The sequence below is a fragment of the Arthrobacter sp. efr-133-TYG-118 genome, assembly GCF_030209755.1.
GTDB lineage: Bacteria > Actinomycetota > Actinomycetes > Actinomycetales > Micrococcaceae > Arthrobacter.
Window position 1 is genome coordinate 227,292 of the sequence record NZ_JARVRH010000012.1, and the last position, 57,671, is coordinate 284,962.

Below are 57,671 nucleotides of genomic sequence, written 5' to 3' on the forward strand. Positions count from 1 at the left end.
GAAGAGACGGCCCAATCGCTTCCCGCGGCCAGGTGTGCGCCGGTCGCTGCGAGTTCCCCGAAGGGGTAATGCCGCTCCTCGGCATCGGCCTCCAGGAAGGGCAGCGTCAATTCATCCAGTTGATCTTCGTGGCACGCCCAGAGCGCCTGGAGGTTGGCTGTCGCCCCAAGGGCAGCGAAACGCGGCACATCCGCCGCACGGACCAGCTGAAGGTGAGCCAGATGATGGCGATTATCGCTGGGCCCGTTGGTGGAGCGTGCCTGCTCAACGGCGTCGAGCGCGTCTGTAACGGCGCGATCCCCCAACGCGTGGAAGTGGACCTGGATCCCGTTGGCGTCGAGGTCCGTGACGAACTCCCGCAACTCTGCAGGGTCAAAGAACTCGATGCCGTGGTTGTCCGTGTGGTGCCCGTGACTGTCCCGGTACGGAGCATGCATGGCAGCCGTGTAGTTCTCCGCCACGCCGTCCACCATGACTTTTACCGTCGCCGCGGACAGACGCAGCGGATCGCAGGCGCCGGCGACACGATCGCGACGGGCCAGGATTTCGTCGAGCTGTCCCCGGCCGGCCGAACGGTCCCACCATTGCGCTGCACGGACGCGAACTTTGAGATCCCCGGCGTCGAACGCCTTGATATAGGTTTCCAAAGTATCCCCGGACCCGCTGGGGGATATACCCACCAAGGCGTCCTGCCAAGCCGTAATGCCGTAGGAGAGCATGAGCTCCTGGGCCCAGAGCAATCCTTCGTAGGCCTGCTCTGGGGAGGTACCAGGGTGCACGTGGTCAAAAAGTCCCATGGCGCCCTCATGGACGGTTCCGGCGGGGTAGCCATCGGCCTCGCGTTCGATACGGCCACTGTCGGGATCCGGAGTCCCCGCACCGATCCCCGCCAGTTCGAAAGCCTTTGTATTGGCCCAGGCTCCGTGATGGTCCCGGTTGTGGACGAACACGGGGCGGTCGGAAACCACTGCGTCCAGCATTTGCCGCGTGGGCGTCCCGCCCGGGAAGCAGTCCATCGACCAGCCCGCGCCAAGAATCCACGGCTCGTCGGGATGCGACTCGGCGTAGCGGCGCACCACAGACACGGCTTCCTCGGCAGTGGTGGTCTCGGTGAGATCGCATTGCAGGTGCTCGACCCCGGCCATGATCGGGTGGATGTGGCCATCCTGAAAACCAGGAATGAGCAGACGCCCGTTCAGGTCCACGCGCCTCGTGGCGCCGGTGGCCAGCACGGATACCTCCGCACCGTCCCCTAGAGCCAGTACACGGCCGTCCGCAACCGCCACATTGGTGCGGACAGGACGCTCGTCCTCGCCCGTATATATCCACCCGTTCTCAAAAATCGTCTCGGCGCTAGCCATCGTTTTCCTTCCTCGCATCATTGATTGTGCCCCGCGTCACACTACGGGGAAGGAAGCAGGAAAGTCAACAGCATTGACATTGGCATTGACACGCATCTTGACTCCAGAGGCCGGTGCTCGTGTAGCGTGGGGATCGCACTTAAACGAGGAACTTCGAGAAAGGCGGTGATACGTGGCGCAGCCCAGGCCCGATCGAGGCGAGGAGCAGCTCACGGACCGACGCGTTCGGCTCGACGCAGAGACAATAGTCGACGCCGTATTGCAGCTCGCCCGGGACGAACCCCAGTCCCGCTTCACCTTCAAACGCCTTGGCGAAGCACTCGGCGTGGACGCCACTGCCATGTACCGCCACTTCCGGAACCGCGACGCGATCCTCAGAGCAGCGTTGGACCGGCTCTTCTCCATGGCACTTTCGGAAGGTACCTCCGGGGACTCACCCACAGGCTGGCGGCCCCGCCTCGAGCGCTACCTCACCTCCCTGGTGGATGTCTTCATCAAGTACCCGTCAATCGGCTGCGAAGCCTTCGCCACCGACACTTTCGGCCAAGGCGAGTTGCGCACTATCGAATTCGTCCTCAGCTGCCTGAGCGACGCAGGACTATCCGACGACCGGCTCGTGCACTACTACGCAGCGCTGGAGAGCTACACTCTGGGACACGGTTCCGGAATCGCCCAGGAAGTGCTCGCCAAACCGAACTCAAACGGTCACGAGCCCTGGCTCCAGGCGGTTGCGGTCGCATCGGTGAGTGGGTTCCCGCTGATCGAGGAGCACCGTCATCGCTTGCTCAGCCTTGACAGCCTCAACACCTTCTCCGCCGGCCTCAGCGCCATTCTGGATTCCGCCGAGCGCGAGGGCACTCGCTAGGCTGCCCCCAGAGGGACAGCCTGGATCTGGGTCGCGGACTCCGCCAAGACACCCGCCAACCACCTATCCCCGAGGGAATATCATGTACCAATTCATCAACGGCCGCCTCCACCAGGGCACCTCCGGCCTGACGCACGACGTCCTCAACCCCTCCACCGGCGAGGTTGAGGCCACCGTGGACCTTGCCGGCGCCGACGACGTCGACCTCGCCGTGGCAGCAGCCCGCGCCGCTTTTGCCTCATGGTCCCGCACGGCACCGAGCGAACGCTCAGCAATACTGCACCGTTTCGCGGCGATCCTGACGGAACGGGCCGAAGAATTCGCCCACACGGAGAGCAGCCAGACCGGCAAACCCCTCCGCCTGACCCGGAATTTCGATGTCCCTGGGACCATCGACAATATAGAGTTCTTCGCGGGCGCCGCGCGGCACCTTGAAGGCATGGCAACGGCCGAATATTCGCCCGAGCACACCTCCAGCATTCGACGCGAACCCATCGGAGTGGTGGGCTCAATCGCCCCCTGGAACTATCCCCTCCAGATGGCTGCATGGAAAATTCTTCCCGCCATCGCCGCAGGCAACACGATCATCCTTAAGCCGGCAGAGATCACGCCGCTCACTTCGGTGATGTTCGCCCAGGCGCTCAGCGACGCAGGGCTGCCCGACGGCGTCGTCAACGTCCTCGTCGGCACCGGACCCGAAGTAGGCGCGGCACTGATGCGTCACGAAGGCGTTGACATGGTCTCCTTTACGGGCTCCACCGCGATCGGCCGCACCGTACTGGAAGCCGCGGCCGTCAACGCCAAACGCGTTCATCTCGAACTAGGCGGCAAAGCACCCTTCGTGGTCTTCGAGGACGCAGACGTGGACGCCGCAGTGCACGGCGCGGTCGCCGGGAGCCTGATCAACTCTGGCCAGGACTGCACGGCAGCGACGCGGGCAATTGTGCACCGTTCGGTCTACCAGGAATTCGTAGACAAGCTCGCGAAGCGATTCCGGGACATCCGCCTAGGGGTGCAGGACGACGAAGGGGCGGATCTTGGTTCCTTGGTCTCCTTCAAGCACCGCGATCACGTGGCCGGAATGGTTGAGCGCGCCCGCGGATACGCGAAGGTACTCGTCGGCGGCGAAATCCCCAGCCAAGGCGCCCTGGCACGAGGCGCCTTCTACCCGCCCACCCTCGTCACCGACGCCGCTCCGGACAGTGAGATCGTCAAGGACGAAGTGTTCGGACCGGTTCTGGTGGTGTTGCCCTTCGACGATGACGACGAGGCCATCCGGCTTGCGAACGACACCGTCTACGGGCTGGCCGCCTCCGCGTGGACCAGCAATGTGCGCAAAGCCCTGCGCGCCACCCGCGAAATCAACGCGGGCTGCGTGTGGGTCAACGACCACATCCCGATCATCTCCGAAATGCCCCATGGCGGCTTCAAGCAGTCAGGCTTCGGCAAGGACATGTCTGCCTACTCCTTCGAGGAGTACACCCAGGTCAAACACGTCATGTTCGAACTAAGCGGGAACGTGGAAAAGGACTGGCACCGGTCCATTTTCCAGCTTCGCTGAAGAATGTAGCCGGTGCCGGTCCTCGGCCGGTGAGACCTCGGCCCGAGCCTAGAACCCGCCGCCGCCGCCAGTCTCGCCCGCCATATTGGCGAAGCGGGAGTAGTGCCCTTGGAAGGCAACCACGATGTCCTTGGTGGGACCGTTACGGTGCTTGGCGATGAGGATGTCGGCCTCGCCGGCGCGCGGGGATTCTTTGTCGTAGACGTCTTCGCGGTGAAGCAGGATGACCATGTCGGCATCCTGCTCGATGGAACCGGATTCACGGAGGTCCGAGACCATGGGCCGCTTGTCCTGGCGCTGTTCGGATCCACGGTTGAGCTGCGAGAGCGCGATGACCGGAACCTGCAGCTCCTTGGCCAACAGCTTGAGTGCACGCGAGAATTCGGAGACTTCCTGCTGGCGGGATTCGACCTTCTTGCCGGAGCTCATGAGCTGGAGGTAGTCGAGGATCACCAGTTTGAGGTCGTGCTGCTGCTTCAGGCGACGGCACTTGGCCCTGATTTCCATGAGGGACATATTGGGGCTGTCATCGATGAACAACGGCGCATCGTTCATGCGGCCCATGGTGGTGGCGATCTTGGACCACTGCTCGTCCTTGATGGTGCCCTTGCGCAGGTCCTGAAGGCCAATGGTGGCTTCCGCGGACAGCAGGCGCATCGCGATTTCGTTGCGTCCCATTTCCAGGGAGAACATCACGGTGGCGAGGTTGTTCTTGATCGCGGCGGAACGGGCGAAGTCAAGCGCGAACGTAGACTTACCGACGGCGGGGCGCGCAGCGATGACGATCATCTGGCCCGGGTGCAGGCCATGGGTGAGCTCATCGAGTTCGTAGAACCCGGTGGGGACCCCCGTCATGCCCTCTCCGCGGTGGCCGGATGCCTCGATCTCGTCAACGGTGGATTCCATGACGTCCTTGAGCGCCACGTAGTCCTCCGCGGTGCGGCGTTCGGCCACGGCATAGATCTCGGCCTGGGCCTGGTTGACGAGGTCTTCGACCTCGCCGTCCTGGCCGTAGCCCATCTGGACGATCTTGGTGCCTGCGTTGACGAGGCGGCGCAGGACGGCGCGTTCAGCCACGATTTCGGCGTAGTAGCCGGCATTGGCCGCCGTGGGCACGGTCTGGATCAGCTCGTGCAGGTAGGCAGGGCCGCCGATCCTGTTGATCTCGCCGCGCTTGGTCAGCTCATCGGACACCGTGACGGCATCGGCAGGTTCGCCGCGGCCGTAGAGGTCGATGATGGACTCGTAGATGGTCTCGTGGGCCGGGCGGTAGAAGTCATGGCCGCGGACGATTTCCACGACGTCGGCAATGGCATCCTTTGACAGCATCATGCCGCCGAGAACTGATTGCTCAGCGGGAATGTCCTGGGGAGGTTTGCGGCTGGCGTCCGATGTCCGGCCGCCCTCGATCGAATCCAAGTGCGTAACTGACAAGCCGTCCTCCATTTTGTACCGCGCAGATAACTGTTCCCGGCGGTGCGGTAGGCCAATGCCCCGGTGTGGGTTGCTCCGACCGCGCCGTTTATGCCGGCTGGTCCAAACTGTTCCGTAGGGCACCGACAATTTTGGTTTCCCCGAGATTTCCACAACTTATCCACAGACAGGTCCGCGGGCGTGCTGCTTTTCGACGGCACCAAGGTGCCGTCCACAAGAAACAGGGGTTTTCCAAGTACCTAAAGCAGGTACTCAGCCACGTTAGCCCTGCTTTTCCGAGGCACCAAGCCGGGCCTGTGGATAAAGTGTGGAATACACACCCCTACTTGTGCACAGTCTGTGCATGACCCTGTGGAAAGAGAAATTCTTTTGGCGGCAAATAGCCCCTGAGCTGGGAAAACGTTCTTCGTGCCATGTGGATCAAAAGTATTTTCTTCAAGGGATCATCCACAGGCCGATTCGCTCAATCCATGCCCCGCCCCTCCTCCAATGGCCCAAAGAGGGATAAATATGCCAAAAAAGTGATACTCCCCACAATATCTCCCGAAATTTGACAGCCGGCTCTCGGAAGCTATGCCGGAGCAGGAATGTGCTGTGGATAACTGCGTTCTGACATAAGCTCTAGGTATGGGTTTCACCGTGGGGGATGTACTGCTGGTCGCAATGCCCGTTGTCATCCTTGTGGCTGTGATTTGGGCCCTGACGGCGGCATTCAAGCCACGCAACTCAGGGCTGTCCGACGCCGAGCGCTATCAACGGGAGCTGGCCGCACGTTCGGCAGCCCACCAGGCCGCCCAAGTGCAGGCGGCGACGGCGGCGAGGGCCCGCATCGATGCATCCACAAGACCGAGCCAAAACGCGCAGCAACAGTCCCAGCAGGACAGCCAGTCGCGGGCCGCGCTGAAAGCGCAAGTCGGGGCCAGCCCGGGGGTTGGCCAGGCCGGCTACAACGGTCCGGTTCTGCCCAACGGGCAGTTGAATCCACAGTTCGCCCTGCAATTGCAAGGCATGGTCCGCAGTGGGCAGAAGATCCAGGCCATCAAGCTCCTGCGCCAGCAAACCCACTCGGACTTGTTGACCGCCAAGAACTACATAGATCGGCTTTAGCGCATGTCATCCCTACTCGTTCCGGTCTTTATCCTGGCGGCCGTCGTCGTCGGCGTGCTGCTGATCAGCCGCGTGCTCTCCCGCCGCTCCGCGGAACTTCGCGACAATGCTGCCACGGGCAAGGCGGCCGTGGACCCTGCGGAGCTCGCCCGCGAGGCCGCCGCAAAGCTCAGCGAGGATCAACACCGGCAGCTGTATTCCCTGATCGCCCAAGGTCAGGCCATGGCTGCCATCAAGCTGTACCTCAGCGCCACCGGAGAAGGCCTGCGTGCCTCGCGGGACGCCGTCGGCGCCCTTGCGGCGCACCCGCAGCCCTTCCGCAAGCCCGAACCCGCCCCGCAGGACCTCATGCCCGACGACGACGAGCCGGAGCGCTTCCCGTACCGTTACCGGGCGATCGCCAGCAAGGGTGACGTCACGCGTGAGGTGAGCAGCAACATGCTCAATGACGAGATCTACGGACGGATCCGCACCCTGGCCAAGAGCGGCGATGTCGAGGCGGCAGCGTTGGCCCTGACCAAGCATTCCGACATCAGCATGAAGCAGGCCCTGGAGTTCATCGAGCTACTGGACGACTAGTGCCAGGAACGGGCAGCCGAGGCTCCCCTAGCGTCCCGCGGTGATCCCTGCGAGGAGTTGTTCAAAAGGCAGGGATTCCATCGCGTCCGCCTTGCGGTGCGGCTGTTCGCCGCTCAGAAGCCGGGCAAGCTCGCCCGCCGCCCGGTCCACGCGGACCGATAGTGGCGACGCGCCGTCGTCGGTGTTTCCCCAATCCTGGGGCCCGGCGAAAACGGACGTCTGGGTTATCCGGGTGCGAAGGTAGGTGAAGAGCGGACGCATGGCGTAGTCGAGCACCATTTGGTGCCGGTCGGTGCCGCCCGTGGCGCCGAGAAGAACTGCCTTGCCGTCCAGGGACTTCGGGTCCAGAACGTCGATGAAGGACTTGAACAGCCCGCTGTAGGATGCACTGAAGACAGGCGTGACGGCGATGATGCCATCGGAGTCCTCGACGCCGGCGATCACCTCCGCAAGGCGCGGCGCTGCATAGCCGGTGACGAAATTGTTGGCGATATCCACTGCCAGGTCCCGGAGTTCGATAACATCCACCCGTACCTCGTACCCGGCATCGCCCAGCTGGCGCTTGGCCGCGGCAGCGAGCTGGTCTGCAAGAAGCCTGCTCGACGACGGTACGCCAAGTCCGGCGGAAAGGACGGTTATGCGGCGGGTCTCCATGGCGATCTCCTGTTGCTGGGCGGTTCGATGGCTTCAAACCAGAGTACATGCGTTTGCATCTATACTCCCAAACTGTGCCCCCGCCCCTTTTATTCCCCTGCTATAGCCGCACGGTTCCCTGGATGCACATCACCGAGCTCCCGCCCACCCAGATGTCGCCGTCTTCCGCCTTGACGTGGATGCGTCCCGCCCGGCCCAGCACCGTACCCTGCGCGGCGACGTATTGCTCCGGAGCCCGGCCGCTGCCGATCAGCCACTGGGCGGCTCCCGCGTTGAAGCTTCCGGTCACGGGGTCCTCCACCATGGCGTCTCGGGGAATGAACGTCCGGACCTCGAAATCGACGCCGGCACCCGGTTCATGGGGACCGATCACTCCAACCTTCAGATCCCCCAACGCCGCGAGGTCCGGAGCGAGGCCAAGGACCCGCTCGGCCGATTCGAGCAGCACACCGATCCATTGCGGGCCGTTGACCAGCCACGAGGCATCCAGGAGCGCGGTTTGGGGCAGTCGGAGTCCAGAAGTCAACTGTTTCACGGTTGCCCCGCCGACGGGCCCGAAGCGCGTCAGTGGCGGCGCAGCGAAGGCGAGGCGGCCGCCGTCGAGCTTCACCTTGACCAAGCCGGCGCCACATTCCTGAACCAGCGTCCCTTCCTGCTTCGGGACACCGCCGGCCGCCAGCCACGCATGCGCCGAGCCGAGCGTCGGATGTCCCGCGAAAGGAAATTCCTCGCTGCCAGTGAAGATCCGCACGCGGTAATCGGCCGCAGGATCGCTGGGCGGCAGCAGGAAGGTGGTCTCAGACAAGTTGGTCCAGTTGGCAAAGTGCTGCATTTGCTCCGTGCCGAGCCCTTCTGCGTCGACGACCACGGCAAGCGGATTGCCGAGCTTCCTTAGCGCGAACTGGCAGCTAATGCCCCTCACGAGGCCGCGAGAGGGCATCTACTGCCAGTTCGCGGGCCCCGAAACCGCGCAAAGCAAAGGACCCCCGCCTCCGGAAACCGGAGACGGGGGTCCTTCGAGCTGCGTCAGAAACTACCGCAGCGCGATGCCCCCTCGAAGCTTCGCAAGCTCAGCTTCCAGGGAACCCTGCATCACTTGCTTGCAACGACCTCGAGGTCGATGACAGCAGAAACGTCCTCGTGCAGGCGGACGTTGGCCTGGTACGAACCAAGGGACTTGATGTGGTTCGGCAGTTCAACGTTGCGCTTGTCGATGGAGCCGAGGCCTGCGGCCTCAACTGCAGCAGCGACATCAGCCGGCTTGACGGTGCCGAAGAGACGACCGGACTCGCCGGCCTTCACTACGAGCTTGACCTTCTTGGAAGAAAGCGCAGAAGCCTGGGCCTGTGCAGCTTCAACCGAAGCGTGGGCACGAGCAGCGCGGGCAGCCTTGATGGACTCAACCTGCTTCTCGCCACCCTTGGTCCAGGTCAGAGCGAAGCCGCGGGGCAGCAGGAAGTTACGTGCGTAACCGTCCTTGACCTCGACAACATCGCCAGCAGCACCGAGACCGGTTACTTCGTGGGTCAGAATGAGCTTTGCCATGTTAGTTAATCCCTTCCTTAGCCGCGGCCAGCGCCGGAGTAAGGCAGCAGAGCAACTTCGCGGGCGTTCTTGATTGCCTGGGCGATTTTGCGCTGTTCCTGCACCGTGACGCCAGTGACGCGACGGGCGCGGATCTTTCCGCGGTCGGAGATGAACTTGCGCAGCAATGCTACGTCCTTGTAGTCGATGACGGTGATGTCAGCGGCCTTCAAGGGGTTGGACTTTGGTTTGGGCTTACGGAGTTCAGCCTTAGCCATCGTGGAGCTCCTTTTCTATGGAGCCCGTGGAATGGATCCACGGGATGGTGGTGCTCGACGGCGGTCGCCACCCGGGTGCCTCGCGGCACGTCCGGCGGGTTCCGGCGTCGAACTTTTATGAGTATTTAGAAGGGAGGTTCGGAATCCGGGCCGTTGCCCCATCCACCCGCATTGCTGACACCCGGGGTAGCCCAGGGGTCTTCCTGCGGTGCGGATTGGCCGCCGCCCCACGTTCCGCCGGAGTTGCCGCCCTGGCTTGCACTAGCGCCGCCACCTCCGAAGCCGCCGCTGTTGTTGCCGCCGCCGAAGCCGCCCTGACCACCCTGACCGCCGGAGCGCTGGGTGCGGTTGACCTTGGCGTTGGCGTAACGCAGGCTCGGGCCGATTTCATCGACTTCGAGCTCGATAACGGTGCGCTTCTCGCCTTCCTTGGTTTCGTAGGAACGGCTCTTCAGGCGGCCGGAAACGATCACGCGCATGCCCTTGGTGAGGGATTCGGCGACATTTTCAGCTGCTTCGCGCCATACCGATGCGCGGAGGAACAGGGTTTCCCCGTCCTTCCACTCATTGGACTGGCGGTCGAAGGTCCGGGGAGTAGACGCGATGGTGAAGTTCGCTACCGCCGAGCCTGACGGTGTGAACCGCAGTTCGGGGTCATTGGTGAGATTACCGATGACCGTAATAGTGGTTTCGCCTGCCATCTACTGCCTCCTTGTTCGTTCCTGCGGGGTAAAGAATGAAAGCCGGGAGCTGAAATTACTCAGCAACGACCTTCTGCTCTTCGGGGCGGGTGATCTTGGTGCGCATGATGGTCTCGTTGAGACTCAGCTGGCGGTCAAGTTCCTTGGCGGTTTCCGGCTTGGCGGTGAAGTTCACCACAGCGTAGATACCTTCGGACTTCTTCTTGATGTCGTAAGCGAGGCGACGGCGGCCCCAGATGTCAACCTTTTCGATGGTTCCACCATCGGTGGTGATGACATTGAGGAACTTCTGAAGCGACGGCTCTACGGTACGCTCTTCGACCTCGGGGTCGATGATTACCATCAATTCGTAAGGACGCATATGTGAACCCACCTCCTTTGGGCTAAGCGGTTACGGCATTTCCGTAACAGGAGGTTCATTTGCGATGAACAGTGCTGCTGGCCGCTTCCAGAAGCGGAAGCAGGGCGCAGCACAGACTTCAATATCTTAGTCCATTTCCCGCCTCCAAGCCTATTCGGCGTGTCGGCAAGGTGGAATGCGCGGCGTCGCGTATGTGGATAACCCAAGTATGTGGATGACCCGCGTGGAACCGCCGCGCCAGGACAGGCAGACTGAACCCATGACCATCCTCAAATCCACTGCCCTTTTTGTCCTCGCGGCCATCGCCGAGATCGGCGGGGCCTGGCTGGTATGGCAATCGGTCAAGGAGGCCAAGCCCTGGTGGTGGGCAGGCCTCGGAATCGTGGCCCTCGGCATCTACGGATTCGTGGCGGCTTTCCAGCCGGACGCGCATTTCGGCCGCGTGCTTGCCGCTTACGGCGGCGTGTTCATCGCCGGATCCTTGGCTTGGGGAATGCTCCTTGACGGCTTCCGGCCGGACCGCTGGGACATTGTCGGAGCTATGATCTGCCTTCTGGGCGTCGCGGTGATTATGTTCGCGCCGCGATCGGGGAATTGAAGGCCGTCGTGCCGGCCCTCGTGCCATGATCTGACTATGAACGCCGCAGCAAAGAACAACCGTCCGAAGTCTGCCCGTGCCAAACGTTCCCAATTGCGATTTTGGCTCATGATCGTTACCGGCATCGCTGCGGCCTTAGCGACCGGACTATGGGGTCAGTGGATCTACGCACCCGCCGCGGGCTGGGCAGTGGCCGCGGCGGTCTACAACGTTTTCGTGTGGACGGTCATCACCCCGATGAAAGCCGATCAGACGAGAAGCCATGCCACGGAAGAAGATCCACGGCGCTCCACCGCCGACCTCCTCATCCTGTGTGCCGCCGTCGGTTCGCTCGCCGCCGTCGTGCTGGTGATGATCGGCGCCAAGGACGCGCACGGATTCGACAAATTCATGCTTGCCCTGCTCGCCCTCGGCGGCGCGGTGGCGTCGTGGCTCCTGGTGCACACCCTCTTCACCTTGCGCTATGCCGAGGTGTACTACACGTCCGATCCGCCCCGCGGCATCGAATTCAACCAAAAAGAACCGCCGCAATACACGGATTTCGCCTACATGGCGTTCAGCCTCGGGATGACCTATCAAGTCTCGGACACGTCGATCACCACCAGGACAATGCGGTCCGCCGCCTTGCGGCACAGCCTGCTCGCCTACGTTTTCGGCGTCGGGATCCTGGCCACCACCATCAACCTCGTGGTGAGCCTTGCGTCCTGAGCCGGGCCGCCTTAGCCGGAGCTTGAGTAAAGCTAGATCGCTGTCCGGAAGAACAACTCCGCCACCGTGGCCAGGTGGCGCGGGTCCTCAACGCCGCATAGCTCGCGTGCCGAGTGCATCGACAGAAGGGGCACGCCGACGTCGACCGTCCGGATCCCCAGGCGGGTAGCCGTCAGCGGACCGATGGTAGAGCCGCACGGGACGTCGTTGTTGGAGACGAACTCCTGGTAGGGGATGCCCGCCTCGCCGCAGAGCCGGGCCCAGAATGCCGCGCCGGTGGCGTCCGTGGCGTAACGCTGGTTGGCGTTGATCTTGAGAAGTGGTCCGCCGTTGAGGATGGGCCGGTTGGCGGGATCGTGCCGCTCGGGGTAGTTGGGGTGGACGGCGTGGCCGGCATCCGCAGAAACACAGAACGACGCCGACAACGCCTGGCGCCGTTCACTCACCGTCGCGCCGAATCCGTCGGAGATCCGGGTGAGGATGTCTTCGAGGATGGGTCCGCAGGCGCCGGAGCGCGAGGCGGAGCCGATTTCTTCGTGGTCGAAGGCGGCAAGGACCGCAATAGGACCGCCGGCCGGCGCACCTGCGGCCGCGTGCGCAATGAGTGCCGCAAGCCCGGCGTGGGTCGACGAGAGGTTGTCGAGCCGTCCTGAAGCGAAGAACTCGCCCTTTGCGCCGAACTGCTCAGGCGCCTGGGTGTCCGCGACGACGACGTCATAGCCGCCGATCTGCGCGGGATCCACGGAAGCCCCGGCCACGGAGTCCGCCAGGATTGCCAACACGTCCGCGGAATCGGGATCGCCGAGGCCGAACACCGGGTTCATGTGCTGTTGCTTGTCGAGCGTGAGGCCGTCATTGACGGCCCGGTCCAGGTGGATGGCCAACTGCGGAAAGCGCAGGAGCGGTCCGGTAGCTGTCAGGTGCTGGGTGCCGTCCAGCATCACGAGCCGCCCCGCGAGCCGAAGCTCACGGTCCAGCCAGGAGTTCAACAAAGGGCCGCCGTAGACCTCAACGCCGGCCTGGAGCCAGCCGAACTTGCCTGTCGTCGGCTTGGGTTTGAGCTTGAAGGACGGAGAATCCGTGTGGGCGCCAAGGATGTTGAATGCAGTGGTCGGAGTTGCATCTTCGGGCGTCACCCAGGCGATGAGGGCTCCGTCCCGGATCACGTAGAAGCTGCCAGCCCCGCCCTCCCATGGCTGAAGTTCATCAAGGGCCGTGAAACCCGCTGCATCGAGCCGGCGCGCGGCCTCGTTGACGGCGTGGAAGCTCGACGGCGATGCGCTCACATATGCGCCAAGGTCCTGGATGTGTTCTGCAGCGGAGTTCGAAGGCATGGCTCCGAGTCTAGCCTCGGCGACGGACGACGCGGCCTCGAACCGGCGACACGGATAGTAACTGGCGATGCCGGAATTCACGCGTCGTCTGGGACTATCCGCGTCGCGACCCAGTGCCGGCAGTCCTAGTAATCCGGGTTGCTCGGGATCACGAGTCCTGTTTCGTAAGCGTAGACCACCACTTGGACCCTGTCGCGCAGATGCAGCTTGGTGAGGATCCGCCGGACGTGGGTCTTGACCGTGGCCTCGGACAGGAAGAACTTGTGGGCGATTTCCGCGTTGGACAGCCCTCCTGCGATAGCTTCCAGCATCTCGGTTTCGCGGGGCGTCAATTCTTCGAGCAGCGGATCGCGGGGCTGGGCTGTGGCCTGTCCGGGCATGCGACCCCCGCGGACGTAGGTTTCCAGGAGCCGTTGGGTGACCCTCGGAGCCACCACGGCGTCGCCGCTGGCCACAAGCCGGACGCCCTGGACCAACTCGGCAGGCGCAACATCCTTGAGCAGGAAGGCGGAAGCCCCTGCCTGCAGGCCGGAGAAGGCATATTCATCGAGGTCGAAAGTTGTCAGGATGATGATCCTGGCCTTGGATGCCGAGGCCGTGATCCGCCGTGTGGCTTCGATCCCATCCACGGCAGGCATCCGGACGTCCATGAGCACCACGTCCGGTTCCAGTTCCTCGACCTTCCGCACTGCTTCAGCGCCGTCGGAGGCTTCGCCCACTACCTCGAGGTCGTCTTCGCCTTCCAGGATGAGCCGAAATCCCATGCGCAGCAGGGGCTGGTCGTCCACCAGCAGAACCCTGATGGGAGCATTGTCAGTCATGATTTCCCCTTGTCGCCATTCCAGTTCAGCTCCGCATGGACGCGCCACCCGCCGTGGATTCCAGGGCCGGCATCCACGGTTCCAGCATAAATTCCCGCACGTTCACGCATTCCCGCGATGCCTTGGCCCGTTCCCAAGACCGCCTCTTCGGTGCCCGGATCCCGGGAGCCCCGGCCGTCGTCGAGCACTTCAATCGTGACCGAGTCGCTCTCACGCACGATCCTCACATCCACGTGGCTTGAGGAGCGGCCGTACCTGAGCACGTTCGTCAGGGATTCCTGCACGATCCGGTAGACGGTGAGCTGGAACGCCGGATCTTCAGGAAGGGCCGGACCAGTGTGGGAATAGTGCAACGGCAGCCCTGCCGTCCGGAATCCATCGAGCAGCTTGCTCAGGTCGTGCCCGGAAACCAACGGCTCCAACGGTGCCGGGCGGGCTGAGTCGTCCCGCAGCACGCCGAGGACGCGGCGCATGTCGGCCAGCGCAGTCCTGCCGGTGCGGGACAGTTCGCCAAGCACCTCACCCGCGCGCTCCGGATCCTTCTTGACCACGACGGCGGCGCCGTCCGAGAGGCTGATCATGACAGTGAGGGAGTGGGCCACGACGTCGTGCATCTCCCGGGCGATCCGGTTGCGTTCGGTGACGGAACCCAAGCGGGCCGTGCGTGCTGCCCAGGCCCTGATTTCGCTTTCGTGCTCACGCCGCTGCCGCACCGAAATGCCGATGCCGGTGGCGATCAGGTTGGACAACAAAATGCTGACCGCAGCGGCGATGTTGCTGATGAGGTGGAAATTCTCCGGAATCGCCTCTCCGTTGGATGGGGTCGCCGGGCTGGTCCACATGAACAGGTACACGAGGGTCAGCGGCAGGCTCGCCGCGCCAAACACCGTCAACGCGAATCTCCGGGTCCTCGCCACGGCCACGGCGTACAGCGCGAACCACAATCCCGCGGAGACATTCGAACCCCAGGGATTCAGCAGCGTCACGGCCACTTCGAGGACGGCAACGGCCGCAGTGACACTGAGCGGATTGCGGCGTCGAAGGAACAGGATGGCTGCAATGGCAACCAGCAGCAGGGCGGCGAACCACTTGCCATCCACGATGGAGCTGATGAACGTGGGCAGTGCCAGCAGCGAATAACAGAGCACCACCATCGCGTCCATGACCCGCGGGTGCTCAAAGAGATAGCGGCGGATCCTGCCACGGCGACGCAGCGTGATTTCAGCAAAGGACGCGTCGGCCACGTGGGCCGACGCGTCCTGTGCTGGCAACTCTTCACTCATGGCTTGAGCCTAGTGGCCTTGTCTGGAGTGGGTGTCCCTGGATAGCGAATCTGGCGATCGCGGATCAGACGTCGCGCTTCTTGAGCGCAATGAGGGCAGGAACCATGAACAAGATGACGTAGCCAAGGAACACGAGACCGCCCGCCCATGGATCCAAGGTGCCGTCTACGTGGCCGATCGACAAGAAGCGACCGCCGGCCTCACTGGGCAGGTACTGGGGGACGTACTTCCAAAATTCTCCCGGGGCGAGGCTGAGGAACTGGCCGGCGAACGGGAGGACGAACATGATGCCCACCAGGACGGTAATGCCGCCCGCCGGGTTCTTCAGCAGTGTTCCGAGCGAGAGGCCGATCAGCGCGACCCCGGAGACGTACAGGCCGCCGGTGAAGACGCTGTAGAGGACGCCGTCCGTGTTCCAGCCGAGGTCAAGGCCAAAGTTGGCGAACATGGGTGACGCCAACAGGAAGGTCACGACGCCTGCCACCAGCGAAAGGACATAGGACACCACAACCAGGACCACGGCTTTGGCACCGAAGGTGGAGAGCCGGCCGGGCGCCGCGTTCATGGTTGACCGGATCATGCCGGTGGCGTACTCGGAGGCAATGAAGAGTACCGCCAGGGAACCCATGACGAGGATGCCGATGTTGAGTCCGGCGTTCGGCAGGTTGTAGAGGTTGAATCCCGAACCTGGCGGGAAGGAGTCAACGGCTTGCTGCACCGTTTCCTTGTGACCCTGGCGGCCGACTTCGACCATCTGGTTGATGAAATTCCAGCGGACCAGCGCGGACAGAAGGCCGATGCCGACGATGGCCACGAAGGTCAGGACCAACAGGAGCTTGGTGCTCATGAGGGTCCGGAACTTGATGGATTCGGAGTTCAGTACCCGGAGGAAAGTGACGCCACCGGTCCCGGCTGACGGGATCGCATGTTTCTTGCTGACGGTAGTGGTGCTCATGACTGGATCCCTTCCATGGTGGTAGCAGACGTAGCGCCGACGCCGGCCGGGCTTCCGTCCAGAGGCCCGCCTGGCGCTGCCGGTCCGCCGGTGATGTGCGAGTGGTATTCCACCTCGTCCTTGGTCAGCTGGAAGTAGGCCTCTTCCAGCGACGACGTGAGCGGAGTGAGTTCGTAGACCAGCACCCGGTTGTCGAGGGCAAGCTCGGCGATGCGGAGCGGCTCCACTCCGTACACTTCCAGGGTTTCACGTTCGTTCTGCTCCACCCGGACACCGTCGCGGGCCAGCAACTCGGACAAGCGCGTGGTCTCCGAGGTACGGACCAAAGTGCGCTTGCGGGACTGGCTCTCAATCAGCGCGTCCACCGTGGTGTCTGCAATGATCCTGCCGCGACCGATCACAATGAGGTGATCCGCGGTCTGGGCCATCTCGGACATGAGGTGGCTGGAAATGAAGATGGTCTTGCCCTGGCTTGCCAGGTAGCGTGCAAGGTTCCTGACCCACTGGACACCCTCGGGATCCAGTCCGTTGACCGGTTCGTCGAGGATCAGCGTCTGGGGATCACCCAGGAGTGCGTTGGCGATGCCAAGCCGCTGGCCCATGCCGAGGGAGAACCCCCCGGCCTTCTTCTTGGCAACCGCGGTGAGGCCCGTCATCTCGATGACTTCCTCAACGCGCGAGTTCGGAATCCCGTGGGTAGCGGCCATGGCCCGCAGGTGGTTGTACGCGCTGCGGCTGGTGTGCACCGCCTTGGCATCGAGCAGCGCTCCCACTTGGTGGAGCGGGGCTTTGTGCTGGGAGTAATGCCGGCCGTTGACAATGACGTCGCCCGACGTCGGGCGGTCGAGACCCATGATCATGCGCATGGTGGTGGACTTGCCGGCGCCGTTCGGGCCAAGGAAGCCTGTGACTTTCCCGGGCTGTACGGTGAAGCTGATTCCGTCCACGGCTGTCTTTGCGCCGTAGACCTTCCTCAAGCCTGTTGCCTCAATCATGGAAGCGTTCCCTCCGCTTGCTGCAGCTGTGTGGTGACTGTAGGTACAACGCTAGCCACCGGCACAGCGGAATTCGCCGGTCTCAGGGATGATTCAGGGGCTGGTCAGGGTAGTCCCTATGGATGATGCCGACCGCGGCCAGGTCCTCCAGGGCACTAGGAAAAGAGCTAGGAAAGCGGCGAATACACCCGTAGGGCCCGGCGCTTCACGGTGAACTCCGCGGTCCGCACACCGGGCAACGGCTCGCCGTCGACCGCTATCACTAGCGGTTCTCCGATCGCTTCGATGCTGAGCTCCGCGGCTTCGCTGAGGTGGGTCACTTTGGATGCACCGACTGTTCCGGTGAGGATCGCCCACAGGAGGCGCAGCCGCGCAAAAGGCTCATCGGCCGTGACCATGCGGATGTCCAGCACGCCATCGTCAAGCACGGGACGCGTCAACGGCGCGAGGTCCCGCGGGTAGTAGCGGCCCCGGCCCAAATAGAGGATCCATAACTTGTGGGGGACACCGTTGATCCGGAGGGTGGTCGGCGTTGCCGCGCCGAAGGTGCGCAGGCCTGCGACAAGTCCCGCGAGTGGCTTCCCGAAGGCGGGCTGCAGCCGTTCGCGTCGCCGCACCAAGTTGGGGTAAACGCCGACGCTTGCCGTATTGAGCATGATGAGTTCAGTGGTCTCGTCCTTGCCATCGACGCCGCGGCCCGCGCTCACATGGCCCAAGTCCGTCCATGCCGCTGCTCCCGTTTTGGCGGCTTTGAGGGCCCCTTCGAGGGACCGGGCGTCCACGTCACGTGCGAAATGGTTGAGTGTTCCGCCGGGCAGCACCAGCAAAGGCAGCGAGTGCTCGACGGCGGCCGCGGCGGCAGTGCCGACAGTTCCGTCGCCGCCCCACACGCCCAAAGCCTTCGTCCCCGGCCGCCCCGCTGCGGCCCGGATTTCGGCAACCACGTCATCGCCATCGGAAATGATCCTTATATGCGCTTTGGGGAATATTTCCCGAAGCTGGGTTTCGGTCTCCGGCGAGTAGGAACCGCCAAGGGCGTTGACCGCAATGCTCAACCCCTCGCCGTCGCCGACAGCGGGCGCGTCGGCCGGTGAACGGTCCGTGGCCGGAACGGGAGGCCGGGCCGGCCACCATTTTCGCGTCAGGAGGGCCGCTCCGGCGCCGATCGCCGAGCCGAGCACGACGTCGGAGGGCCAGTGGGCGCCTGTGTGAACCCGGGAATACGCCACGCCCGCGGCAACGGGAGCCAAAATTGCACCAAGGCGGGGATTCACCAGTGCGACACCAAGAGTGAATGCGACGGCAGATGCTGAGTGCCCCGACGGCATCGAGGAGCTTGTGGGCTGCGGGTTGACAAAGCGGAAAGCCGGCAGGAGTTCGGGCAATGGCCGCGTCCGCGGAAGAAGCGTCTTGAAACCGAGATTGGTGACGGCCGACGCAACGCCAAGGGCCAGGAGTCCGTGGATCGCTGCGTTGCGGGGCTTACCCGGAAATGCCGCGCAAACGCCAGCGACGGCAAACCAGAGCTTGCCCTTGGTAGCGGCCTCCGAGAGGTTCTTCAAAACGGTGTCATGCGGGCCCTCAGGCCACCGCGAGACCGCTCGGACCGCTGCCCGATCGAGTCGCGCTATCCGCCCTGAACCCCATCGCAGCATGCTTCGCATCCCATCAGACTATCGGCGGGCTGGTTAGGATGTGGGATAGTGAGGGTCGTTCTTCCCCGCAAGCGCGTCGCAAGCGGCACGCCGAGCAGAACGTCACATAGGGTAAACCATCAGGTAGCACTCGGCATGCTCCAAGACAGCGACCATAGTCTTCGGGCATGCTCTCAAAGCCTCAACTCATCAACAGCGGCATCGGGGTGGCCGTCATCGGCATTGCCGCCGGCGCCTTCTTCGTGCTGAACGGTGTGCCGCAAACGGCCGCCGACACCACCGCCCGCACCGTCGCGGTCAGCGCCGCGGACCTCGCCGCCGTCTCTACGGCGAGCGGAAACGTCTCGCCCGCAAGCACGACGGTCATCAACGCTCAGAACTGCACCGGGCCCATCGCCACGGTTTCCGCCGTGACCGGTCAGCAGGTCACCGCCGGGCAGGTACTGGTCACCATTGATCCGACGAACGCCCAGAACGCCCTAGCAGTTGCCCAGGCCCAACTGGATTCCGCCGCAGCCCAGGCAAACCAACAGCAGGCCTCAGCCAACAACCAGGTAGCTTCGGCGAACCAGAGCCTGGCCAACGCCCAGCAAACGGCCAACCTCGACGCGAGCCAGCAAGCCAGCGCGGTGGCCGCCGCCCAGACAGCCGTGAACAATGACAATGCGACTGTCGCTGCGGCCCAGACCGCTGCCAGTGCCCAGCCCAGCAGCCAGCCGGCGCAGAACGCGCTCAGCGCGGCACAGGCCCAGCTGGCGAAGGATAACCAAGCACTGACCCAGGCAGCCAACCAGCAAGCCAGCTCGGCCCTCAAGGACAAAGAGCAGATCGCCTCGGCCGCGACGGCCCTCAATTCCGCCCAGAGCGGCGGAGGCGCCACGTCCAACACTACGTCTGCCCAGATAGCAGTCGACACTGCTACCAAGAACCTGGCGTCCTGCTCACTCGCGGCCCCGGTTTCAGGAACTGTCACCGCCGTGAACGCCGTGGTCGGAGGCAACGCCGGAAGCAGCTCCGGTTCTTCCGGGTCTTCCGGTTCCGGCTCTTCCGGAGCTTCCGGTTCCTCGAGCAGCACTTCCACAAGCGCCGCGAGCACATCGTCCTCGGGACTGATCACCATCAGCGACACCGCGCACCTGCAGGTCATCGCCAACTTCGCCGAATCCGACATTGCCGCCATGAAGACCGGCGACTCGGCCACCTTCACCTTCCCGGCACTCAAGACAGACCCCTCCGCGGCCCCGGTCACAGGTACCATCACGGCAATCGCCCAGAACGCTACAACCACCAACAACGTGGTCAGCTACCCCGTGACGATCTCCATCACGAACCCCCCGGCTGCCCTCCGGCTCGGCCAGAGCGCAAACATCTCCGTGACCACGGCGACTGCCAAGAACGCCTTGGCGGTGCCATCGCTGGCCATCACCACCACGGGAACCAAGCAGACCGTCAACGTGATGAGGAACGGGACCACGACGGCGGTGACCATCACCACCGGGATCACGGACAACGGCCGCACCCAGGTGCTCACGGGACTCAGTGCGGGCGATCAGGTTGAACTCCCGGCCATCTCCTCCACCCTGGACACCACCGGCACTACCGGACGAACCGGAGCGGGCGGACTTGGCGGTACGGGTGGATTCGGTGGCACAGGCGGCGCCGGAGTTACGGGCGGCACCGGTGGCACACGTGGAAATGGCGGGTAAGCAGCCGTGAACGACGCTGTAATCCAACTGGACTCCGTGAGCAAGATCTATGGCAAAGGGGAGGCCGAAGTACGGGCACTCGATTCCGTCAGCATCTCCATTGACCGGGGCGACTTCGTGGCCATCATCGGCGCCTCGGGCTCCGGAAAATCCACCATGATGAACATCATCGGTTGCCTTGACGGCGCGACCCAGGGGACTTATCACCTGGACGGCATCGATACCGGGACCCTGGACGAATTCCAGCTCGCGCAGATCCGCAACCGGAAAATCGGCTTCGTCTTCCAGAACTTCAACCTGATACCGCGCACGCGGGCCGTGGACAACGTCTCGATGCCGCTCGCCTACGCAAAAGTGCACCGCAAGGAACGGCGCGATCGGGCCTTGGAAGTGCTCGATTCAGTGGGATTGGCGGAACGGGCCGACCACAAGCCTTCACAGCTCTCCGGTGGACAGCAACAGCGTGTTGCCATCGCCCGGGCGCTCGTGACCAACCCGGTGCTGTTGTTGGCCGACGAGCCTACGGGAGCCTTGGACACCAAGTCCTCGCACGAAATCCTGGATCTCTTCGAGTCCCTGCACGCCAACGGCCGGACCATCGTGATGATCACCCACGAGGCGGACGTCGCGGCGCGGGCCAACCGTGTGGTGCGATTCCAGGACGGGCACATCATTGAGGACCACAGGATCCGCGCCGTTAATGCGCATCCTATGGCGACGGCGGTGCCGGCATGATGATCGCCGAATCCGTTCGCTTCGCCCTGACCGGGGTGATGGCCAACAAGATGCGCTCCATCCTCACCACCCTGGGCATTTTGATCGGCATCGCCTCCGTCATCGTCCTGCTGGCCGTGGGCGCCGGAACCTCCAACGCCATCAAGGCCCAGATCGGCAAGCTGGGAACCAACGTGCTGACCGTGAGCCGCCAGACGACGGCTGGCGGCCGCGCAGCAGGCGGCGGACAAGCCGTCACCGGTCCGCGGTCCCGTGGCACCAACCTCACGCTCCAGGACATGGCCGCGCTGACAGATCCCGTCATGGCCCCCGACGTCGCCGCGACGGCGCCGGTGGTCACGGCACAGAACGTCACGGGTACTTACCAGGACGCAACCCATGCGGTCGCAACGTTCGTGGGGACCACGCCGTCGTACTTTTCCATTTCGAACGACACGCTCGCGGCGGGGTCCTACTTCAGCGACGGTGACGCCAGCAGCGGCACCGCAGTGGCCGTGATCGGCAATACGGTTGCGCAGGACCTGGTGGGCAGCTCGGTGACCTCGGCCGTGGGGCAGACGATCGCCCTCAACGGCCAGAACTTCGTGGTCTCCGGCGTCCTGGCCCAAAAGGGGTCCTCGGGCCTCAACGATCCAGACGACATTGTGGTGATCCCTTACAGTGCGGCCCAGGACAAGTTCACCGGATACTCGCCGTCGCTTGCCTCCATCACTGTCCAGGCGAAGTCAGCGGACGTGATGAACCAGGCCCAGAACGAGGTCCAGATGATCCTCGATGCCAGGCACAACGTCACCTCCGCCAACCGTGACTATCAAGTGCGCAACCAGGCGCAGATCCTCACGACAGCCACCACCACCACGGCCACGCTGACCATCCTCTTGGGTGCCGTGGCCGGCATTTCGCTCCTGGTGGGCGGAATCGGCGTCATGAACATCATGCTCGTCACGGTCACCGAACGTACCCGCGAAATCGGTATCCGCAAGGCAATCGGAGCCTCGCGGGGCAGCATCGTGAGCCAGTTCCTAATCGAATCGCTCATCATTTCGCTGATCGGCGGGGTGCTGGGAATTGCCGCGGGATACATCGGCAGCGCCTTCCCCCTGCTGGGAACGCAACCCGAAGTCCAGTGGTGGACCGTGTGGCTGTCGTTCCTGGTATCCGCGGCGATTGGCCTGGTTTTCGGAATCTACCCGGCCAACAAGGCGGCGAAGCTACGGCCGATCGACGCCCTGCGGTACGAATAACGCCGCCCACAGTTCCACCTCCAGCAACTAAAAGAAACAGCCAACAGGAGATCCAAAAATGTCCTACTCAGCACCGGAGCCCGGTTCCGCAAACCAGCCGGAGCCCCAGCAGCCCTACACCCAACAGGCCCACGCCGGACAGCCGACCGCGGTCCTGCAGGCCACCGGCCAGGAACCCACCGGACAGGGTTGGGGCCAACCCCAGATGCCGGAGCCGTTCGTGCCCAAGAAGCGATTCAAGATGGGTCGCCTGACGCAGATCCTCCTTGCCGTGCTGCTGGTCGCCGTCGGGTTCTTTGCCGGCGTCGGCGTCACTAAGGCAATGGACGCGGGCCAGGCCCGTCCCGGCCGCGGCCAGTTCCAGAACTTCAACGGCCAGGGCGGCCAAGGCCGGAACCGGCAGAGCGGCGCTCCCACTAACGGGGCATCGCCGAGCGCTGTTCCTTCGGCACCCGCCACCTCAGCGCCGTAACACACCCAACTGCTCCCCAACTGACTCGCAGTTGTTGTCGTTTTGACGCCTCATAACGACAACAACTGCGGGTCAGTTGCTTTTCGCCAAAGGTTTCGCGGCGCCTGCCAGCCACAGGGCAATCAGGATCGGCGCCCCGATGGCAAGCAGGGCCATGCGGATGCCGGTGTGGTCACCCAGGTATCCCAGAAGCGGCGGCCCGGCTAGAAACGCCACATAACCAATCGTCGACACCACCGAAACGCGTGCGGCTGCGTGTCTCGGATCATCGGCAGCAGCGGACATGCCCATGGGGAAGGCCAAGGCTGCGCCGATACCCCAAAGAGCCGCACCCACCCCGGCAAGGATAAGATCGCCCGCGAAAACGAAGAGAGCCAGGCCCACTGCTGCGGCGGCCATGCTGACCCGCAGCACTGCTACGCGTCCGAACCTGTCGATCGCACGGCCACCAAGGAAACGCATCAGGGTCATCGCCGCCACGAAGAGCGCAAACAATAGAGCGCCCGTGGATTCGGATGTATTCAGGCCGTCCACCGAGGCCTTGGCGATCCAGTCGTTCCCAGCGCCTTCCGTGAGGGTCGCTCCGAGCACCACCACGCCGATCAAGAGGGTGCGGGAGTCCCGCCAGGCCGACGGACCCTTGACAGCGGGCGCGCCGCCGTCGGGCATTGTTCCTGTGGTTTCGCGGGGCATGAAGTAACGCGGCGCCGTCAACGCGAGAAGAACCACGACGCCCGCAATGACCAGCAACTGCTCCGGAAGTCCAACGCCGATCTCGGAAAGCCACGCACCAATCAGCGCGCCCACAAAGGCGCCTCCGCTAAAAGCGGCGTGGAACTGCGGCATGATGGTGCGCCCGAGCCGGTGTTCGACGTCGGCCCCTTCGATATTCTGCGAAACATCCCACAGGCCGACCCCCACACCGAAGAAAAACAGCGCCAGCGCAGTGGCGGCCACGGATCCGGCCATCAAGGAGAACGCGATAGCCGCTCCGGCTGAGGCGGCCAGGAGTCCGGCGGCGCGGACGGTATGGGCCGTACCGATCCTGCCCACAACCCAGCCCGCGGAAGGCAGCGCCACAAGGGACCCGACGGCGGTACACAGCAGGAGGGTGCCCATTTGTCCGGATGTCAGGTGCAGGGTCTGGGTGACGGCGGGTATGCGGGCCGCCCAGCTGGCAAAAACCAGCCCGTTCATGCCGAAAACCAGGAAAGTGGCGATTGCCGCGGCTTTGACGTTCGGGGCAGTTCGGGTGCTGGTGGTCATACGATCACAACTTCCACGGAGAGATTTTCAAGTAGGGTGCGTTCTTCAGTGCTTGGCTTCCGGTCCGTCACAATGACATCTACCGCGTCCATCGCTGCAACCAAGGCCACAGCCTGTGCATTCCATTTACTTCCAGTGCAGGCCACGATCACCCGGCCGGCCGATTCCAGGCCTGCCCGCTTAATCGCGGCGTCCTCGAGATCGTGCGCCAGAAGGCCGTCCTTGAGGTTGATGGCACACGGGGTGACGACGGCGGCGTCAAAGCGCAGGGAGCGGATATTGGCCTCTGCCATCGGTCCCCGGAATGACTGCTCGCCGGGAACGAGGCTGCCGCCGGGCAACAAGAGACCCGGACGCCGTACGGAGGGAAGGTCCACGGCCAGGAACTCCACCGCACGAAGGGACATCGGCATGATGGTCAATTCCCTCGGCGCCAGCCGGCGCGCGATCTCAGTTGCCGTGGAACCGCTGTCCAGCCAGACGTGGTCGCGGTCGCGGAGAAGCCGTTCGACCCCGACGGCGATTCTCTCCTTGGCGTCCTGGTCCTCGAGTTCGCGCTGCCCATAGCCGGGGTTGTCGCCGCGGTCCACCAGGCTGCGGGCCCCGCCATGCACCCGGCGAAGGACACCGTGGGAGGCGAGGATCTCGAGGTCGCGCCGGATAGTGGCACCCGATGCTCCGCATTCGGCAACGAGTTCGTCAACGGTGATCTCTTCGCGCTTGCGCAGCAGCTCGCCAATGAGCCGGTGGCGGTCAGCAGTCCTCATGCTCATATGTTATCCAGAAATGATCATTTCACCATCTTTGATGATCATATGGGCAAGTCGAGTTCGGAAGGCACGTTGGGTGCCGATCGGCTCAGTCGCTCGCTCACCTTTGAGGTGTTTCAGGCAGACGCTCGCTCACTAGAGGTGAGCGAGCGTTCCGAAAAACGCACCAAAGGTGAGCGGGCGCCCTCAGGCCTGGGGCGGCGTCGTGCGCGGCCGGGGGAGTCGGCCGGAAGCTAGCGCGCCCGCTCTACCCGGGACTCGTCCCAGACTGGCTCGGCGGATTCGTAGACTTTGCCGTCCGATCCGAAGACGAGGAAACGGTCGAAGGACTTCGCGAACCAGCGATCGTGCGTGACGGCCAGGACGGTGCCCTCGAACGCGTCGATGGCACGCTCCAAGGCCTCGCCCGAGTGCAGGTCCAGGTTGTCCGTGGGTTCGTCCAGGAGAAGGAGCGTGGCGCCGGACAGCTGGAGGAGCAGGATCTGGAAGCGCGCCTGCTGCCCGCCGGAAAGCGACTCGTACTTCTGCTCGGCCGAGCCCACCAGTCCGTAGGAGTCGAGCGCCCCGGAAGCAGCCTCGCGGCCCAGCCCGGAACGGTGTTCGTCACCCCGGTGCAGGATGTCCAGGAGCGTCCGGCCCAGGAGGTCCGGACGGGAATGGGTCTGGGCGAAGAATCCGGGACGGATCCTGGCACCCAGCTTGACGGTGCCTTCGTGTGGAACTTCGGCGATCTCGACGTCGGAAACGGGCAAATGCTCCCGCTCCGGGTCAGTGCCGCCAGCAGCCAGGAGCCGCAGGAAGTGGCTCTTCCCCGAGCCATTGGAACCCAGCACGCCCACGCGGTCCCCGAACCATATCTCTGTGGAGAACGGCTTCATGAGGCCCGTGAGTTCAAGCTTTTCAGCCACCACGGCGCGTTTGGCCGTCCGGCCCCCCTTGAGGCGCATGTGCACGTTCTGCTCCAGCGGCAGGGCTTCGGGCGGTCCGGCCTCCAGGAACTTGGCGAGCCGCGTTTGGGCGGCTTGGTACTTGTTGGCCATGTCCGAGCGGAATGCGGCCTTGGTCTTGTACATGATGACGAGTTCCTTGAGCTTCAGGTGCTCCTCGTCCCAGCGCTTGCGGAGTTCCTCGAAGCGCGCGTTGCGGTCGATACGCGCGTCCACATAGGTGCCGAAACCGCCGCCGTGCACCCAGGCGCCGGCGCCGTTGATGCCGGGTTCAAGCGTCACAATGCGGCCCGCGGCGTTGTTGAGCAGCTCGCGGTCGTGGCTGATGAAGAAGACCGTCTTCTTGGATTCGTTGAGCTTGCTTTCGAGCCAACGCTTGCCCGGAACATCGAGGTAGTTGTCCGGTTCGTCGAGGAGCAGCAGCTGATCCGGTCCCGAAAACAGTGCCTCAAGCACCAGCCGCTTCTGCTCGCCGCCCGAAAGGCTCGACGCCGGGCGGTGCTGTGCGCGGTCAAAGGGGATGCCGAGTGCGGCCATGCAGACCTCATCCCAGACCGTCTCGACGTCGTATCCTCCGGCGTCTCCCCAGTCCACGATCGCTTGGGCGTACCGCATCTGGGTGGGCTCGTCGTCGTGCTCCATCATGGCGAGCTCGGCGTCCTCGACTGCCTTCGCGGCCGCGGCGAGGGCCGGCGGCGCGGCTGAAACGAGCAGGTCACGCACGGTGGATTCATCGCGTACCTGCCCGACGAACTGTCGCATGATGCCCATGGTGCCGGAACGTCCCACCACTCCTTCGTCAGGCGTGAGATCGCCGGAGATGATCTTGAACAGGGTGGTCTTTCCCGTTCCGTTGGGCCCGATCAAGGCTGTTTTGCTACCGTCCGGGACCTTGAAGGTCACACCGTTGAGCAGCTGGGTGCCGTCGGAGAGGAAGTAGTCGATGCCTGAAACGTCAATATGGGCCACTGCCCAATCTTCCCACGGACCACGTGGGACTCCTTAGTCGCCGGCTTCGCTCACCAATACCGGCCGTTCGCCGGCAACGTTGCCAGTGAGATAGCGCTGGATCGTCGGCCCCAGCGCTCGGACGACGACGGCGTGGGGCGCCGAAGCGATCGGCTCGAGTTTGATCAGGTAACGGGTCAGGATGAGTCCGGAAAGCTGCGATGCCACCAGGTTTCCGCGCCACGATGCCTCTTCCGCGGGCACCCCAAGGCCGGCCAGAAGCGGATTGATGGCCCGGTTGAGGATGAACTCGCGGACCAGCGCGGCACTCCATTCGTGTTGCATCGCCGTCCGCAGGACCGCGACGCCGGCTGCCCCAGCGGGCGAGTCCCACACGGTCAGGAAGCGCGTCACCAGCCTCTCGCCGACGTCCGCCCGCGGCCCGCTCAGGACAGCCGATACGTGGTCCTTGGGGTCCACGGGTGATTCGAGCGCAGCCATGAACAGCTGCTCCTTGGTGCCGAAATGATGGTTGATCATGGATGGATCCACGCCGGCCTCGGCCGCGATGGCCCGGACTGTTGCGGCGTCATATCCTTTGCGGCTGAACTGTTCGCGGGCGGCACGGAGAACCGCGTCCCGGCTGCTCACTTGTCCCGGGCGGCGGCCCCTGTTCACACCGGTTTCCGGTTCACGGCGGGCTTCCGGCGCGCAAAGTCCGGGGCGTGTTCCGGCCGCGGCCCGAAGGCGATCATGAGGGCTGGAAGTTTCCCGAACCAGGGAGCGTGGCGGACGACAAAGACCACGGGAGCCGGCGGGCCCACCAACTGCCCTTTCACTGCGGGGCCGAAGACGGCCTTCTGGATGAGGATCTGCATATTCTGGATCACCACGGTGGGAAACCAGCGCCGCTTCTGCACCGAAGCGAGATCCGCCTCGCCAAGGGTGCCCTGAAGCAATGGACGGGCGATGCGCTGGGCCGCGGCGACGGCGTCCTGAATGGCCAGGTTGATTCCGACGCCGCCTGCCGGAGACATGGCGTGGGCGGCGTCTCCGATCAGGAGGAGGCCTGGTTTGTGCCATGGCTTGATCCGGTTGAGCTTCACGTCGAGCAAATGCAGATCGTCCATGGACCTGATTTCATCCACGCGGTCCGCCAGGTCCGGGCGGATGCGAGCCACACGGGCACGGAAGCTCTCCACCCCGTCGGCACGCATTTGCGGGTCCTTGCCCTTCTCCGCGATGTAGCCGATCTGGTAGAAGTCCTTGCGGGTCAGGCTGAGGAGCACATCAGTGCCGGAGAAGCGGGGCATGATCGAGGCCAAACGTCCCTGTTCGTCCGCGCGCCGGGAGAGCCTGAACCACCACGCGTCGAACGGCACGGGGAACTCGCGGGGGACCAGTCCTGCCTTCTGCCGGAGCACCGAACTGCGGCCGTCGCATGCCACCGTCAACATCGCGCGAAGCTCACCCGTCCCGGTTTCCTTCCCCGACGCCGCGTCCCGGGTGCGGTACGCTACTCCGGCGACCTTCCCGCCGTCGTCGTACAACAAATCCGTGGCCTCAGTGTTCATCCGGAGCGTGAACTGCGGCTCTTGCTGTGCGGCGTCCACCAGGAAATTCAAGAGGTCCCACTGCGGAACCATGGCTACGTAATCGTAGGGTGGCTTGAGGCGATCGAAGTCGACGACGGTCACTTCCTTGCCGCCCGTGGGGAGTTTGAAATTGCCGAGCTTGCTTTGCGGCAAAGCCCGGAATCCCTCGCCCAGCCCAAGCTCATCCAGGAGTCGGATGGTGGAGGCATGGACGGTGTCGCCGCGGAAATCGCGCAGGAAGTCGGCATGTTTTTCGAGGACGGTGACCTCGACGCCGGCCCGGGCCAACAGGAGTCCGAGCATCACGCCAGCGGGGCCCCCGCCGGCGATGACACACGTGGTGCTTTCAGGCTGCTTCATGGCCTCTCCCGCGAGATGCAACTAATTCAACAAGCGTTGAATTAAGTGTGCGCCGGTCGGGAAGCGGTGTCCAGAGGGCGCCCATCCCCCCGGCGACGCTCGCTCACATATATCCCCCTTTCCGGCGACGCTCGCTCACATATCGAGCCGAAATTCTGCGCAGCTCAGCCTGCCGCCGTCAGGAATATTCCGTTACGGGCCGGTGCGGCCCGGGTACGGGGTGTGTGGCAAGTTCGCGATGATCGCTGCGAACAGGACAATGTAGGCAACGAAAAACAGGACCCACAAGATGAACAGGCCGATCCCCACCCAACCGAGGATCTTTCCTTCCTGAGCCGCTACCCCGAATCCCTCGGCTTTCTTCGCCTGCATGATGGCCAAGGGTCCGAAAACAACGCCCAATGAGAAGATTCCGATCACGCCGAACACGGCCGCCAGGCGCGCGTGCCTCATGCCCTCCATGTACCACTGAAACTGACCCATGCTCACAGGGCGTTGATCGGACGGTGGTGGATAAGCGGACTGAAATCCTTGCTGCGGCGTCGACATGGGTTCCCTCGTTGCTGTTGCTCTTTGCGTTACCTTCCAGCAGAAGGCGCGGCGTGACAGCCTGAGAATACGTCCATCCAGAGAACAAACACCAGCGGTCTGCGGGCCTCAGCCGGCCGCGGTCAGGAACGACTTGAGCAGGGGGCCGCTGGTTGTCGCGCCGAGCCCGCCGTCTTCCACGAACACTGCCACCGCCAGGTCTCCGTGCACTGCAACGATCCAGGCGTGCGTCTTGGGCGGGTTGTCGTTTCCGAATTCGGCCGTCCCGGTCTTGGCGCCCACCGGCGCCCCCGGCACCGACGCGAGAAAACCGGCGTGGCCGGACGTCACCACGGCCCTCATCATGTCGCCCAGAGCGGCTGCCTCCGCCGGGGTAACCGGCTTGTCGGACGCCGGCTCGTCGGACGCCGGCGCGGCGGGAGACGCTGGCGCGGCGGGAGACGCTGGCGCGGCGGGAGACGGCGACGACGACGACGCGCCGGACGCCGTCGGGGTGGCACCCGCGGACGGTGAGACTGCGCCGGGGTTCAGGACGAGTTGCGGCGACACGGGCGCGCCGTGGGACACCGAGGCGGCCATAATGGCCGCGGCGAGCGGGGAAAGCAACACTTTGCCCTGGCCGATCATCGAAGCTGCGTGCTCGGTGCCGTCAGCGTTTCCCGGCACCGAGCCCAGGAAGGCGTCGGCCCCCAACTTCGGGGCTTGGACGGCCAATCCCAATGAAGTTGCCGCAGATTCGAGCTGGGCTTGGCTGACCTTGTCCCGGGAACTGATGAAGGCCGTGTTGCACGAATGCGCAAATGCGTCCCGCAAAGCAACAGAGCCAAGCGACGACTCCGGATAACCTTCGGCGTTCTTGAAGGTCCGGCCGTCCACCGTAATTGTCGGCGTGCATTCCACCTTGGAATCCGGCGTCATTCCATTGCGGATCAAAGCGAGGGAATCAACGATCTTGAACGTGGAACCCGGCGCGTACTGGCCCAGCATTGCCGTGTTGTAGCCGTTGCTTCCGGGGCCTGAGGCCGCTGCGAGGACGGCGCCGGTGGAGGGGCGAAGCGCCACGATTGCCGAGGCCGGCCCAACGCCCGCCAAAGTGTCTTCAGCGAGCTGCTGCAAGCGCGGATCCAGGGTGGTCTTCAACGGATCGCCGGGCTTCGTATCGACCGAAAAAAGGACCCGTCGCGGATCCGGCTTTGCTGCCTTGATCTGGTCGTCGGTCATGCCTTGCGGCCGGGCTTTGATGGAGACTCCATCCTGGCCACGCAGCAGGCTGTCGTATTGTTCCTCCAGGCCGCCGGTCCCGACGACGTCTCCAGCCTTAAGGGCGCCCCCGGCCTTTTGGATCTGTTCGGCGCTTGCCTCGGCGACAGTACCCAACACAGCGCGGGCGAAGGTACGTGTCGGAGCCAAAGGCAGGGAATCAGGAATGCCTCGGGCACCCGGAATCGCAGCAATCTGCTGGTCCGTGATCGTCCGGCCGTCCTGACGCAGGGTGATGGCACTGACGAAAGCCTGCGGGCCGGACGCCTGGACCTGTTTCACATACGCGGCTTCGTCCACGCCGAGCAATTGCGCGAGCTTCGCCGCCGAAGCTGCAGGATCCGCGGATCCGATCGTGGTCTTGTCGATGCCGACGTAAACCACGGGACGGTAGCTGATCAATTTAGCGTCCCCGGCACCAAGGATTTCTGCTCTGGCCGGAGGAGTGACCGTTTTGTCCAGGACTTCGCCGTCCTTCAGGTCCGGCTCCAGGAGCGCCGGATTCCATTGGACGGCCCATTTGTCGCCAGATTTCTTCAGCGCAGCCTGGGAGGTGTACCTCCACTCCGTGGTTCCGACCTTCCACGTGAAGTTGAGCGGGACCGACGCTTTGTCGCCGTCGAGCTTCACCGCGCCGCTTTCAACGGAAGGCTTGACAGGATCCAGGGCCGCAAATACCGACTTGAGCTGCTCATTTGCCGCCGCGGCATCCTTGCCGTCAAGGGCGAGCGATCCGACGTCGAGCGCTGCGAGGGACGAGGCGAGCCGCTTGGCCGCGCCCTCCGCCCCGGAGCGGCCGTCATCACAAGCGGACAGCGAGCCGACAATCATCAGGGCGGCAAGCCCCAGGACAAGATTCTTGGTTTTCCCCATTTGCGCCATTATGCCTTCTTGGGCCGACAGGAATGATACAAGTCACAGCACGTTGCGCTTTTGTGGTGGTTCCGGCGCTCGGTTAGACGCGAATGCTATTGGTTCCGGATAATCCTGCGCTGGGTTGCCACCGCGATGGCCGCCGTCCGGTTGTCGACGCCTAGCTTGCCGTAAATGTGCACCAAATGGGTCTTGACTGTGGCCTCGGAAATGAAGAGTTGCTTCGCCATCGCACGGTTGCTCATCCCGGTGGCGAGGAGCTCCACGAGTTGGACTTCACGCGCACTCAGGGCGTGCACCGGATTCCGGATCCGTCCCATGAGCCGCGCGGCAACCTCGGGCGCAAGGGCCGTCTGACCCGCTGCGGCGGACACCACGGCCTGCCGGATTTGCTCGGGTGGCGCGTCTTTGAGCATGTATCCGCTGGCACCGGCTTCTACTGCGGCGAGGATGTCGGCGTCGTTGTCGTACGTGGTCAGGATCCGGACCGGCGGTGGGGGAGTTCCGGCTTCACCGGCTTTGATCTTGCCGGTGGCGGTGACGCCGTCCATCCCAGGACCCATTTGCAAGTCCATGAGGACCACGTCCACGGGTTCGCCAAGGGTGTGGAGCTTCGACAGTTCCGCCAATGCGGCGCCGCCGTCGGCCGCTTCCGCCACCACTTGGACGCCTTCGAAGTCGGCAAGCATGGCGCGGAGTCCCGCCCGGACCACGGGATGATCATCAACGAGCAAGACCCTGATGTTGTTGTTCATGGGGACGCCTCCGAAGCCGGGTTGCCAGTACCCAACGGCAGCCGGATTGCCACCACGGTCCCTTCACCGGGAGCCGACTCGACCTCGAGCGTTCCTTTCAGGGCAGCGAGCCGCTCGCGCAGGCTTTTGAGCCCGACGCCGGTTCCGTCACCGCGGGTTGCCGCGGCAGCGGCCGCTGCGGGATTGAAGCCCGCGCCGTCGTCGAACACGTCCATGGTCACCTCGGCGTCCAGGAAGGACAGGGTGACGACGGCTGTGCTCGCCTGGGCATGCGCCCACACGTTCGCCAGTGAAGACTGAGCCGCGCGCAACAAGGTGGTCTGGTAAGGGTTGGGAAGCGCCACCGGCGTGCCCTGGAGCTCGAAGCGGCAACGCAACGTGGCTCCACGTGCGGCGGCCTCGGCCTCGGTCTTGGTGCACAGGCGCCGCAGGGTGTCTGCCAGGGTGGATTCGGCCAGCTCCGGGGACCCGAGTCCGCGGACAAAATTGCGGGCCTCCGCCAGGTTGCCGGCTGCTGTCTCCCGGACTGTCCTGAGGCGGTCCCGGGCCGCAGCGTTGTCACCGGCGTTGAGGGCCTTCTCCGCCGAACGCCCCATCAGGACGATGCTTGAGAATCCCTGCGCCAGGGTGTCGTGGATTTCGCGGGCGAGTCTTTCGCGCTCAGCCAGCACGCCGGCGTCGTGCTGGCTGCGTGACAGCTCGGCCCGGGTGCGGCGCAATTCCTCAGCGGCGAGTCGTTGGTTCTCCGCCTCGACGTACAGCGCCCGATACGCCAGGCCGGTGACAACCGCGAAGGCGGCCCCGAAAACAGGCCCGAGGACCATGGCAAGTTGCAAGGCATCCGCCCCCGCACCACGGTTATGGAACCACATGGCCGCGATCAGGAGTACGGTGCTGGCAGCTATGGCGGGCAGGGCGAAGCGCCGGGGCAAGACATGCAGTTGCAGGAAGAACAACGGGAAAGCTATCCAAGCGAAGTCCGGACTGATGAGCATGAGCAACAGCCACAGGAAACCAACGACGGCGAGCCACCAGCGAGCGTAAGGCTGCGGGTCGAAGCGCTCTGGATTGCCGGCGTGCCTTTTTTCGAGAACCGTCCCCGCAAGGTAGACAACGGCCAGTAGCAGCGCAAGACCGAGGCCTGCCCCGGTGGCGAAAGGGGAAAGTCCCGCGACCGCAAGCCTGATGACTGCCACCAAGAGAAGCACAGCGAAACCGACGTGCAGGCTGACGCGCAAGACGCGCAAAATCACGGCGGAGCCGCTGGGCTGCGTGGTGGCTTGCGGCGAATCGTCTCCCTGCATGCCCTCCAGCGTAGCCTCGCCCGCCGACACTTTGCCCCGATTGCGTGGCATTCGGGCCCAATCAGCCAAACGGTTGATCCGCGGGTCAACCAAGACGATCGGATCAGTCCATCCACTTCCCGATGCTTCACGCGCCGACTACCCGGAGAGTTGAAACAAGACTAGAAGATCGCCTCCGAACCAAAGGAATTCCATGTTTCTCGCCTTGCGCGACATCCGCTTCGCCAAGGGCCGCTTCGCCCTCATGGGAAGCGTCGTCGCCCTCATCACACTCCTCCTCGTCATGCTCTCCGGGCTTACGGCTGGCCTCGGCAACCAGTCGACGTCGGCCATTGCAGGCCTTCCGGCGCAGCAAATCGCATTCGGCGCGCCCGCTGGGGGCCAGGCCAAGGCGTCTTATACGGAATCGGAAGTCTCCAAGCAACAGCTCGAGGCTTGGCGGAACCGGCCGGGTGTTGCTTCTGCCGAAGCCGTCGGTATCAGCCAGACGCGGTTCCAGTCCCTCGATTCCTCCAATAATGCTTCGGGCACTGCCAACGTCGCGGTCTTCGGGGCCGACGGCGGCATCTCGTCGGTGGCGGTCAAGGAAGGCGAGGTGGTGGTCGGGGAGTCCTTGGCAAAGGAACTCTCGCTGCGTACCGGGAGTCGGGTGACCGTGGGCGGTACCGCCCTGACGGTTTCCGCCGTTACCCAGGACGAGTGGTACTCCCACACAGGAGTCGTCTGGACCTCCCTGGCTACATGGCAGAAGCTCGCACATATTCCTGCCGGGGCATCCATCGGAACGGTTCTCGCGGTGAGGTACGACGCCGGAGCCTCCGTGGACCTCGACGCCGCCAATGCGGCGGCCGGCACTGTCAGTGCCACCCCGAGTGGCTCGTTCCAGGCCCTCGGCTCCTACAAGAGCGAAAACGGCTCCCTCATGCTGATGCAGGCTTTCCTCTACGGCATCTCGGCCCTTGTCATCGTGGCCTTCCTGACCGTCTGGACTGTTCAGCGCACACGCGACATCGCGGTGCTGAAGGCCATGGGTGCCTCATCCGGTTACGTGGTGCGGGACGCGCTGGTCCAAGCGGGAATAGTCTTGCTCGCCGGGGCGGGACTGGGTGGCGGCCTTGGCGTGTTGGGCGGCTTCTTCGCTGCCAAGGCGGCCCCGTTCCTAGTAACTCCGCTGACTACGCTCGTCCCGATTGCCGGGATCGTGATCCTCGGCCTTGGCGGTGCAGCGGTTGCCGTACGCAGCATCACCCGAGTGGATCCGCTGATCGCCCTCGGCGGCAACTAGGTCATCTCCGAACACTTAATATTCCACGAAAGGCATATCAATGAATCCCATGCTCAACCTCGTCAACGTCACCCTGGAGTACCCGGACGGAGACTCCACCCTCAAGGCCCTAGACACCGTGGATCTCCGGGTGGACGCCGGCGAATTCTTTTCCCTGGTGGGCCCGTCCGGCTCAGGGAAGTCGTCGCTTCTGGCCGTGGCGGCAACACTCGTCCGGCCGAGTTCCGGGCTCGTCCTCATCGACGGCATGGATGCCACAGGACTCAAGGACCCCGAGCTTACTTCCTTGCGTCGGCAGAAGGTGGGCATCATCTTCCAGCAAGCTAATCTGCTGCCTTCCCTGGCCGCCGTCGAGCAGCTGATCATCGGCGACCTTTTCCGGGGGAAGCCAGCCGCCACGGCACGCAAACGCGCCACGGAACTGCTCGACGTCGTCGGGCTCGGGCCTTCGCTCAACAAGCGACCGCACCAGCTCTCCGGAGGCCAGCGGCAGCGCGTGAACATCGCGAGGGCGCTCATGGGACAGCCCCGGGTACTGCTCGTCGACGAGCCAACGGCAGCTTTGGATCACGAGCGCAGCGAATCGATCGTGCGGTTGCTGCGACGGGTCACGGACGAATTCGCGACGGCGACCGTCATGGTCACGCACGACACCGAGTTCCTGCCGCTCACCGACTCCGTCGCAACCATGCGGGACGGGCGCCTCGGTTTGGGCGTACCCGTCGGCGGGAAGGGTCATCCCCCAATGAAGGCCTCGTCCTGGGCATCGTCATAGGCGTCGCGGGCCTTGAGAATGCTGGGCACGTGGTCCTCCGCCCAGAGACGCAAAAGGGTCAGCGGCTCCAGCAAGGAAGCTCCAAGCTCGGTCAGTTCATAGTCGACGCGCGGGGGCACCTGCGCGTGGACAGTCCGGGTGATGAGACCATCGCGCTCCAGGGTGCGAAGGGTCTGGGTCAGCACCTTGGGCGTCACCACGTGGACCATCTTGCGAAGCTCGGAGAAGCGGATAGGGCCGTCCGCGAGGACCTGGACCACCAACGAGGCCCATTTGTCGCCGATGCGCTGAAAGATCACGCGCGACGGGCAATCAGGGTCGAGGACGTTTGCTGGCAGATCCTTGGTATCCATGAGGTAACTGAGTTCCTTTGAAGCTATCAGTATCAATTAGATACTGTTTTCATATCGCAAGGATAGCAACCCAAGGAGAGTCATGAAAATCGCAGTTTACGGCGCAACGGGCATGGTCGGAAGCCAGATCGTCAACGAATCCCTCACCCGCGGCCACGAAGTCACCGCCATCTCCCGCAAGGGCTCAGAGGTTGCTGGAGCGAAGGCCCTCGCCGCCGATCTCGCTGATGGCCAGCGCTTCGCGCAGGTCGCCAAAGAGCACGACGCCGTCATCCTCGCCACCGGCCCGAGCCGCACCGGCGGTGACCACGGAGAGTGGCTTGCGGCCATGGATTCCGCCTACAGCAACGCAGAAGGCACGCGCCTCATGATCGTCGGCGGCGCAGGCACGCTGGAGATCGACGGCGTCCGCCTCCTCGATTCGCCCGACTTCCCGGAGGCCTACTTGGCCGAGGCAACCACCGCGGCCACGGCTTTCGCCGCCGTCAAGGAAGCTCCCGAGAACCTGGACTGGACCGTACTCGCACCCGCGCCTGTCATCCAGCCGGGTGAGCGCACGGGAATCTACTCCACTGCCAAGGATTCTCCAGCCGGCAACACCATCTCCACCCAGGACTACGCCGTCGCCATGCTGGACGAGATCGAAACTCCGGCCCACCGCCGCGCCCGCTTCACGGCAGCCAACTAATCCAACGCCCGCTCACATCTGAGGGCCCATTTCCGGACGCCCGCTCACATCTGAGGGAAAACAACGGATCGCTCGTGCAGATCATTTGCAGGAGCGATCCGTCGGTTGGGCACAAAGGTGAGCGAGCGTCGGGGGTTATGTGTCCAGGCCAAGCCCGGGTAGCCGCAGTCCGAACATGTCCTTCAAGGCATATTTAGCAGCGTGGTACCCGGGCATTCCCGTCACTCCGGGCCCCGGGGGCGTGGACGATGAGCACAGGTACACGCCCGGAAGCGGGGTCCGCCACGGTACCGGGGAGAGCACGGGGCGCTGCACCAGCCCTCGAATGTCCATGATCCCCGCGCTGAAATCGCCGCCCTGATAGTTGGCGTTGTAGTCGGCCAAGCCTGCCGCCGTCGTCGTTTTCCAGCCCACCACCACATCGCGGAATCCCGGCGCGAATTCCTCGATCCTGGAGATGACCGCTCCGGCCATGTCCACCGTCGATCCTTTGGGAACGTGGCAATAGGACCAGAGAATGTGCCGCCCAGCGGGAGCGCGCCCGGGATCCACAATGGATGGCTGGGCCACCAGGACGTACGGCTTCGCGGGATGCCGGCCCGCAGCTACCAGGTTTTCGGCCTCGGCCATGACGGCACGCGTGCCGCCCACGTGCACGGTCCCGGCGCCGGCCAGCCCCGGAGCTGCCCAAGGCACCGGCCCGGACAGGATGAAATCCACCTTGCACGCTGCATTCCCGAAACGGAATGTTTCCAGCGACCGCCTATAGCGATCAGGAAGCGCCGTACCCGACATACGCAGCAGTCCAGGCGGCGCAACGTCCAGCAAGATCGCCTTCGCGGGCCGGAGCTCTTCCAGGGAATCGATCTGCGCGCCGGTCTCAATCACTCCACCGTGGGCTTCGATATCCCGAACCATGGCCTCCGCCATTGCCACAGAGCCACCAACGGGAATAGGCCACCCTCCAGCATGGGCCAACGCACCCAGAAGGAGTCCAGCCCCCGCCGCGGTGAGCGAAGGCAGGGGAGCCACAGCGTGTGCCGCGACCCCCGTCAAGAGAGCGGGAGCCGCATCCCCGGTGAAGCGCCGGTTCCACCACGGCGAACCCTGCTCCAGGGTCGCCAAGCCCAGTCGTAACGCCGCCACCGGATCCGCCGGCATCCGCATCAGTTGGTTCTGCGTGACGTCCAGCACTCCGCCGATCCGCTCCACCAGCGGTCCTATCAAGCGGACAAACGCAGCTCCGTCGGCCCCGAGTTCAGAAGCGGTCCGCTCCAGTGAGCGGTACGCAAGGGCTGCCCTGCCGCCGTCGAGCGGAGTTCCGTATTGGACTTCCGGCAAACGCAGCTCCACGCGCCGCTCAAGTTCAAAATCCCGGAAGAAACGCGAAGCCAAGGCCATCGGATGGACCGCGGAACACACGTCGTAGGCGTGCCCCGGTTCCAGCAGTTCAGCTGTCCGTGTTCCGCCACCGACCGTCTCGGCGGCCTCGTACACCCGCACAGCCAGGCCCGCGCGGGCCATGACTACTGCGGCGGCCAAGCCGTTCGGTCCGGAGCCGACGACGGCGACCTCAGCCATCGCGTTCGGCCTCGCCGTGCCTAGAGGGCACTGAGTCGTGGGAAGGTTTGGATGTGTCGAGCCTGGATTGAGCATCGAGGCCGGACCGCTCCTCCACGGAGTTCGAGGCAACGCGCCGCCAGGGCAGCACCGATGCCGCCGGACTCTTGAGGTCTATCCGGAACCAATCCTTGGCCCCGTTGAACACACCACCGTGAGGGTCGTCCGCACCCTGGACCCGGAGGGGATCCAGATGGGGTTCCCAGATATCCCACGCGACCCTCAACATCAAATATGCCGTTGCGGCCATATGTAGCGTTACTGCCATGACGTAGTACGGCATATCGATGTTGTTCTGTGCGGCCCCGCCGCTGCTCGCCTGGCCCAGATACATCCACGTGGCGGTCCAATGCAACGCCTCGGCGGCCTGCCAGAGCAGGAAGTCGCGCCAGCGGGGTCTGGCCAAAGCGAGCAACGGGACTAGCCAGAGCACATATTGGGGCGAATAGACCTTATTGCTCAGGATGAAGGCCGCCACAATCAGAAACGTCAACTGGGCCAGTCGCGGGCGCCGTGGCGCTGTCAACGCCAATCCAGCAATCAAAACGCAGGCAACGAGGAACATGTCCATGGCCAGGGCATTGATGGCTTCGGGGCCAAGCTGGACGAGTTGAAGCCGTTCTGCAACGAGGTTGTAGGCGAACCACGGCGAGCTATATCCAGCAGGGCGATCACGGGTGTAGTCGAAAAAGTAGCGCCAACCGGCCGGGTTGACGGCTGCGATCGGGACATTGACCGCCAGCCAGGCTACCGTGGCGGACGGGGTGGTCACAAAGAGGACCCGCAGCCGGCCGCTGCGTAGCGCGAGTAGAAAAACTGCGCCCAGTACGAGCAGCGGGTAGAGCTTGGTGGCCGTCCCCAAACCGATGAACAGACCGGCCAGGACGGGACGTTCCTTTGCGAAGAAGTACATCCCCACCGCGAGCAGGGCCACGGCCCACATGTCCCAATTGATGACTCCCGCCAGCACAATTCCGGGCGCCAGGGCCACCATGGCCGCGTCCCAAGGCCGGCGCCGATTGATGCGCGCGGTGGCCAAAACCACCACGATCCACACGGCCGCAATCAGGGTGGCATTCACATCGAAATAGCCAAGGATCCGTTCGGGGCTGTCGCCGTGCCCTGGTACAAGCCATGCAGTGACACCCGCTATGAGCCCCGTGATCACGGGATATTCGAAGAGGGCTTTCTGGTCGAAGAGCGGAAACACTCCATCCGCAAGGCCGCGGCTGCTGAAAAGTTCAGGGAAATCCGAGTAGCAGGTGGCGTAGAACTGCTGGGGAGTGTGCCAGCCGTTGACGCGGCAATAGCCCTTGATCATGATCGACAGGAGTGCCGCAACGATCGTGAGGATGATCAGGACCCGTTCAACGGTGAAGAATCCAGGAGAAATGGCCCCCGGAGAGGACCGCCGCCCGAGGGGTCCTCCGATCAACTCGGTGAGGTTCGAGAGCAAGGAATCACTACGGCTGGGAACCACAAAGCGAGCACGCTTTTCCTGGCTGTGCGGCTTCGTCTCCTGCATGGAATCGAGCTTACCTTCCCCTTAAGGCCCCGCATTAAAAGGCGGAAGCCCACGCATTGCCGCGTGGGCTTCCGAGGCGAATGGTCCGATGTGTGCCATCAGTCCCTCCTGAAGTGCAGTGGTGGGGGACACTCAGCGGATGATGCCCATTTGGTGCAGGACGACGTAGACGTCTTCCCGGCGTTGGTCCAGCAGTTGTCCGTTGAAGAGGGTCTTGTCTTTGACGACGGGCTTGCCGTTGAAGACCATCAGGTCCTTGAGGCGTTTGGCCAAGGGTTCACCTCCTTTCGTATCGAAGAGAATTGCCTGAATTCGGGCATGACAATTAAGCCCCCTGAATTCGAAGAAAACAGGGGCGGAATTAGGCGTGTGAATGCCGGGCAATGATGGGTGGATTAAGCGGATTTCCCGAACACCTCGTGAGTACCGGAGCATGGAGTTCCGGTACGTGGTATCCAGGGCAGACGTCCCCAACAAGAAGCTGGTTCCGAACTATGAGGAAACTGCGCACCACGTCAATCGCGTGATACCGCTCAATGGCAGGCCCAACTCGGAGCCTGACTGCACCGTGAACCGCCCCAAATAATCAGGGGAGGGAGTACATCAGGGGGAGTTAGGCCGCAAAACGGCGTCGAGCAGCGAAGGCCGGGGTGCCAGCAACGGTCATCTTCCATCCGCTAGTCAAAGTAATCATTTTCCCAACCTCCTTTTCTGCTTTGGCACTACCGCAGCTGACTGACTGGGTACTGCACGCCTCAATCCCGGCGGATCGCTCTGGGATCAAAAATAAAGTTACACCATGAATCGCGCTATTGACCAGCCAATTACAAAGAATTTATAAATTGATTCTTCCTACAGTCCCCAGCGAAGAATGGCAGGCGTCCGCTTGTCCCATCCCAAGGTACAAACTTTGGCTGTTCCCAGGACAAAGTGGCGTCCTTCCCTGGCATCCAATTCAAGCCAGCGGGCCGTGAGGATGCGGGAGAAATGGCCATGGGCGACAATCAGGACGTTGTCCATTCCAGACTCGAGGACGCGGGCAATGATCTTGTCGGCACGGGCTGCCACAGAGTCGAGCGTCTCGCCGTTGGGAACGCCGTCAGTCCAGATGAGGTAGTCCGGGTTGTCTTTGCGGATGAGGTCCGAACTGATGCCTTCGTAGTCGCCGTAGTTCCACTCCACAGCGAGCGGTTCATGAACGGCGTCGGGGAAGCCCGCCAACTCCGCGGTACGCCGGGCTCGGCGCAGCGGCGATGTCAGGACCAGGTCGAAGTCGATGCCTTCCAAGATCTTGCGGGCTTCCACGGCCTGCTGCTCGCCTTCCACCGTCAAGGGAAGGTCAGTCAAGCCGGTGTATTGGCCACTCTTGGACCATTCCGTCTCGCCGTGACGCATGATCCAGAGCTGTGGCCGGGAGGGCCTGGCTGCAGGGTTCACTTAGGACTCCTCTGGTTCGGCGGTGCCTGCTTTGGCATCGACGGCTGGTTCCGATGAAAGTTCGACGGCGGACTCGGGTTGCATGGTCCACCACGCCAGGAGCTTGGACTCGGCCTCCTCCTGGGACAGCGGACCGTTTTCCATGCGCTCCTCCAGGAGGAACTTGTAGGCGCGGCCGACGACAGGTCCGGGCTTGAGTCCCAACAAGGCCATGATGCGTGCTCCGTCCAGGTCGGGCCGGATGGCATTGAGCGATTCTTGTTCGGCCAGGACCCCAATCCGTTGTTCAAGGTCATCGTAGGCAAAGGAGAGCCGCTCCGCCTTGCGCTGGTTACGTGTGGTGACGTCGGACCGGGTCAGTCGGTGCAGGCGCTCCAACAAGGGGCCCGCGTCTGCCACATAGCGGCGGACGGCGGAATCGGTCCAGCCCGCGTCTCCGTAGCCGTAGAAACGCATGTGGAGCTCCACAAGCCGAGCCACGGCTTTGATGGTGTCATTGTCGAAGCGCAGGGCCTTCATGCGTTTTGCAGTCAGTTTGGAGCCCACCATGTCGTGGTGGCGGAAGCTCACCGCGCCGCCCGGTTCGAAACGGCGCGTCGCCGGCTTCCCGACGTCGTGCATTAGCGCGGCGAAGCGCAACACAAAATCCGGACCCGGCACGGGGCCGTCCGGGCCCGTCTCGAGCGACGCGGCCTGCTCCAGAACCTGCAGGGAGTGCTGGTAGACGTCCTTGTGCCGGTGGTGCTCATCGGCTTCAAGGCGCAACGCAGACACCTCGGGCAGGACGAATTCGGCCAGTCCGGTATCCACGAGGAGGTCGATGCCCGCGCGCGGGTGCGCACCATTAATGAGCTTGACAAGCTCCTCGCGCACGCGCTCGGCGGAAATGATCTTGATCCGCTCCGCCATCCCGGACATGGCGAGGCGCACGTCGTCGTGCACTGCAACGCCAAGCTGCGCCGCGAAGCGGGCAGCGCGCATCATGCGGAGGGGATCGTCGGAAAATGACGATTCGGGTGCTCCCGGGGTGGCGAGGACCGAGGCATGCAGGTCGCGGACCCCGCCGAACGGATCCACGAGTTCCAAGGTGGGCAGCCGGAGCGCCATGGCGTTGATCGTGAAGTCGCGGCGTAGGAGGTCGTCCAGCAATGACGAGCCGAAGGCCACCACGGGCTTGCGGGAATCGGCGTCGTAGGCCTCGGCGCGGTACGTCGTAATCTCAATCTGGAAGCCGGATTTCTTCATCCCGATCGTTCCAAAGGCGCGGCCGATCTCCCAGAAATTGTCTGCCCACCTCTTGATGATGGAAAGGGTCTGGTCCGGAGTGGCGTCAGTGGTGAAATCCAGGTCCGGCGAGACACGACCCAGGAAGAGGTCCCGCACCGGCCCGCCAACCAGCGACAGTTCGAATCCAGCGTCCACAAACCGCTGTCCGAGGTCCAGGACCACTGGATCCATCTGGAAATTAACTGAGGAACTGTCCAATACTTGCGCCATAGTTCCTTAAGCTTGTCAGATTTCGCAGCGCCATCCCACCGGATCCTTGTCATTGCGCTGCGATTGCATGGCGACGGCACCGGGATCACCGCCGGACGCCATCCGCACGTCACCGCGAGTCCATGTCCCGGTCATCACCAACGGGCAAGAGTCGTTAGAGTGGACTTCATGGCCAACCCGATCCCGAGTGCTCCTGGCAGGAGGACGAACGCACCATTGCCGTCGGCAATTGGTGCCCACGTCGCGCCCGCTCCGCACCCGGCACAGGCTGCCCTTCCGACGGTGGAAGAAGTCTCCGCCGGCGGCGTCGTCGTAGACACGTCCGACGGCGAACTGAGGGTTGCGATCATCGCCCGCCTTAATAGGGGTGGCCGGCTCGAGTGGTGCCTCCCGAAGGGGCATCCGGAGGGCAAGGAAAACAACGAGGAAGCAGCCGTCCGCGAGATTGCTGAAGAGACCGGAATCGAAGGCAACGTCCTCGCTCCTCTCGGCAGCATCGACTACTGGTTCACCGTGAGCGGGCACCGCGTCCACAAAACCGTGCACCATTTCCTCCTGCGCGCCACGGGCGGAGAGCTGACCATCGAGAACGATCCCGACCAAGAGGCGATTGATGCCGCTTGGGTTCCCCTCCAGGAATTGGCGCGCAAGTTGTCCTTTCCCAATGAGCGGCGCATCGCCGATCTTGCCCGGGAAGTCCTCCCCGAGCACCTCTAACGCGGCCGTTTATACAGTCTTGACGCAACAGGCAGCCCGGCTCATGGGACGATAATGACAATGTCTGCCGCCAAACCAACCCAGTCAGTCCAGTCCGGAGAAACACGTTCCAGCGCCGTCATGGCCGCCGGGACGCTCGTTTCACGGTTCCTCGGCTTCGCCAAAACCTGGATGCTTGGCGCCGCACTGGGGCTGGGATCGACGGTCAATGACACATTCATCAACGCCAACAACCTGCCCAACCTGATCTTCCTCCTGGTGGCAGGCGGTGTCTTCAACGCCGTCCTTGTCCCGCAAATCATCAAGGCCAGCAAGGGCCCGGACCGCGGCGCCGACTACATCAGCCGGCTCCTGACCTTGGCCGTGCTGGTTCTCTTGACGCTGACGGCGCTGGTCACGCTGGCCGCGCCCATGGTCATCGACCTCACTACCCAGGGCTATTCACCCCAGCAGAAATCCCTGGCCGTAACGTTCGCGTTCTATTGCCTGCCGCAGATCTTCTTCTACGGTTTGTACGCTCTGCTGACCCAGATCCTCAACGCCAACGGCGCCTTCGGCCCCGCCATGTGGGCGCCGATCCTGAACAATGTGGTGGCCATCGCCGGACTGGGCATGTTCATCTGGATCCTTGGTGCCAACAACACCAACCCCCACACCTTGGATAATTGGGGACCCTTCCAGACCTTCCTGATCGCAGGCTTCTCCACCGTCGGCGTGCTCGCGCAGACGGCCATACTCCTCGTCCCGGTGATCCGCCTGCGTCTCGGGCTCCGGCCCCGCTTCGGCTGGCGGGGCGTGGGACTGGGCCAAGCGGCAAAACTGAGCGTCTGGACGCTCCTGACCGCCGCCGTCGGGCAGCTCGCTTTCCTTTACGTCATGAGGATCGCCACGATTCCCGGCTCCGAGCGGCTTCGCTTGGAGCACGCGCAGGACCCGGCGGCCGCCACCCTCCCCGGTAACGCGGTCCTGGAAGTAGCCAGCCAGCTGTACCTGCTGCCGCACTCGATCATTGCGTTATCGCTCGCCACGGTTCTCTTCAACCGTATGGCCCACGCGTCCCAGGCCGGCAACAAAGCCGAGCTGCGCGAAGCACTTTCGCACGGCCTGCGGACGATGGCCGTCGCCACTGTCTTCGGCGCACTGGCCCTGTTCGCCCTCGCCGGACCGCTGGGCATGTTCTTCTCCGGCGGGAAGCCCCAGGACGGCGTCATGCTCGCCCAGACGCTGACGATCCTCGCACTAAGCACGCCGTTCATGAGCGCCAACTTCATGATGTCCCGCGTCTTCTACGCCAACGAAGACGCCCGGACCCCTTTCTACATCCAGCTCATGCTGGCCCTGCTCAACGTTGTGGGCGCGTTCATCATCCAGTTCCTGCCGGTGGGCCAGATCATCTTCGCGATCGCCGTCCTGTACACGCTCGGCAACATCCTGTCCGTGGTCATCAGCGTCTGGTTCCTGCGACGCCTCCTGGGCCATGTGGACGGCCCCCGGATCGCAAACTCGTACATCCGCATGGGCTACGCCGCCTTGGGCTCGGCGATCGCCGGCGCCTTGGCTCTGTGGCTCCTCGGCAGTTACCACGCTGACGGTTTCGCCTGGAGCAGCAGGCCTGCCGCTTTGGTGACGGTGGTCGTCGTCGGGCCTGTCATGCTGCTTGCGTATCTGTTCCTGTTGCGCGTCTTCCACGTCAGCGAGCTGCGCGATCTGCTCCGGCCCGTGCTCGGCCGGCTCGGCCGTGGCGTTCCGGTTGCTAAGACACCGTCGGCGAGCGGAAAGCAGACCCCGACGGCGGTCCGCGCCACACTGTCCGACGACACCGGGCTCATTCCGCGCATCTCGGGCGAGTTCGACGCAGCATCCTTCCGCGCCGGTCCCGCCTTGCAAACAATCCCTTCCAAGGACGGGTGGGATGGCGGCCACGATCCTGACCACCTTGCCCACGGGGGCATTGCGGAAGGGAAGGATAAAGTGGACGCTTGGTCCGACGTCGAGAAGTCATATCTGCCGGATGAAGACCTCCCCAGCACCGCGCAAGGGGCCGCAGGCCGCCCGGGCATCCCGTTGCCTGGTCGCCGCACTTATCAGGGGACGCTGGGAAACAACCCATATTTCCGCGGTGGACCCCGCCGCAAAAGGTGACGCATCCTCGCAAACCGGGAGCCGGAACGGCCCAATCAGCTAGGATCAGAAACTAATACAGGTAGTTGCAGACCACGGGTCACCCGGCTGGCCGGATCCCGTATTCAGGACCCGCAGCTTCCGGACAGTCATAGGAGGAACCCGTGTCCCACCCGATCGATGTCGGATCAGTGCTTGGCGGCCGCTACAAAGTCACAGCCACCGTGTTGACTTCGCACGACCAAGATCTGGTGCTCGACGGCGTGGACCAGGTCCTCAACAGGCCTGTCAGCATCCTCGTAGCTGGCCCCGGAAACGCCGAGCAGGTTGCCAAGAGCGCCCGCGAGGTAGCCACTGGGGAACGGCCCGGGCATGTCCAGATCCTCGATCTCGGCGTCAGCGACAGCACCACGTACCTCATCACCAACCACAGCAGCGCTCCTGACCTGCTGGATCTCGTGGTGGCCACCAACCCGCCCTACGTCGAACCGTTCTTTACGGACACCCTGGGCAGCGAGATCTTCGGCCAGGCCCGGTCCCACGAGCCCGAGACCTACGACGGACTGTACGACGACGAAGAGCACGACGCCGAGTACATCAGTTACGACGAGGTCGAGCCCACTCCCGCCGGCGAATCACTGCCAGATGCCGCGGCACCTGCGGACCCGCGCCGCCCGGTGGTTCCTCCCATGCCCGCCAGCCGGCCAGCGTCGGCCCCTGGGGGTATCGGTTCCCGCATCGCTGCTGCGGCAGCGGGAGCAGGGGCGGCCGCAGCGGCCGCCGTAAAGGGTACCGGCAGGCCAAACAGCGACGACGGCGAAGCCGCACCTTCCGGGAGGACTGGATCCGCTTCGGCCGCCGAGTCCACCCGGGCCGCTGAGTCGAGCAGGACCGCTCCGCAGCAAATCCAAGAGGCGCCCGCCACGCAGGCTGTTCCGGCGTCCACCCCTCAGGCGCCTACCTCCGCGAACCCCGCCCAGGAATCCAAAGTCTCTCTCTGGTCCGAAGACGACTACGGCTTCGTTAATGAGGACGCCGGCTCCCGCGGTGCGGGCGCTTCGCGCGGTGCGGGCGCCGCTACCGGCGGATACAGCCGAGGAGCATCGAGCTTCCCGGCGACTGCGCGTGAGCAGGCAGAGCCCCTTGACGAAGACGAATACTACGACGAGGAACCAGTCCGCGAGCCCCGTTCCTTCCGTTGGCTCGTGGGTGGGGTCCTTGCCGCCGTCTTGATCGTGGGTTTGATTCTGGCTGTCACCAACCTCGGTAACCTGATCCCCGGAGGGTCGCCCGCGGCCAAGCAGTCCTCCACAGCGTCCCAATCAGTATCTGGACAGCCGAGTAGCAGTGCATCTGCACCTCCGGTCGCAGGGCCTCCGGCCATTGATGGAGTCACTCGCATGGGCGATTTCGAGTTCGCCGCGACCTACGACAAGGACCTGGTCAAGGCCTACGACGGCAATGCCGCGAGTTACTGGTCGGACATGGAGTTCGCCACTGCGGACTGGGGTGGACTCGCTCCTGATGGGGTTTCGCTGCTCGTCAAGCTCAAGGCCCCCTCGCAAGTGACGTCCGTCACATTGAGCCAGTTGGGCGCGTCCGGTGGAAACATCAACGTTTACACCAACGACCGTCCGGCCATGGACGGCGCCAAATTGGTGGGCACCAACAGCTTCACGTCACCGGAGCTCACCATGCCGCTCAGTTCCCCTGTAACGGCACAGTACGTAATCATCTCCATCAAATCCCTGCCCAAGCTGACCGCGCCCAAGACACGCTACGGGTTCGGCCTCCGCCTTGCGGAGATCAAGGTCCAGTAGTCGACGGCGGGAGGCCCCTTCGGGCGCAGGTGACCGTTTCGGTCACTTGCGTCTGTTCCCGGTGATTACGTCAAGGGGAGCGTCAACTCCGGTAACGGAGCCTTCGTCCTTCCATGCCCTGCGCTGCCGGAAGGTACCCTGAATGGTGGCGGATATTAGGGTCCCCGGGAACATCGGAATATTCCGCGCCGACAGAGGGTTGTGCCATGTGGCCGGCCGCAAGGATCCGGTGCATCGACTAAGGAAGAGGTTCACCCACCAGTGAGCAACGCAGAAAACACCGCGTCCAACGTACGTGATGTCATCATCGTAGGCTCAGGGCCTGCCGGTTATACGGCTGCCGTCTACACGGCACGCGCGAACATGAACCCGCTGCTCATCGCCGGTTCCGTGACTGCCGGTGGCGAACTGATGAACACAACGGACGTCGAGAACTACCCCGGTTTTCCCGAAGGCGTCATGGGACCTGATCTCATGGAAAACTTCGAAAAGCAGGCGGCACGCTTCGGGACTGAAATTCAGTTTGAGGATGTCACCGAACTGGACCTCGACGGTGACATCAAGTCAGTGACCATCGCCACGGGGGAGACCTTCAAGGCACGCGCCATCATTCTGTCGACGGGTTCCGCATACCGTGAACTCGGCCTGGAGAATGAAAAGCGCCTTTCCGGCCACGGCGTGAGCTGGTGTGCAACCTGTGACGGTTTCTTCTTCAAGGACCAGGACATCGCGGTGATCGGCGGCGGCGACTCTGCCATGGAGGAAGCACTCTTCCTCACCAAATTCGCCAAGTCCGTCACCGTGGTACACCGCCGCGACAGCCTCAAGGCTTCCAAAATCATGGGTGACCGTGCCCAGGCCCACGAGAAGATTAACTTCGTGTGGAACACCGCCGTCGAAGACGTCATCGGTGGGGCCAAGGTGAGCGGCCTGAAGCTGAAGAACCTCGTTGACGGCACCGAGTCCGAACTCGCCGTCACCGGCGTTTTCGTGGCCATCGGCAACGATCCCCGCACGGAACTCGTAAAGGGAAAGCTGGAGCTAGCCCCTGAAGGCACCATCGCCGTCGACGGCCGCAGCTCCAAGACCAGCATCAAGGGCGTCTTCGCCGCCGGCGACGTCGTGGACCCCACCTACCGTCAGGCCATCACGGCTGCCGGTTCCGGTTGTGTCGCGGCCTTGGACGTCGAACACTATCTTGCAGACCTGCACGCCTAATCGGCACAGCAGCCATCCATTCGAAGGGAAAGAATTATGAGCAACGCTAAAAACGTTACCGACGCCAGTTTCAGCACCGACGTCCTGGCCGCCGAAAAGCCGGTCATCGTGGACTTCTGGGCAGAGTGGTGCGGCCCGTGCCGTAAGTTGGGTCCCATCCTCGACGAGATCTCGGTTGAATACGGAGACAAAGTTGACGTCGTCAAGCTGAATGTCGACGACAACCCGGCCATTGCCGCTGAATACGGCATCACGTCGATTCCGGCGGTTTACCTCTTCAGTGGGGGAGAAGTGAAGAGCACGGTTATCGGTGCCAAGCCGAAGCAGTTCTTCGAAAAGGAATTTGAATCCGTACTGTCCTAGGACGTCGGGCGCCCGTTTAGAGGTCGCTTCTGATTCAGCCGGTGGTTTTCGCTCTTGAGCGAGGACCACCGGCTTTTTCGTGCCTTGGGATACGCAGTCCTGGGTTCGTCGCCACGCAGCTCGGTGATGGTGGTGATTGCCGGAGGTATTGGTAGGCACAGCGAAGGGCTGCCGCTGGTTTCGCTTGGACCTTTTGTTTGTGAACTTTTTTCATATTCAAAATGACTAATTCTTCTTGATAACGGGCCTAGACAGGCGTGAGATATGTGGGCAACCGGAACCGGGCTGGGATCAGTGCAATTGCAGGCGGGCATGACTTGGAACACGGGTAGATTCGACTGTTTCACGTGAAACAGCGCTGGCCGGTAGTGGAATTCCCAGCAGATCGCGTCTTCGAAATCGGTGCCAGATGAGTTCTTGCGCGCTCAGCAAGTGCACCGTTTCACGTGAAACATGGCTACCCGCTCACCCGGTATCGAACTACACACTCGTGTTCGCATCAAATAGACCCGAACAGCGTGGAAACTGGCTGCTGCACGGTTTCACGTGAAACCTAAGTGGACACACGCCGGCGCACGGTTCGCGGGCACATGCGAAACTCCCGGTCGGTACTGATGCCGTACTGAACTCCGTACGGATTTCCGATCCACTGACTCCTGCGGGCGACGCCTCTTGCCGACGGCTTAGGGCGCCCTGGGTAGCGTAGGTGGCCGGCCTCAGGACATTCTTCGTTGTTAGTTAAGGGTGTCCCGCGCAAACTCATCAGTGCTCCATGTTTCACGTGAAACACCGTGTCAGCCTGAAGATCATAATCATGTGCTCATGGGCCAAGACTCGACTCGACCGGGCAACCAGCGTCCTTCACCACCGAGCACGGGCGGGCCATCGTGCGGAGGGTTCTGCACAGAATAGAACACGTCCCAGCTCTCGGGATTCGGATTGTCGTGCAACGTTCCTAGAGATTGCTGCTGGATGACCTATTCACCGAGGCCCTCGCCTCCGCAAATAGATCGTTCAAAGACTGTCCAGGCCGCGACGACGGTGAGGCACAGCTGCGTCGTCGCGGCATGCGTTCACCTGGTCTGTTGAATAAGCATGTCTTGCAATTAATTTCAGTTGTTTCAAAATTAACGGTCGAGATTCCGCGCTATGAAATCCAGTCAGTCATCCGTACAGGCACATCGGTAGTTTTCGGAGGTGGTTCGACACTTCGTGGCGGGACGGATCTGTAAGAGCCCACAGGCTGGATACTGATCGGGATGAGCCGCCGTTGCACTGCGGTTCGATACGGGCTCCGGGATCTGGCCCGGGCATCTTGACTCTTGCGGGCCGACGCTGCGTCGATACATCTGTCCCAGTAGCCAGAGGAGAGCAACGATTGGCCTTCCCGCCGTCCACACCGGGTAGATTGCGATGTGGTCATGTCGGCTTCCTCACGCACGTTCGCAGGCCAACTCGGGTTGCCGGTCAGCAAAAGCGCCACTCAAGGAGCTCAAGTAGGCGCCTTCAGGTCGGCCCTTGGCATCAGAACGAACAACCATCGGTGACGCGGCGCGACGGCGCCAGTACTGCATCACCTCTGCACAGCAACGCCGGGAGGGTGGCCGGACATCATCACCTTCCAATTCCCTCAGGGCGGCCATTCGGAGACTGAATCGCAATTGAGGGTGGGGACAAGCTCCGGTCGGAGCGGTCAAGTTCTCAAATGCCGCGCGCGATAGCCAGGTCATGTTCGCAAACCGACAGGCGGCGCGGGTCCAAATTGACCCAGTTCACGCCTCATTGAACCCATCCACGCAGCCTTAGGCCGCAGTTCCCACGTGAGAATCTAGTCGGAGCCGGGTTCAAGACGGCGCTGGAGCAAGCCTGCACCGATGAGCGTGGCCCCAATCTCCAATCCTGGATCACGGCGCTGCGGCCGGCGCCGAGTTCGCTCCGATCGAGCTACTGCCCCGGACTTCGGCAGACCCGGTTCGTACCTCACACCTACTGACCTGGCGTCACGAAGCCAGTCACCTAGCAACGTTGGCCTCCCAGAACGATCATCCAGATGCGAATGAACCACGAGGGCCGAATCCAACACGAACATGCAGCCTCCAACAATCTTCCCGAGCTGCACCCTCCGTCACGGACAATTGCTGGTACTGGAGGATTCGAACGCGGGAAAGGGGGGCGCGTGGGCGGTGTGAGGGCTTCGCGGTTTGCTCGGGAACTCAAGCGTACCCAAACGCACCGGGAGACGAATTCGTATCCCCGAGGCGTGAGAACCCGATCATTCGCACGGCTGAACGTCGGACGGCGATTCCCATTGCAGAGTGTTCGCCCGGCCCGTGGGTCCCCGGCCCGCCCACGGTTCCCTACGGCTCGATGTACAAGTTCGGCGGGGCGCAGGCGGTCGCTGCTTCAATATCGATTGAAAGTGCAAGCCATTACCACTGGCTTTGCGGACGGCACCCTGATCGCCGGCATACCCACGTTGTGAATGCACCATGCCGAAACAGACTAGCGTGCGGTCCCTTCGACAGAAGCACTGGAGCCATGTCGTCTCAACGGCTGATTCCCCCACAAGCGCGTATTGGTGTGCGTCGGCCAATCAGCAGCCTGCGACGCGCCCTTCCCTTCAGGCCCGAGAGAGTCCCGCGGGCAGCCTCGGGGCGGTCACAGTTTCACGTGAAACATGCCACGACCATGGGCCCAAACTCGTTCACTCTAGCCTCAGGAAGCATTAGGAGCCGCGACCTGCTGATTAGGATTCGGACACTAGTGCACAACATGGGACGGCCCTTCGACAGCAGTTGGATCGAGCCTGCGAAGGATATCCACCGACCGGTCCAAAGTTATGCACATAGTTATCCACAGAGATATCCACCGGGAAAACGAACCGGTCCTAGCACCTCCCCGCGCGTGGTAGGGACCGCCATCAGTGCGAACCAAAGTGCCGCTCAGCCTGTCACGCGAAATCAGGCTTACCTTGGGTAGGAAATCACCGCAAGAGGGCAGAAGCGGGCCAGAATCAGGCGAAAATTGGGTGAAAACGACCAGTTTGAAGACGACAGCTCTGTTTCACGTGAAACAGAGCCGTTGAAGGGCACAAACACCGCACGAGTACCGGCGCCGGCCGGATAGAGACTCGCAGAGTTCAGACCTCCAACGCCCCAGCCCGGAAGACTTATCAACAAAGTTATCCACAACGATATCCACCGACGCTCTCAGACTTTTCAACAGCGGTTCGTACCCGTCAAGCGGGTGGGAGCAGCGCCCTAGCAGAGCAAACTTGTTCTTCCGGCTACCGAAGTAACTCCCGTATCGAGCCTCGCTTTTGTACGTCCGCTCGCGTCCCGGACCGTCGATACTTCCAACAGGCGTTCTTGAAGTAGCGGCCGCGTAGTCCCAATGTTCCGCGGCTGACCAGCCTAGAGCCCGATCCGGGTGTACACCCACCTCCAAAATTCAGACACCGAAGTGAACTAACAGAACCTCGCCCAGCGAGCATGCGTGCAGCATGCCGTGGGTCCACCCCCGAGATTCGCCGGGGCACAGCATCCCGAGTCCATACGAAATCCACACACGCCACGGAGTGCCGCGCTCATTTCGCGCTTCCAACGAGTGGCTCGCCACTCAGCTTGTCCTGGAGCAATCAGATCGCACAGGCACGCGCGAACCAAAGAGCACTCGTACCAAGAACGCGGCCATACCGGAGAGGGTAGGACCGGTCTAAGCGCCAAGGATGAACCTGGCATGATGACTGCGGGAGAGACTACTCTGCTTACAGCTTCATCCCAAACGATCACCGCGGCCGCTGCCACGTCTACAAATCATCCGTGCGACTATCGGGCTGGGCACGGGTAACGGCGCCAGAACCGACACCCCCACACCCACACCCCGAGCCGCTTCGGACTGCTGGGGGACTGCGATCACGTTGTGGCTGGAGCCGTTGGCACTACTGACCATTGATTCCCGAAGCCCAGCTGGGCTCTAGCCGAAACGATTAGCACCCCACGGGTTGGGGACGTTCACGAGCGATCTTTGGCGAGTCCCTGCATCTCGGATGTAACAACGCCGTCAGTCGATCGAACCTGCCCCAGGCTCACCAGTTCCGACGGAGATCCAAGGTGATCACGGAACGCTTTGGACTGTGCCAATCTCATATTCAAGCCAACAGGGGAGCAGCATCCGAACGTCTGCCCCGACCTCACGCCGCAGATGTCAGCAGCCAAAGAGGCCTCAGCATCGCTCAGGTCCAAGCTCTGCAGTGGCAATCAATCGCAGTCCCAGGCACGCGCCAGCAACCAGGGCGAGCGATCAGCAACCACTCCACCTAACGCTTCATAGTCGCGGGTAGCTCCCGCCCCTACCTGTTCCCATCGGGCCGGCACCAGCTCCTGGCTATTCCGTGTGCCAGACGTCCAGAACACCACCCAACGCACGCTGCACCAAGTCGTTCGGACCCGCTACCCCAGTGATCCTGAGCATCGGCCAGCACGGGACACAGGTAGACGACGGTTCGACCCGTCCCCACGCAGGACCCAATTCGTCAATAAGAAGACCCCGCGCACACCCTATCCCCAGCGTCCTGGCAGTCCGAGCAGGGATGCCTCCTGTCCTGTGCTGCATTCAGCGAGTTGGTCCTAACGCCAAGGGTGCTCGGCCGGCCTGCCACGAGGGATCATGGTGGAAAATGGTGAGTTCGATGCACGGGAGGGAAAGGTGGCAAGGCATGGCCGAGCCCATCGCTACTACCTGGAACTCTCTTTCAGTATCTCCAACCGTAAATGCCGCATTTCTTGAGCGGCTTGATGGGCGGGGCCGAATGCCTGAGATCCCCCTCTAAGAACTAAGTGGACAGAAGCAGTCCGAGGAAGTGGCGGCTTCTGAGGCGTGTCGCTGAGCCGCGTCGCCAATCATTTACCACGTACTGCGAGTCAACTACCAAATATCGAAGCGCATGCTCTGAATCGATCCCGGCCCAGCCTGCAATCCTCGGTTTCACGTGAAACGGCCCGAGCCGACTGTCTATCTCAACGTGACTGCCAGACCACCTGACAGACTGACTTGTTCAGGCGAAATCGAGATCAAGCCCGACGGGCACGCGCGGCCGCGCCGGCTGTTTCACGTGAAACATCTGCATCTCAACGACGCGTAGGAGGCCCCGGCTCGCTTGGCCCAGCATGCTCGCACTGTTGCGCCGTCACCGGCTGAAGTTGAGTCCAAGCTATGGAACTGTGTGGGCGCAGAATGTAGGTTGAACGTTCTACAGAAGTTGCCCTAGCCCCGCCTGAGTCGGCACACACAAAAGAAGGGGATCGGAACTGATCCGGGCGCCCAAAAGCCGGATCGACCAAGGCCAGCAGATGCCTGTGTCGACAACGAAGAATCCGGCGGGACTCCCAGGTTCGACCGTAGGAGATCCAGCCGAACGTCAATTGAAGCCGAACGAACCCTGTTACTCACGTGAATCGCGAAGACATGTGCTCGCAAAGGAAGCTGGCAGCCGCAACCTAAGCTTAGGGGAACTCGACGTTGCCTGTCACTGAGGCATATTCCAGCCAGCTCGAACGGAAGCATTCGAGAGCACTCGAGTGATCTTTTGCGGAAGAGGGACCCAAATCGGCCCCCGCATCGGGCCAATGAGAAGCCAGCCTCCTATCTTCTTGCGCGCCAGTCCCTGTGCGTTTCACGTGAAACACATAAGTGACAACACGTAGTGGAGCGGCTCGCCGCGACGGACACCTTAGGGGCAAGTGTCCAGGACTGCTGCACCCACAGCGGAAGGGCCTCAAACCGGCCGCGCCTTCAGCACAAACAAGTTACTCAAATAGCTACACTCAGCCATCCACAGCCCGAGCGCACCCTAGTGGTGCTCACTCCACGATGAACATGGCAACAGCACCAACTGACTTCCGTACGCCCCTCGAGCAACCGTTAAATGAAAATGGGGCCTGCCTCCTCAGAAGCAAACCCCAATTCCGTGAAATCGAGCGACTAGCCTTCATCCCCGGGCGACAAAACATCCATGATGCGGTTCAGATCCTCAACGCTCGCAAACTCAATGCTGACTCGACCCTTTCGGGCACCCAGTGTGATCTTGACATTGGTGTCCAGCCGATCAGAAAGAGAAGACGCAAGGTAGTCTAGGCGCTCATGGCGCGCATTCGGGCGCGGGATGCTGTTCTTAGGCGGCACAGTAGGATCCTGGTACAACGCCACTGCTTCCTCAGTGGCCCGTACGGACATTCCTTCAGAGACAATCTTCTGCGCGAGACGCTCCATAGCGGCTGCGTCGGGAAGAGCGAGCAATGCACGAGCATGGCCGGCCGAGAGCACGCTGGCGGCAACGCGTCGTTGCACGAGGGGAGGGAGTTTGAGGAGGCGGAGGGTGTTGGACACCTGCGGCCGCGACCGTCCGATCCGATCGGCCAGCTGCTCGTGGGTAGTACCGAAGTCCTCCAGGAGCTGCTGGTAGGCAGCTGCTTCTTCCAGAGGGTTCAGTTGGCTGCGGTGGAGGTTCTCCAGCAAAGCATCGCGCAGGAGGTCGTCATCATTGGTGTCGCGAACAATCGCGGGAATGGTTTCGAGTCCGGCGGCCTGTACAGCCCTCCATCGTCGTTCACCCATCACCAGCTCGTACGGTTCTCCACCCTTTTCGGTTGAAGTACGTACAACAATCGGCTGGAGGACGCCTATTTCTTTGACGGAGTGAACCAGCTCCGCCATGTCGTCCTCGTCGAAGACGCTGCGCGGTTGCTTGCGGTTGGGATGGATGTCCCCGACCGGGATTTCGGCGAAGCGCGCCCCGGGAACCTCGACCAGTTGGACCTCGGGCGATTCCGCGGGAAGCGACTCAGAAGAAGCGTCATCGGCAGCCTCGGCAGGCTCAGACGCGGCCTGCTTTTCATCGGCGGTGACCTTCGCAGCGGGCGACTTCGCAGCAGGAGCCTTTGCCGCCGTCGTACTCTTGGACGAAGAGCCTCGCGATGGCGAGCTCTTCGCTACCTCGGTCTCAGGCACTTCAAGAGCATCCACCGTCTCCGGGGTCTTGCGTGCCTCAGGGAAGAAGAGGTCCACAGGGCGGGACGTCGGAACGCCATTGCCCGATGCACCAGCCGAAGCGGAGCTGGGAATGAGAGCCCCAAGACCCCTACCCAGGCCTCGTCGCTTTTCGCTCATTAGTATGTCCCTCCGGTGGAATGGCAAGAATAGGGCCCGCCAAGGATATTGCAGTGATTAAGGAAGTCTAGCGTTCGGCGATTTCCGCGGCGGCTTCCATGTAGGACAACGCGCCGCTGGATGACGGATCGTAGGTCATCACCGTCTGTTGGTAGCTCGGAGCTTCCGAGATGCGCACGGAGCGGGGAACCACGGCGCCGAGAACTTGCTCCGGGAAATGCTGCCGGACTTCGGAAGCCACCTGTGCGGCCAGGTTGGTGCGGCCGTCGTACATGGTGAGGAGTATGGTGGAAACGACCAGATCAGCATTGAGGTGCTTCTGGATCATTTCGATGTTCTTCAGGAGCTGGCTCAGGCCTTCCAATGCGTAGTACTCACACTGGATCGGGATGAGTACCTCGCTGGCCGCGCAGAAGGCGTTGACCGTCAGCAGGCCCAGGCTGGGCGGGCAGTCGATGAAGATGAAGTCCAGGCGACCTTCACCGTTCTTTGCGCGTTCCTTCGAATACACATCGATGGCGCGGCGCAGGCGCTGCTCGCGTGCCACGAGGGAAACCAGTTCAATTTCAGCGCCCGCCAGGTGAATGGTTGCCGGCGCGCAGATGAGATTGGGAATATCAGGGCAAGGAGCCACTACGTCACGCAGCGGGAGATCATTGATCAGCACATCGTAGATACTGTCGACGTCGGCGTGGTGCTCAATGCCGAGAGCGGTGGATGCATTTCCCTGGGGATCGATGTCGATCACCAGGACATTGAGTCCAGCGGAAGCCAAAGCGGCCGCAATATTGACGGTCGTGGTGGTCTTTCCTACGCCGCCCTTTTGATTGGACACGGTAAATATCCGGGTCTTCTCGGGCTTGGGAAGCTCGCGTCCCAGCAGCCGTTCGCGACGTCGGGTCTCGTTGGCGAGCTGGCGCGCAATAGGGCTGGAGTCGTCGATGGAGTCCATGACGTTGTCGTGTCCGGCAATCAGGGTTTCACGTGAAACAGCGGCGTTCGCAACCGAATTCGTGCGCATCAGCGCAGATTCAAAGGACGCCGAGGGTGCAGCCATGGCCCGAGCCGACCCCAAGGAAATAAATGGCGGGATCCGCTGGGTGGAGGTTTCGCTACTGCCCACTGTCACACTCTCACTCTCATTCGGCTCTAGCTGCCGTTCTCTAGCTTAACCGCTCAGTTGCGGACACGCGGGACACAGCGCCGAAGCTAAGCGATCTTCCGCTGTTTGTTAACGACGATCCGCACCACTGTGGTGGGTTCTTCCAGGAGCTCCTGCCCACAAACTACGACGGACGTTTCCACGCCGCCGAGCCTGCGGATGACTTTCGCTGCTTGCTCAATCTCCTCCGCAGCACTGCGGCCCTTGATTGCAACCACTTCACCCTTGCCGTTAAGCAAGGGAATGGTCAAGCCAGCGAGCTTGGACAGGGCAGAGACAGCCCGCGCCGTGACAACGTCCGCGTCGACCATTCCGACCGCGAGCTCTGCCCGGGTGCGCATGACGGTAACATTGCCCAGCCCGAG

Annotated in this window: 50 protein-coding genes (2 of these 50 cut by a window edge); 18 read left to right on the plus strand and 32 right to left on the minus strand. The window is 63.0% G+C overall.

What is annotated here, in order from left to right:
• Window positions 1-1,361: the 5' portion of an amidohydrolase gene (locus QRN59_RS11935; protein ID WP_284982728.1), read on the minus strand. It extends 304 nt beyond the left edge of the window; only the first 1,361 of its 1,665 coding nucleotides appear in the window; its start codon is at window positions 1,359-1,361; its stop codon lies off the left edge, out of view.
• A 172-nt stretch (window positions 1,362-1,533) separates the two neighbouring features.
• Here QRN59_RS11935 and QRN59_RS11940 point away from each other — a divergent pair, with 172 nt between their 5' ends.
• Window positions 1,534-2,226 (plus strand): TetR/AcrR family transcriptional regulator, encoded by a 693-nt coding sequence (locus tag QRN59_RS11940; RefSeq protein ID WP_284982729.1) that lies wholly within the window; start codon window positions 1,534-1,536, stop codon window positions 2,224-2,226.
• Window positions 2,227-2,308: 82 nt separating this feature from the next.
• Window positions 2,309-3,787 carry a gamma-aminobutyraldehyde dehydrogenase gene (locus QRN59_RS11945; protein ID WP_284982730.1) on the plus strand — a complete coding sequence of 493 codons (1,479 nt, stop codon included), beginning with the start codon at window positions 2,309-2,311 and terminating at the stop codon, window positions 3,785-3,787.
• Between the two features lie 48 nt (window positions 3,788-3,835).
• Here QRN59_RS11945 and dnaB read toward each other — a convergent pair whose 3' ends face one another.
• Window positions 3,836-5,221, minus strand: a complete 1,386-nt coding sequence (gene dnaB / locus QRN59_RS11950) for a replicative DNA helicase (protein ID WP_078107106.1) — start codon at window positions 5,219-5,221, stop codon at window positions 3,836-3,838.
• A gap of 627 nt (window positions 5,222-5,848) precedes the next feature.
• Here dnaB and QRN59_RS11955 point away from each other — a divergent pair.
• Window positions 5,849-6,328 (plus strand): hypothetical protein, encoded by a 480-nt coding sequence (locus QRN59_RS11955; protein WP_284982731.1) that lies wholly within the window; start codon window positions 5,849-5,851, stop codon window positions 6,326-6,328.
• Window positions 6,329-6,331: 3 nt separating this feature from the next.
• Window positions 6,332-6,907: a hypothetical protein gene (locus QRN59_RS11960; RefSeq protein WP_284982732.1), complete on the plus strand. Its 576-nt coding sequence runs from the start codon at window positions 6,332-6,334 to the stop codon at window positions 6,905-6,907.
• Between the two features lie 27 nt (window positions 6,908-6,934).
• Here QRN59_RS11960 and QRN59_RS11965 read toward each other — a convergent pair whose 3' ends face one another.
• The 6 genes from QRN59_RS11965 to rpsF form a co-directional block, all read right to left on the minus strand.
• Window positions 6,935-7,561: an FMN reductase gene (locus QRN59_RS11965; RefSeq protein WP_284982733.1), complete on the minus strand. Its 627-nt coding sequence runs from the start codon at window positions 7,559-7,561 to the stop codon at window positions 6,935-6,937.
• 100 nt (window positions 7,562-7,661) lie between these two features.
• Window positions 7,662-8,501, minus strand: a complete 840-nt coding sequence (locus tag QRN59_RS11970; protein ID WP_284982734.1) for a PhzF family phenazine biosynthesis protein — start codon at window positions 8,499-8,501, stop codon at window positions 7,662-7,664.
• 152 nt (window positions 8,502-8,653) lie between these two features.
• Window positions 8,654-9,106 (minus strand): 50S ribosomal protein L9, encoded by a 453-nt coding sequence (gene rplI, locus QRN59_RS11975; RefSeq protein WP_234752901.1) that lies wholly within the window; start codon window positions 9,104-9,106, stop codon window positions 8,654-8,656.
• 17 nt (window positions 9,107-9,123) lie between these two features.
• Window positions 9,124-9,363 carry a 30S ribosomal protein S18 gene (rpsR, locus tag QRN59_RS11980; protein ID WP_003800144.1) on the minus strand — a complete coding sequence of 80 codons (240 nt, stop codon included), beginning with the start codon at window positions 9,361-9,363 and terminating at the stop codon, window positions 9,124-9,126.
• A 125-nt stretch (window positions 9,364-9,488) separates the two neighbouring features.
• A complete protein-coding gene (locus QRN59_RS11985) occupies window positions 9,489-10,064 on the minus strand; it encodes a single-stranded DNA-binding protein (RefSeq protein ID WP_284982735.1) in 576 nt (191 codons plus the stop codon).
• Window positions 10,065-10,119: 55 nt separating this feature from the next.
• On the minus strand, window positions 10,120-10,425 hold the full coding sequence (gene rpsF / locus QRN59_RS11990; RefSeq protein ID WP_028267876.1) for a 30S ribosomal protein S6: 306 nt from the start codon (window positions 10,423-10,425) through the stop codon (window positions 10,120-10,122).
• A gap of 259 nt (window positions 10,426-10,684) precedes the next feature.
• Between rpsF and QRN59_RS11995 the strand changes: the two genes are divergently transcribed.
• On the plus strand, window positions 10,685-11,023 hold the full coding sequence (locus tag QRN59_RS11995) for a YnfA family protein (protein WP_284982736.1): 339 nt from the start codon (window positions 10,685-10,687) through the stop codon (window positions 11,021-11,023).
• A 36-nt stretch (window positions 11,024-11,059) separates the two neighbouring features.
• Window positions 11,060-11,731: a DUF1345 domain-containing protein gene (locus QRN59_RS12000; protein ID WP_284982737.1), complete on the plus strand. Its 672-nt coding sequence runs from the start codon at window positions 11,060-11,062 to the stop codon at window positions 11,729-11,731.
• 32 nt (window positions 11,732-11,763) lie between these two features.
• Here QRN59_RS12000 and QRN59_RS12005 read toward each other — a convergent pair whose 3' ends face one another.
• The 6 genes from QRN59_RS12005 to QRN59_RS12030 form a co-directional block, all read right to left on the minus strand.
• Window positions 11,764-13,065 (minus strand): M18 family aminopeptidase, encoded by a 1,302-nt coding sequence (locus QRN59_RS12005; RefSeq protein WP_284982738.1) that lies wholly within the window; start codon window positions 13,063-13,065, stop codon window positions 11,764-11,766.
• Window positions 13,066-13,190: 125 nt separating this feature from the next.
• Window positions 13,191-13,886: a response regulator gene (locus tag QRN59_RS12010; protein WP_284982739.1), complete on the minus strand. Its 696-nt coding sequence runs from the start codon at window positions 13,884-13,886 to the stop codon at window positions 13,191-13,193.
• Entirely contained in the window at window positions 13,883-15,169 is a 1,287-nt protein-coding gene (locus tag QRN59_RS12015) for a sensor histidine kinase (protein ID WP_284982740.1), read from the minus strand. Before QRN59_RS12015 ends, QRN59_RS12010 begins: the two co-directional genes overlap by 4 nt.
• Before the next feature lie 64 nt (window positions 15,170-15,233).
• Complete coding sequence (locus QRN59_RS12020; protein WP_284982741.1) at window positions 15,234-16,124, minus strand: ABC transporter permease; 891 nt, start codon at window positions 16,122-16,124, stop codon at window positions 15,234-15,236.
• Entirely contained in the window at window positions 16,121-17,119 is a 999-nt protein-coding gene (locus QRN59_RS12025) for an ABC transporter ATP-binding protein (protein WP_284982742.1), read from the minus strand. The genes QRN59_RS12020 and QRN59_RS12025 overlap by 4 nt, the downstream gene beginning before the upstream one ends.
• A gap of 167 nt (window positions 17,120-17,286) precedes the next feature.
• Window positions 17,287-18,783 carry a bifunctional phosphatase PAP2/diacylglycerol kinase family protein gene (locus tag QRN59_RS12030; RefSeq protein WP_284982743.1) on the minus strand — a complete coding sequence of 499 codons (1,497 nt, stop codon included), beginning with the start codon at window positions 18,781-18,783 and terminating at the stop codon, window positions 17,287-17,289.
• Window positions 18,784-18,941: 158 nt separating this feature from the next.
• On the opposite strand from QRN59_RS12030, the gene QRN59_RS12035 reads away from it, so the two are divergent.
• Genes QRN59_RS12035 through QRN59_RS12050 form a run of 4 tightly spaced genes read left to right on the plus strand, consistent with a single transcriptional unit; the run spans window position 18,942 to window position 22,931 of the window.
• Window positions 18,942-20,480: an efflux RND transporter periplasmic adaptor subunit gene (locus QRN59_RS12035; RefSeq protein WP_284982744.1), complete on the plus strand. Its 1,539-nt coding sequence runs from the start codon at window positions 18,942-18,944 to the stop codon at window positions 20,478-20,480.
• Between the two features lie 6 nt (window positions 20,481-20,486).
• On the plus strand, window positions 20,487-21,215 hold the full coding sequence (locus tag QRN59_RS12040) for an ABC transporter ATP-binding protein (protein ID WP_284982745.1): 729 nt from the start codon (window positions 20,487-20,489) through the stop codon (window positions 21,213-21,215).
• Entirely contained in the window at window positions 21,212-22,459 is a 1,248-nt protein-coding gene (locus QRN59_RS12045) for an ABC transporter permease (protein ID WP_284982746.1), read from the plus strand. The genes QRN59_RS12040 and QRN59_RS12045 overlap by 4 nt, the downstream gene beginning before the upstream one ends.
• Window positions 22,460-22,517: 58 nt before the next feature.
• Window positions 22,518-22,931 (plus strand): hypothetical protein, encoded by a 414-nt coding sequence (locus QRN59_RS12050; RefSeq protein WP_284982747.1) that lies wholly within the window; start codon window positions 22,518-22,520, stop codon window positions 22,929-22,931.
• A 72-nt stretch (window positions 22,932-23,003) separates the two neighbouring features.
• Here QRN59_RS12050 and QRN59_RS12055 read toward each other — a convergent pair whose 3' ends face one another.
• The 9 genes from QRN59_RS12055 to QRN59_RS12095 form a co-directional block, all read right to left on the minus strand.
• Window positions 23,004-24,197 carry an MFS transporter gene (locus QRN59_RS12055; RefSeq protein ID WP_284982748.1) on the minus strand — a complete coding sequence of 398 codons (1,194 nt, stop codon included), beginning with the start codon at window positions 24,195-24,197 and terminating at the stop codon, window positions 23,004-23,006.
• Entirely contained in the window at window positions 24,194-24,964 is a 771-nt protein-coding gene (locus QRN59_RS12060; protein ID WP_284982749.1) for a DeoR/GlpR family DNA-binding transcription regulator, read from the minus strand. The genes QRN59_RS12055 and QRN59_RS12060 overlap by 4 nt, the downstream gene beginning before the upstream one ends.
• A 236-nt stretch (window positions 24,965-25,200) precedes the next feature.
• A complete protein-coding gene (locus tag QRN59_RS12065) occupies window positions 25,201-26,883 on the minus strand; it encodes an ABC-F family ATP-binding cassette domain-containing protein (RefSeq protein WP_284982750.1) in 1,683 nt (560 codons plus the stop codon).
• A 33-nt stretch (window positions 26,884-26,916) separates the two neighbouring features.
• Entirely contained in the window at window positions 26,917-27,513 is a 597-nt protein-coding gene (locus QRN59_RS12070; protein ID WP_284982751.1) for a TetR/AcrR family transcriptional regulator, read from the minus strand.
• A gap of 23 nt (window positions 27,514-27,536) precedes the next feature.
• Entirely contained in the window at window positions 27,537-28,817 is a 1,281-nt protein-coding gene (locus QRN59_RS12075; protein ID WP_284982752.1) for an FAD-dependent oxidoreductase, read from the minus strand.
• 192 nt (window positions 28,818-29,009) lie between these two features.
• Window positions 29,010-29,270 (minus strand): hypothetical protein, encoded by a 261-nt coding sequence (locus QRN59_RS12080; protein WP_284982753.1) that lies wholly within the window; start codon window positions 29,268-29,270, stop codon window positions 29,010-29,012.
• Between the two features lie 204 nt (window positions 29,271-29,474).
• Window positions 29,475-31,499 carry a penicillin-binding transpeptidase domain-containing protein gene (locus QRN59_RS12085; RefSeq protein ID WP_284982754.1) on the minus strand — a complete coding sequence of 675 codons (2,025 nt, stop codon included), beginning with the start codon at window positions 31,497-31,499 and terminating at the stop codon, window positions 29,475-29,477.
• Between the two features lie 95 nt (window positions 31,500-31,594).
• On the minus strand, window positions 31,595-32,254 hold the full coding sequence (locus tag QRN59_RS12090; RefSeq protein ID WP_284982755.1) for a response regulator: 660 nt from the start codon (window positions 32,252-32,254) through the stop codon (window positions 31,595-31,597).
• Entirely contained in the window at window positions 32,251-33,558 is a 1,308-nt protein-coding gene (locus QRN59_RS12095) for a sensor histidine kinase (RefSeq protein WP_284982756.1), read from the minus strand. The genes QRN59_RS12090 and QRN59_RS12095 overlap by 4 nt, the downstream gene beginning before the upstream one ends.
• Before the next feature lie 193 nt (window positions 33,559-33,751).
• Here QRN59_RS12095 and QRN59_RS12100 point away from each other — a divergent pair, with 193 nt between their 5' ends.
• Window positions 33,752-34,843, plus strand: coding sequence for an ABC transporter permease (locus QRN59_RS12100; protein ID WP_284982758.1), 1,092 nt, complete (start codon window positions 33,752-33,754; stop codon window positions 34,841-34,843).
• 40 nt (window positions 34,844-34,883) lie between these two features.
• Window positions 34,884-35,618, plus strand: coding sequence for an ABC transporter ATP-binding protein (locus QRN59_RS12105; protein WP_284982759.1), 735 nt, complete (start codon window positions 34,884-34,886; stop codon window positions 35,616-35,618).
• Here QRN59_RS12105 and QRN59_RS12110 read toward each other — a convergent pair.
• Window positions 35,579-35,971, minus strand: coding sequence for a winged helix-turn-helix transcriptional regulator (locus tag QRN59_RS12110; protein ID WP_284982760.1), 393 nt, complete (start codon window positions 35,969-35,971; stop codon window positions 35,579-35,581). The two genes, QRN59_RS12105 and QRN59_RS12110, sit on opposite strands and share 40 nt — an antisense overlap.
• An 82-nt stretch (window positions 35,972-36,053) precedes the next feature.
• On the opposite strand from QRN59_RS12110, the gene QRN59_RS12115 reads away from it, so the two are divergent.
• Window positions 36,054-36,659: an NAD(P)-dependent oxidoreductase gene (locus QRN59_RS12115; RefSeq protein ID WP_284982761.1), complete on the plus strand. Its 606-nt coding sequence runs from the start codon at window positions 36,054-36,056 to the stop codon at window positions 36,657-36,659.
• 135 nt (window positions 36,660-36,794) lie between these two features.
• Here the strand turns inward: QRN59_RS12115 and QRN59_RS12120 are convergent, their stop codons facing one another.
• The 5 genes from QRN59_RS12120 to QRN59_RS12140 form a co-directional block, all read right to left on the minus strand.
• The gene (locus tag QRN59_RS12120) at window positions 36,795-38,240 is read right to left on the minus strand and encodes a phytoene desaturase family protein (RefSeq protein WP_284982762.1); all 1,446 of its coding nucleotides are present in this window, start codon (window positions 38,238-38,240) and stop codon (window positions 36,795-36,797) included.
• The gene (locus QRN59_RS12125) at window positions 38,233-39,804 is read right to left on the minus strand and encodes a glycosyltransferase family 87 protein (RefSeq protein WP_284982763.1); all 1,572 of its coding nucleotides are present in this window, start codon (window positions 39,802-39,804) and stop codon (window positions 38,233-38,235) included. The genes QRN59_RS12120 and QRN59_RS12125 overlap by 8 nt, the downstream gene beginning before the upstream one ends.
• Window positions 39,805-39,936: 132 nt before the next feature.
• The gene (locus QRN59_RS12130; RefSeq protein WP_172465581.1) at window positions 39,937-40,077 is read right to left on the minus strand and encodes a hypothetical protein; all 141 of its coding nucleotides are present in this window, start codon (window positions 40,075-40,077) and stop codon (window positions 39,937-39,939) included.
• 579 nt (window positions 40,078-40,656) lie between these two features.
• Window positions 40,657-41,241, minus strand: coding sequence for a histidine phosphatase family protein (locus QRN59_RS12135; RefSeq protein WP_234752949.1), 585 nt, complete (start codon window positions 41,239-41,241; stop codon window positions 40,657-40,659).
• Window positions 41,242-42,738 (minus strand): CCA tRNA nucleotidyltransferase, encoded by a 1,497-nt coding sequence (locus QRN59_RS12140; RefSeq protein ID WP_284982764.1) that lies wholly within the window; start codon window positions 42,736-42,738, stop codon window positions 41,242-41,244.
• A 216-nt stretch (window positions 42,739-42,954) separates the two neighbouring features.
• Here QRN59_RS12140 and QRN59_RS12145 point away from each other — a divergent pair, with 216 nt between their 5' ends.
• The 5 genes from QRN59_RS12145 (at window position 42,955) to trxA (ending at window position 48,977) form a co-directional block, all read left to right on the plus strand.
• Window positions 42,955-43,455, plus strand: coding sequence for an NUDIX hydrolase (locus QRN59_RS12145; RefSeq protein WP_059388857.1), 501 nt, complete (start codon window positions 42,955-42,957; stop codon window positions 43,453-43,455).
• 60 nt (window positions 43,456-43,515) lie between these two features.
• Window positions 43,516-45,597: a murein biosynthesis integral membrane protein MurJ gene (murJ, locus tag QRN59_RS12150; RefSeq protein WP_284982846.1), complete on the plus strand. Its 2,082-nt coding sequence runs from the start codon at window positions 43,516-43,518 to the stop codon at window positions 45,595-45,597.
• A 143-nt stretch (window positions 45,598-45,740) separates the two neighbouring features.
• Window positions 45,741-47,396 carry an ABC transporter substrate-binding protein gene (locus QRN59_RS12155; protein ID WP_284982765.1) on the plus strand — a complete coding sequence of 552 codons (1,656 nt, stop codon included), beginning with the start codon at window positions 45,741-45,743 and terminating at the stop codon, window positions 47,394-47,396.
• Window positions 47,397-47,657: 261 nt separating this feature from the next.
• The gene (trxB, locus tag QRN59_RS12160; protein WP_284982766.1) at window positions 47,658-48,614 is read left to right on the plus strand and encodes a thioredoxin-disulfide reductase; all 957 of its coding nucleotides are present in this window, start codon (window positions 47,658-47,660) and stop codon (window positions 48,612-48,614) included.
• Between the two features lie 36 nt (window positions 48,615-48,650).
• The gene (gene trxA, locus QRN59_RS12165; protein ID WP_078107075.1) at window positions 48,651-48,977 is read left to right on the plus strand and encodes a thioredoxin; all 327 of its coding nucleotides are present in this window, start codon (window positions 48,651-48,653) and stop codon (window positions 48,975-48,977) included.
• Between the two features lie 5,982 nt (window positions 48,978-54,959).
• Here trxA and QRN59_RS12170 read toward each other — a convergent pair.
• The 3 genes from QRN59_RS12170 to rsmG form a co-directional block, all read right to left on the minus strand.
• Window positions 54,960-56,144 carry a ParB/RepB/Spo0J family partition protein gene (locus QRN59_RS12170; RefSeq protein WP_284982767.1) on the minus strand — a complete coding sequence of 395 codons (1,185 nt, stop codon included), beginning with the start codon at window positions 56,142-56,144 and terminating at the stop codon, window positions 54,960-54,962.
• 67 nt (window positions 56,145-56,211) lie between these two features.
• A complete protein-coding gene (locus QRN59_RS12175) occupies window positions 56,212-57,267 on the minus strand; it encodes a ParA family protein (RefSeq protein WP_284982768.1) in 1,056 nt (351 codons plus the stop codon).
• Window positions 57,268-57,353: 86 nt separating this feature from the next.
• Window positions 57,354-57,671 carry the 3' end of a 16S rRNA (guanine(527)-N(7))-methyltransferase RsmG gene (gene rsmG / locus QRN59_RS12180; RefSeq protein WP_059388861.1) on the minus strand. 333 nt of this gene lie beyond the right edge of the window, so the window shows 318 of its 651 coding nt (coding positions 334-651); the start codon falls outside the window, past its right edge; its stop codon occupies window positions 57,354-57,356.

Bases quoted from the DNA above. Each gene is read 5' to 3' on its own strand.
- rplI (WP_234752901.1), bottom strand. From the start codon at position 9,106: ATGGCAAAGCTCATTCTGACCCACGAAGTAACCGGTCTCGGTGCTGCT.
- QRN59_RS11945 (WP_284982730.1), top strand. From the start codon at position 2,309: ATGTACCAATTCATCAACGGCCGCCTCCACCAGGGCACCTCCGGCCTG.
- QRN59_RS12090 (WP_284982755.1), bottom strand. From the start codon at position 32,254: ATGAACAACAACATCAGGGTCTTGCTCGTTGATGATCATCCCGTGGTC.
- rpsR (WP_003800144.1), bottom strand. From the start codon at position 9,363: ATGGCTAAGGCTGAACTCCGTAAGCCCAAACCAAAGTCCAACCCCTTG.
- QRN59_RS12050 (WP_284982747.1), top strand. From the start codon at position 22,518: ATGTCCTACTCAGCACCGGAGCCCGGTTCCGCAAACCAGCCGGAGCCC.
- QRN59_RS11960 (WP_284982732.1), top strand. From the start codon at position 6,332: ATGTCATCCCTACTCGTTCCGGTCTTTATCCTGGCGGCCGTCGTCGTC.
- QRN59_RS12035 (WP_284982744.1), top strand. From the start codon at position 18,942: ATGCTCTCAAAGCCTCAACTCATCAACAGCGGCATCGGGGTGGCCGTC.
- QRN59_RS11995 (WP_284982736.1), top strand. From the start codon at position 10,685: ATGACCATCCTCAAATCCACTGCCCTTTTTGTCCTCGCGGCCATCGCC.
- QRN59_RS12045 (WP_284982746.1), top strand. From the start codon at position 21,212: ATGATGATCGCCGAATCCGTTCGCTTCGCCCTGACCGGGGTGATGGCC.
- QRN59_RS12140 (WP_284982764.1), bottom strand. From the start codon at position 42,738: ATGGCGCAAGTATTGGACAGTTCCTCAGTTAATTTCCAGATGGATCCA.
- QRN59_RS12115 (WP_284982761.1), top strand. From the start codon at position 36,054: ATGAAAATCGCAGTTTACGGCGCAACGGGCATGGTCGGAAGCCAGATC.
- QRN59_RS11985 (WP_284982735.1), bottom strand. From the start codon at position 10,064: ATGGCAGGCGAAACCACTATTACGGTCATCGGTAATCTCACCAATGAC.
- QRN59_RS11965 (WP_284982733.1), bottom strand. From the start codon at position 7,561: ATGGAGACCCGCCGCATAACCGTCCTTTCCGCCGGACTTGGCGTACCG.
- rpsF (WP_028267876.1), bottom strand. From the start codon at position 10,425: ATGCGTCCTTACGAATTGATGGTAATCATCGACCCCGAGGTCGAAGAG.
- QRN59_RS12000 (WP_284982737.1), top strand. From the start codon at position 11,060: ATGAACGCCGCAGCAAAGAACAACCGTCCGAAGTCTGCCCGTGCCAAA.
- QRN59_RS12025 (WP_284982742.1), bottom strand. From the start codon at position 17,119: ATGATTGAGGCAACAGGCTTGAGGAAGGTCTACGGCGCAAAGACAGCC.
- QRN59_RS12075 (WP_284982752.1), bottom strand. From the start codon at position 28,817: ATGAAGCAGCCTGAAAGCACCACGTGTGTCATCGCCGGCGGGGGCCCC.
- murJ (WP_284982846.1), top strand. From the start codon at position 43,516: ATGTCTGCCGCCAAACCAACCCAGTCAGTCCAGTCCGGAGAAACACGT.
- QRN59_RS12030 (WP_284982743.1), bottom strand. From the start codon at position 18,783: ATGCGAAGCATGCTGCGATGGGGTTCAGGGCGGATAGCGCGACTCGAT.
- QRN59_RS12085 (WP_284982754.1), bottom strand. From the start codon at position 31,499: ATGGGGAAAACCAAGAATCTTGTCCTGGGGCTTGCCGCCCTGATGATT.
- QRN59_RS12110 (WP_284982760.1), bottom strand. From the start codon at position 35,971: ATGGATACCAAGGATCTGCCAGCAAACGTCCTCGACCCTGATTGCCCG.
- QRN59_RS12010 (WP_284982739.1), bottom strand. From the start codon at position 13,886: ATGACTGACAATGCTCCCATCAGGGTTCTGCTGGTGGACGACCAGCCC.
- QRN59_RS12100 (WP_284982758.1), top strand. From the start codon at position 33,752: ATGTTTCTCGCCTTGCGCGACATCCGCTTCGCCAAGGGCCGCTTCGCC.
- QRN59_RS12015 (WP_284982740.1), bottom strand. From the start codon at position 15,169: ATGAGTGAAGAGTTGCCAGCACAGGACGCGTCGGCCCACGTGGCCGAC.
- QRN59_RS11955 (WP_284982731.1), top strand. From the start codon at position 5,849: ATGGGTTTCACCGTGGGGGATGTACTGCTGGTCGCAATGCCCGTTGTC.
- QRN59_RS11970 (WP_284982734.1), bottom strand. From the start codon at position 8,501: ATGCCCTCTCGCGGCCTCGTGAGGGGCATTAGCTGCCAGTTCGCGCTA.
- QRN59_RS12005 (WP_284982738.1), bottom strand. From the start codon at position 13,065: ATGCCTTCGAACTCCGCTGCAGAACACATCCAGGACCTTGGCGCATAT.
- QRN59_RS12080 (WP_284982753.1), bottom strand. From the start codon at position 29,270: ATGAGGCACGCGCGCCTGGCGGCCGTGTTCGGCGTGATCGGAATCTTC.
- trxA (WP_078107075.1), top strand. From the start codon at position 48,651: ATGAGCAACGCTAAAAACGTTACCGACGCCAGTTTCAGCACCGACGTC.
- QRN59_RS12170 (WP_284982767.1), bottom strand. From the start codon at position 56,144: ATGAGCGAAAAGCGACGAGGCCTGGGTAGGGGTCTTGGGGCTCTCATT.
- QRN59_RS12020 (WP_284982741.1), bottom strand. From the start codon at position 16,124: ATGAGCACCACTACCGTCAGCAAGAAACATGCGATCCCGTCAGCCGGG.
- QRN59_RS12060 (WP_284982749.1), bottom strand. From the start codon at position 24,964: ATGAGGACTGCTGACCGCCACCGGCTCATTGGCGAGCTGCTGCGCAAG.
- QRN59_RS12120 (WP_284982762.1), bottom strand. From the start codon at position 38,240: ATGGCTGAGGTCGCCGTCGTCGGCTCCGGACCGAACGGCTTGGCCGCC.
- QRN59_RS12105 (WP_284982759.1), top strand. From the start codon at position 34,884: ATGAATCCCATGCTCAACCTCGTCAACGTCACCCTGGAGTACCCGGAC.
- QRN59_RS12095 (WP_284982756.1), bottom strand. From the start codon at position 33,558: ATGCAGGGAGACGATTCGCCGCAAGCCACCACGCAGCCCAGCGGCTCC.
- QRN59_RS12055 (WP_284982748.1), bottom strand. From the start codon at position 24,197: ATGACCACCAGCACCCGAACTGCCCCGAACGTCAAAGCCGCGGCAATC.
- QRN59_RS12125 (WP_284982763.1), bottom strand. From the start codon at position 39,804: ATGCAGGAGACGAAGCCGCACAGCCAGGAAAAGCGTGCTCGCTTTGTG.